The organism is Streptomyces sp. WM6386 (assembly GCF_000972385.1).
GTDB lineage: Bacteria > Actinomycetota > Actinomycetes > Streptomycetales > Streptomycetaceae > Streptomyces.
In genome coordinates, this window is the sequence record NZ_JXTE01000008.1 from 114,118 (window position 1) to 167,575 (window position 53,458).

Annotated in this window: 51 protein-coding genes and 1 tRNA gene (1 of these 52 cut by a window edge); 22 read left to right on the forward strand and 30 right to left on the reverse strand. The window is 70.1% G+C overall.

Going from position 1 to position 53,458, the window contains the following annotated elements:
- Both TN53_RS07315 and TN53_RS07320 read right to left on the reverse strand, forming a co-directional pair.
- Positions 1–539 carry the 5' portion of a GNAT family N-acetyltransferase gene (locus TN53_RS07315; RefSeq protein ID WP_046257618.1) on the reverse strand. It extends 205 nt beyond the left edge of the window, so only the first 539 of its 744 coding nucleotides appear in the window; its start codon is at positions 537–539; its stop codon lies beyond the left edge, outside the window.
- A gap of 62 nt (positions 540–601) precedes the next feature.
- Entirely contained in the window at positions 602–1,372 is a 771-nt protein-coding gene (locus TN53_RS07320) for an HNH endonuclease family protein (RefSeq protein ID WP_234441524.1), read from the reverse strand.
- Between the two features lie 163 nt (positions 1,373–1,535).
- Between TN53_RS07320 and TN53_RS07325 the strand changes: the two genes are divergently transcribed.
- Positions 1,536–1,721 (forward strand): antitoxin, encoded by a 186-nt coding sequence (locus tag TN53_RS07325; protein WP_046257566.1) that lies wholly within the window; start codon positions 1,536–1,538, stop codon positions 1,719–1,721.
- Positions 1,722–1,931: 210 nt separating this feature from the next.
- Here the strand turns inward: TN53_RS07325 and TN53_RS07330 are convergent, their stop codons facing one another.
- On the reverse strand, positions 1,932–2,834 hold the full coding sequence (locus TN53_RS07330; protein WP_046257567.1) for an SCO6745 family protein: 903 nt from the start codon (positions 2,832–2,834) through the stop codon (positions 1,932–1,934).
- A gap of 116 nt (positions 2,835–2,950) precedes the next feature.
- Between TN53_RS07330 and TN53_RS07335 the strand changes: the two genes are divergently transcribed.
- A complete protein-coding gene (locus TN53_RS07335) occupies positions 2,951–3,535 on the forward strand; it encodes a TetR/AcrR family transcriptional regulator (RefSeq protein ID WP_046257568.1) in 585 nt (194 codons plus the stop codon).
- A gap of 140 nt (positions 3,536–3,675) precedes the next feature.
- Here the strand turns inward: TN53_RS07335 and mfd are convergent, their stop codons facing one another.
- From mfd to TN53_RS07350, 3 genes are all read right to left on the reverse strand, one after another.
- Positions 3,676–7,206 carry a transcription-repair coupling factor gene (gene mfd / locus TN53_RS07340; RefSeq protein WP_046257569.1) on the reverse strand — a complete coding sequence of 1,177 codons (3,531 nt, stop codon included), beginning with the start codon at positions 7,204–7,206 and terminating at the stop codon, positions 3,676–3,678.
- 315 nt (positions 7,207–7,521) lie between these two features.
- Positions 7,522–10,086, reverse strand: a complete 2,565-nt coding sequence (locus TN53_RS07345) for an ABC transporter permease (protein ID WP_046257570.1) — start codon at positions 10,084–10,086, stop codon at positions 7,522–7,524.
- Positions 10,083–10,871: an ABC transporter ATP-binding protein gene (locus tag TN53_RS07350; protein WP_046257571.1), complete on the reverse strand. Its 789-nt coding sequence runs from the start codon at positions 10,869–10,871 to the stop codon at positions 10,083–10,085. The genes TN53_RS07345 and TN53_RS07350 overlap by 4 nt, the downstream gene beginning before the upstream one ends.
- 424 nt (positions 10,872–11,295) lie before the next feature.
- Between TN53_RS07350 and TN53_RS07355 the strand changes: the two genes are divergently transcribed.
- The 4 genes from TN53_RS07355 to TN53_RS07370 all read left to right on the forward strand — a co-directional run bounded on the left by TN53_RS07355 (position 11,296) and on the right by TN53_RS07370 (position 15,718).
- Positions 11,296–12,801, forward strand: a complete 1,506-nt coding sequence (locus tag TN53_RS07355; protein ID WP_046257572.1) for an MFS transporter — start codon at positions 11,296–11,298, stop codon at positions 12,799–12,801.
- A 19-nt stretch (positions 12,802–12,820) separates the two neighbouring features.
- On the forward strand, positions 12,821–13,324 hold the full coding sequence (locus TN53_RS07360) for a GNAT family N-acetyltransferase (RefSeq protein WP_046257619.1): 504 nt from the start codon (positions 12,821–12,823) through the stop codon (positions 13,322–13,324).
- A 367-nt stretch (positions 13,325–13,691) separates the two neighbouring features.
- Complete coding sequence (locus TN53_RS07365; protein WP_046257573.1) at positions 13,692–14,102, forward strand: DUF485 domain-containing protein; 411 nt, start codon at positions 13,692–13,694, stop codon at positions 14,100–14,102.
- Positions 14,099–15,718, forward strand: a complete 1,620-nt coding sequence (locus TN53_RS07370; RefSeq protein WP_046257574.1) for a cation acetate symporter — start codon at positions 14,099–14,101, stop codon at positions 15,716–15,718. Before TN53_RS07365 ends, TN53_RS07370 begins: the two co-directional genes overlap by 4 nt.
- A 37-nt stretch (positions 15,719–15,755) precedes the next feature.
- Here TN53_RS07370 and TN53_RS07375 read toward each other — a convergent pair whose 3' ends face one another.
- The 3 genes from TN53_RS07375 to TN53_RS07385 all read right to left on the reverse strand — a co-directional run bounded on the left by TN53_RS07375 (position 15,756) and on the right by TN53_RS07385 (position 20,601).
- Positions 15,756–16,640: a hypothetical protein gene (locus tag TN53_RS07375; protein WP_046257575.1), complete on the reverse strand. Its 885-nt coding sequence runs from the start codon at positions 16,638–16,640 to the stop codon at positions 15,756–15,758.
- A gap of 212 nt (positions 16,641–16,852) precedes the next feature.
- On the reverse strand, positions 16,853–19,603 hold the full coding sequence (locus TN53_RS44005) for an SUKH-4 family immunity protein (protein ID WP_052745152.1): 2,751 nt from the start codon (positions 19,601–19,603) through the stop codon (positions 16,853–16,855).
- Between the two features lie 8 nt (positions 19,604–19,611).
- Positions 19,612–20,601 carry an SMI1/KNR4 family protein gene (locus TN53_RS07385; RefSeq protein WP_095046347.1) on the reverse strand — a complete coding sequence of 330 codons (990 nt, stop codon included), beginning with the start codon at positions 20,599–20,601 and terminating at the stop codon, positions 19,612–19,614.
- 292 nt (positions 20,602–20,893) lie between these two features.
- Here TN53_RS07385 and TN53_RS07390 point away from each other — a divergent pair, with 292 nt between their 5' ends.
- Together TN53_RS07390 and TN53_RS07395 are read left to right on the forward strand one after the other, a co-directional pair.
- Complete coding sequence (locus TN53_RS07390) at positions 20,894–21,454, forward strand: YwqJ-related putative deaminase (protein ID WP_420719085.1); 561 nt, start codon at positions 20,894–20,896, stop codon at positions 21,452–21,454.
- A 73-nt stretch (positions 21,455–21,527) separates the two neighbouring features.
- On the forward strand, positions 21,528–22,022 hold the full coding sequence (locus tag TN53_RS07395) for an SUKH-3 domain-containing protein (RefSeq protein ID WP_046257579.1): 495 nt from the start codon (positions 21,528–21,530) through the stop codon (positions 22,020–22,022).
- Between the two features lie 320 nt (positions 22,023–22,342).
- Here the strand turns inward: TN53_RS07395 and TN53_RS07400 are convergent, their stop codons facing one another.
- Positions 22,343–23,653 (reverse strand): sensor histidine kinase, encoded by a 1,311-nt coding sequence (locus TN53_RS07400; protein WP_046257580.1) that lies wholly within the window; start codon positions 23,651–23,653, stop codon positions 22,343–22,345.
- Positions 23,654–23,910: 257 nt separating this feature from the next.
- Between TN53_RS07400 and TN53_RS07405 the strand changes: the two genes are divergently transcribed.
- From TN53_RS07405 to TN53_RS07435, 7 genes are all read left to right on the forward strand, one after another.
- Positions 23,911–23,982: transfer RNA gene (locus TN53_RS07405), tRNA-Gln, on the forward strand.
- 122 nt (positions 23,983–24,104) lie between these two features.
- Positions 24,105–25,553: a bifunctional UDP-N-acetylglucosamine diphosphorylase/glucosamine-1-phosphate N-acetyltransferase GlmU gene (gene glmU / locus TN53_RS07410; RefSeq protein ID WP_095046348.1), complete on the forward strand. Its 1,449-nt coding sequence runs from the start codon at positions 24,105–24,107 to the stop codon at positions 25,551–25,553.
- Positions 25,554–25,628: 75 nt separating this feature from the next.
- On the forward strand, positions 25,629–26,609 hold the full coding sequence (locus TN53_RS07415) for a ribose-phosphate diphosphokinase (RefSeq protein WP_046257582.1): 981 nt from the start codon (positions 25,629–25,631) through the stop codon (positions 26,607–26,609).
- Between the two features lie 202 nt (positions 26,610–26,811).
- On the forward strand, positions 26,812–27,396 hold the full coding sequence (locus TN53_RS07420) for a 50S ribosomal protein L25/general stress protein Ctc (protein ID WP_046257583.1): 585 nt from the start codon (positions 26,812–26,814) through the stop codon (positions 27,394–27,396).
- Between the two features lie 81 nt (positions 27,397–27,477).
- Positions 27,478–28,080, forward strand: coding sequence for an aminoacyl-tRNA hydrolase (gene pth, locus TN53_RS07425; RefSeq protein ID WP_046257584.1), 603 nt, complete (start codon positions 27,478–27,480; stop codon positions 28,078–28,080).
- Positions 28,081–28,132: 52 nt separating this feature from the next.
- Entirely contained in the window at positions 28,133–28,648 is a 516-nt protein-coding gene (locus TN53_RS07430) for a hypothetical protein (protein WP_095046349.1), read from the forward strand.
- Between the two features lie 135 nt (positions 28,649–28,783).
- Positions 28,784–29,452, forward strand: coding sequence for an LPXTG cell wall anchor domain-containing protein (locus TN53_RS07435; RefSeq protein WP_046257586.1), 669 nt, complete (start codon positions 28,784–28,786; stop codon positions 29,450–29,452).
- Between the two features lie 77 nt (positions 29,453–29,529).
- On the opposite strand, the gene ppc is transcribed toward TN53_RS07435, so the two are convergent.
- Entirely contained in the window at positions 29,530–32,289 is a 2,760-nt protein-coding gene (gene ppc, locus TN53_RS07440; RefSeq protein ID WP_046257587.1) for a phosphoenolpyruvate carboxylase, read from the reverse strand.
- Positions 32,290–32,590: 301 nt separating this feature from the next.
- On the opposite strand from ppc, the gene TN53_RS07445 reads away from it, so the two are divergent.
- Positions 32,591–33,604 (forward strand): acyl-CoA desaturase, encoded by a 1,014-nt coding sequence (locus TN53_RS07445; protein WP_046257588.1) that lies wholly within the window; start codon positions 32,591–32,593, stop codon positions 33,602–33,604.
- Complete coding sequence (locus TN53_RS07450) at positions 33,601–34,278, forward strand: TetR/AcrR family transcriptional regulator (protein WP_046257589.1); 678 nt, start codon at positions 33,601–33,603, stop codon at positions 34,276–34,278. The genes TN53_RS07445 and TN53_RS07450 overlap by 4 nt, the downstream gene beginning before the upstream one ends.
- Positions 34,279–34,299: 21 nt before the next feature.
- Here the strand turns inward: TN53_RS07450 and TN53_RS44755 are convergent, their stop codons facing one another.
- The 3 genes from TN53_RS44755 to TN53_RS07460 form a co-directional block, all read right to left on the reverse strand.
- Complete coding sequence (locus TN53_RS44755; RefSeq protein ID WP_095046350.1) at positions 34,300–34,473, reverse strand: CsbD family protein; 174 nt, start codon at positions 34,471–34,473, stop codon at positions 34,300–34,302.
- 66 nt (positions 34,474–34,539) lie between these two features.
- Positions 34,540–34,926 carry a VOC family protein gene (locus TN53_RS07455; RefSeq protein ID WP_046257590.1) on the reverse strand — a complete coding sequence of 129 codons (387 nt, stop codon included), beginning with the start codon at positions 34,924–34,926 and terminating at the stop codon, positions 34,540–34,542.
- Positions 34,926–35,741, reverse strand: a complete 816-nt coding sequence (locus tag TN53_RS07460; RefSeq protein WP_046257591.1) for a trans-aconitate 2-methyltransferase — start codon at positions 35,739–35,741, stop codon at positions 34,926–34,928. Before TN53_RS07460 ends, TN53_RS07455 begins: the two co-directional genes overlap by 1 nt.
- Positions 35,742–35,829: 88 nt before the next feature.
- On the opposite strand from TN53_RS07460, the gene tamR reads away from it, so the two are divergent.
- Positions 35,830–36,327, forward strand: a complete 498-nt coding sequence (gene tamR / locus TN53_RS07465; protein WP_046257592.1) for a MarR family transcriptional regulator TamR — start codon at positions 35,830–35,832, stop codon at positions 36,325–36,327.
- Here tamR and TN53_RS07470 read toward each other — a convergent pair.
- On the reverse strand, positions 36,286–37,053 hold the full coding sequence (locus tag TN53_RS07470; protein ID WP_046257593.1) for a LuxR C-terminal-related transcriptional regulator: 768 nt from the start codon (positions 37,051–37,053) through the stop codon (positions 36,286–36,288). The genes tamR and TN53_RS07470 overlap by 42 nt on opposite strands.
- A 258-nt stretch (positions 37,054–37,311) precedes the next feature.
- Between TN53_RS07470 and TN53_RS07475 the strand changes: the two genes are divergently transcribed.
- On the forward strand, positions 37,312–37,767 hold the full coding sequence (locus TN53_RS07475) for a GNAT family N-acetyltransferase (protein ID WP_095046352.1): 456 nt from the start codon (positions 37,312–37,314) through the stop codon (positions 37,765–37,767).
- On the opposite strand, the gene TN53_RS07480 is transcribed toward TN53_RS07475, so the two are convergent.
- The 8 genes from TN53_RS07480 to galT all read right to left on the reverse strand — a co-directional run bounded on the left by TN53_RS07480 (position 37,764) and on the right by galT (position 45,015).
- A complete protein-coding gene (locus tag TN53_RS07480; RefSeq protein WP_046257595.1) occupies positions 37,764–38,441 on the reverse strand; it encodes a hypothetical protein in 678 nt (225 codons plus the stop codon). The two genes, TN53_RS07475 and TN53_RS07480, sit on opposite strands and share 4 nt — an antisense overlap.
- Before the next feature lie 155 nt (positions 38,442–38,596).
- Entirely contained in the window at positions 38,597–39,508 is a 912-nt protein-coding gene (locus TN53_RS44010) for a hypothetical protein (RefSeq protein WP_052745153.1), read from the reverse strand.
- Complete coding sequence (locus TN53_RS07490; RefSeq protein ID WP_046257596.1) at positions 39,505–40,143, reverse strand: hypothetical protein; 639 nt, start codon at positions 40,141–40,143, stop codon at positions 39,505–39,507. Before TN53_RS07490 ends, TN53_RS44010 begins: the two co-directional genes overlap by 4 nt.
- On the reverse strand, positions 40,140–41,393 hold the full coding sequence (locus tag TN53_RS44015) for a WXG100 family type VII secretion target (protein ID WP_052745154.1): 1,254 nt from the start codon (positions 41,391–41,393) through the stop codon (positions 40,140–40,142). The genes TN53_RS07490 and TN53_RS44015 overlap by 4 nt, the downstream gene beginning before the upstream one ends.
- Positions 41,390–41,674: a hypothetical protein gene (locus TN53_RS07500; protein ID WP_046257597.1), complete on the reverse strand. Its 285-nt coding sequence runs from the start codon at positions 41,672–41,674 to the stop codon at positions 41,390–41,392. Before TN53_RS07500 ends, TN53_RS44015 begins: the two co-directional genes overlap by 4 nt.
- A gap of 157 nt (positions 41,675–41,831) precedes the next feature.
- Complete coding sequence (galK, locus tag TN53_RS07505; RefSeq protein ID WP_046257598.1) at positions 41,832–42,983, reverse strand: galactokinase; 1,152 nt, start codon at positions 42,981–42,983, stop codon at positions 41,832–41,834.
- Positions 42,983–43,957: a UDP-glucose 4-epimerase GalE gene (galE, locus tag TN53_RS07510; RefSeq protein WP_046257599.1), complete on the reverse strand. Its 975-nt coding sequence runs from the start codon at positions 43,955–43,957 to the stop codon at positions 42,983–42,985. Before galE ends, galK begins: the two co-directional genes overlap by 1 nt.
- Positions 43,954–45,015, reverse strand: a complete 1,062-nt coding sequence (galT, locus tag TN53_RS07515) for a galactose-1-phosphate uridylyltransferase (RefSeq protein ID WP_046257600.1) — start codon at positions 45,013–45,015, stop codon at positions 43,954–43,956. The genes galE and galT overlap by 4 nt, the downstream gene beginning before the upstream one ends.
- Positions 45,016–45,126: 111 nt before the next feature.
- Between galT and TN53_RS07520 the strand changes: the two genes are divergently transcribed.
- Positions 45,127–46,815 carry a sodium:solute symporter family protein gene (locus tag TN53_RS07520; protein WP_046257601.1) on the forward strand — a complete coding sequence of 563 codons (1,689 nt, stop codon included), beginning with the start codon at positions 45,127–45,129 and terminating at the stop codon, positions 46,813–46,815.
- Between the two features lie 29 nt (positions 46,816–46,844).
- On the forward strand, positions 46,845–47,162 hold the full coding sequence (locus TN53_RS07525) for a hypothetical protein (protein ID WP_046257602.1): 318 nt from the start codon (positions 46,845–46,847) through the stop codon (positions 47,160–47,162).
- A 61-nt stretch (positions 47,163–47,223) separates the two neighbouring features.
- Here TN53_RS07525 and TN53_RS07530 read toward each other — a convergent pair whose 3' ends face one another.
- The 3 genes from TN53_RS07530 to TN53_RS07540 form a co-directional block, all read right to left on the reverse strand.
- Positions 47,224–48,108, reverse strand: coding sequence for a hypothetical protein (locus TN53_RS07530; RefSeq protein ID WP_046257603.1), 885 nt, complete (start codon positions 48,106–48,108; stop codon positions 47,224–47,226).
- A gap of 49 nt (positions 48,109–48,157) precedes the next feature.
- Positions 48,158–48,364: a hypothetical protein gene (locus tag TN53_RS07535; protein ID WP_420719086.1), complete on the reverse strand. Its 207-nt coding sequence runs from the start codon at positions 48,362–48,364 to the stop codon at positions 48,158–48,160.
- Between the two features lie 110 nt (positions 48,365–48,474).
- Entirely contained in the window at positions 48,475–48,714 is a 240-nt protein-coding gene (locus tag TN53_RS07540; RefSeq protein ID WP_324609601.1) for a hypothetical protein, read from the reverse strand.
- Positions 48,715–48,988: 274 nt separating this feature from the next.
- Between TN53_RS07540 and TN53_RS07545 the strand changes: the two genes are divergently transcribed.
- Complete coding sequence (locus tag TN53_RS07545; RefSeq protein ID WP_199924526.1) at positions 48,989–49,282, forward strand: winged helix-turn-helix domain-containing protein; 294 nt, start codon at positions 48,989–48,991, stop codon at positions 49,280–49,282.
- A 68-nt stretch (positions 49,283–49,350) separates the two neighbouring features.
- Here TN53_RS07545 and TN53_RS07550 read toward each other — a convergent pair whose 3' ends face one another.
- The 4 genes from TN53_RS07550 to TN53_RS07565 all read right to left on the reverse strand — a co-directional run.
- On the reverse strand, positions 49,351–49,617 hold the full coding sequence (locus tag TN53_RS07550; RefSeq protein WP_046257605.1) for a hypothetical protein: 267 nt from the start codon (positions 49,615–49,617) through the stop codon (positions 49,351–49,353).
- A gap of 440 nt (positions 49,618–50,057) precedes the next feature.
- Positions 50,058–50,447 carry a hypothetical protein gene (locus tag TN53_RS07555; protein WP_159038105.1) on the reverse strand — a complete coding sequence of 130 codons (390 nt, stop codon included), beginning with the start codon at positions 50,445–50,447 and terminating at the stop codon, positions 50,058–50,060.
- Between the two features lie 225 nt (positions 50,448–50,672).
- The gene (locus TN53_RS07560; RefSeq protein WP_095046353.1) at positions 50,673–51,368 is read right to left on the reverse strand and encodes a helix-turn-helix transcriptional regulator; all 696 of its coding nucleotides are present in this window, start codon (positions 51,366–51,368) and stop codon (positions 50,673–50,675) included.
- A 286-nt stretch (positions 51,369–51,654) separates the two neighbouring features.
- The coding region (locus tag TN53_RS07565; protein ID WP_046257608.1) for a PQQ-binding-like beta-propeller repeat protein at positions 51,655–53,458 on the reverse strand (1,804 nt) is incomplete at its 5' end.

A 53,458-nucleotide genomic window follows, 5' to 3' on the forward strand; every position in this document is an offset into this window, starting at 1 on the left:
CGGGCGTGGACGCGCAGCCACGGGTCGTGCGGGAGTGCGTCGGGGCGTACGCGGTGGGCGTACTCCTCGATGGGGGTGTGCGGTTCGAGGTGCTTGGCGCTGGGGCGGACGGGGGCGACGACCTCCCTGAAGCCGTGCGCACGGGCGTTGTCGCGCATCGCCGACAGCATGCGGCCGGACAGGCCCTTGCCCTGGGCGTCGGGCCGGACGTTGATGGCGATCGCGCTGACGGTGTCGGGCCGGACCCCTCGGCGCAGGTCGGCGAAGGCCCACAGGAGCACTTCGTCCCAACCCCGGGCGGGCAGTTCGCCCCGGTCCTCGGTATCGAGGGCGAAGGGCACGCTGAACCCGGTGGCGACGACCTCGCCCCGCTCGTCCTCGGCGAACAGCACATACGCCGGGAACTCCCTGGCGATCCTGCCGAAGTGGTGGTCGCCCACCAGGTCCCTGGTGACGAACTCCGGCCAGCTGTCGGCCATCGCGACCACACGCCCGTGGTCGTCGGAGCGTTCGGCGAGACTCGACACCTTGAGTTCCATGCGGTCACCGTAGGCGGGCTGTGCCACGGCCGGGAACCGCTTTTCCGGCCCTGACAGCCGGGTCAGCCCCCGCACTGCCGCAGCATCATCTCCTTGTCGGCCTTCGTCACAGGGAGCTCGTACTTCAGCGAGACCTGTGCGAAGCGCACCACGTACGAGCAGCGGATCTGCTTGTTCGGGGGCAGCCAGGACGCGGGTCCCGAGTCGCTCTTGGAGCCGTTGGTCGGGCCGTCCACCGGTATGAGGTTGAGCGGGTCGTTGGCTATGTCCTCGCGCTTGCCCTTGTCCCAGCGCGAGGCACCCATCTGCCAGTCGTACGACAGCGGCATCACATGGTCTATCTGCACCGCCGTGGCACGGGACTTGACCCAGTCGAGCTCCTTGCCGGTGTAGGGGTCGGCCAGGGTCATGGAGACGACCACGCAGTCCGAACCGGAGCGGAAGCGGACGTCCTCGCCGTCCCTCTGGAGGAGGTCGTTGCGGGTGTCGCAGCCGTTGCGGGAGAAGGGGATGCCGCCGGGCGCCGAGTCCATCCAGGCGTAGCCGAACTCGTCCCGGTCGTAACCCGTCTTGGGGCCGCGGCCCTTGGTCTCCACCTTCTCGATCAGGGCGCGCGCCTTGGTTCTGTCGGCGTCGGTGGTGATGGCCGCGAGGCCGGCCTTGGTGCCGTCCGGGTTGTCCAGCGGGCTCACCGCGCGGCCGGAACTCACGGCCGGGCCGGAGCCGGAGGGCTCGCTGTCCGCGGGCAGTTCCACGCCCTCACAACCGGCGAGCAGTACGACCATGCCGAGCATCGCCGCGGCGCTCGCCGCCCCACCCCTCAGACGCGTCACGGTGCGCCCCTCCCCTGTTCTCCTGGTCCACCCCGCACGAGCCGGTCGTGCTTGCTCTCACGGTACTGGCCGAGAGGTCCAGACCATATAGGGGCTTCAAGGGGCATACCTCTCAAGTCAGGCGTATCGTCATTGCTGAGTCACCTCCGGAAGGGAGCTCTGGATGGGCATCCTCGACAGGTTCAAGAGCAACCGCACGGCGCAGGACAAGGCCAAGAACATGTCCGACGCGGCGGAACGCAAGGTCAACGACAAGACCGGCAACAAGTACGAGAGCCAGGTCGACGACGGGCAGCAGAAGATCGAAGGCGCGATGGGCATGGATCGCGACAGGCCCGAACAGCCGTAAGGCCCAGCAGACCCCACGGAGGAACACGAGATCCCTGCCGGGCACACCGCCCGGGCGGTGGGGATCCCCTGAACCACCTTGCAACCGAGACCGTCCGCGGAGACACAACTCCCGCGGACGGCCTCGCGTTTACGGGCCGCCGGGCGGGTGCCTTCGCGGCTCGCGGCAGCGGAAGCTCTTGTTTTCCGGCGTCGGCCTCCCCGACTCCGTTCAGGCCTTGCCTATCCCCAGCGTCGTCTCCGAAGGCAACAGCCCTGAGGAGAGCACCGTCACCCAGAAGTCGCCAAGCAGTTCGACGAGGCGGTCGGTGTCGGTCTGGCCGAGGGACTGCCAGGGGGCGGCGGCGAGTTGGTCGGTGTGCTGCTCGACCTGGTGGCGTAGGGCGCGGCCCGCCTCCGTTGCCGTGCCGTCCTCGTCGACCAAGCCTCGGGTGGTCAGGCGTTCGCGTGCGGCCGACCATTCCTCGTCGCCCCAGCCGCGGCTCGCGAAGCGCTCGACGGACGCGGCGCCTGTCCCCGCGAAGGAGACGAGCGACTCGACCGGGTCGAGGCCGGCGATGAGCAGAGCGGCGAGATGGCCGTCGCCGCGATGCTCGCGCAGGACCGTCGCCGCGTGCCACAGCTGGAGGTGCGGGATGGTGGGCCACTCCAGCTCGGCGTTGGCCGCGGCGAGGGGGCGGCCCGCGCTGTTCACCGCTTCGGCGGCCCGGCGGGCGAGGGCGGCGGCCTCCGCCAGTTCGGGGCTGTCGACGCGCTCACCGAATATCTCTCGGTACGCCCTGTCGATGCCTCGCAGCCGCGCCGCCAGCACCGCCTCGGGGCTTGCGACGCTCCACGCGCAGTCGATGTGCTCGGCGACCATACGGGGGCTGAAGCTGTAGAAGGCGGAGGTCACCCGCTCGGCGCCCACCGCACCCAACGGGGCCGCGCGGAGCGGGAAGTAGCTCGGCCAGCGCTCCTTGGTGTCGTAGCCGAGCGCCTCGGACTCCTCGAAGACCTCCGGCGCGTAGTACAGCACCGCGTGCAGGGGTTCCAGCAGGTGCCAGAGCTGGCGCACGCGGGCCGGGGCGACGCCGGCGGTGACCGTACCGGTCTCGCTCTCGTGCTGCGACATGGCATGACTCCTCGTCGTATCCAAGTGCTTCGAACCCGCTCCACAACTTGCCACTGACAAGATTGCCCGAGCCCCATCAACTTGTCAATGCCTAGATTGGGCGTACGCTGCTGTCCATGGCATCCGCGGACACCACGAAGCCGGCCTCGCGCCGCCCCTATCACCACGGCGATCTGCGCCGCGCCGTCCTCACCGCCGCGCTCGACGTCATCGCCGCCGACGGCCCGTCCGCGCTGAGCCTGCGCGACCTCGCCCGCCGGGCCGGGGTGTCGCACGCGGCCCCCGCCCATCACTTCGGGGACCGCACCGGCCTGCTCACGGCGATCGCTGCGGAGGGATTCGGACTGCTGGCGACCGCGCTGCGGCAGGCGCCGGACCTCAAGGAGGCCGGCGTCCACTATGTGCGCTTCGCACGCGAGCACCCGGCGCACTTCCAGGTGATGTTCTCGCCGGAACTGCTGCGCGCCGACGACCTCGAACTGACCACCGCCCGCACCCTCGCAGGCGACGCCCTGCGCGAGGCCGTGTCCGGGGTGGACCCCGAGGGCATCGAGCCGCGCCTCGCGGGCGTCGCGGCCTGGTCCCTCGCGCACGGCTTCGCCACGCTGCTGCTCGGACACAACCTGGACGGGCCCGTGGAGGGCAGGGATCCGGAGGAGGTCTTCCGGACGTTGGCGGGGATGCTGTTCCGGGCCACGTGAGCGGGTGCTGTTCCGGGCCACGTGAGCGGGGTCGTCAGGAAGGCGGCAGTGATTGCGGCTGATGCTGCAGCCGCTTCTCACTCCCGCCCCCGACAGCCGTTCCGCCGGCCACCTCCGGCACAGCGCCGGAAACCGGCAGGCTACGACCCCAGGATCGACGCCAGGAACTCCCCGACCCAGCCCAGCAGTTCCCGCCCGACCAACGGCTTGCCGCCCACCTTCGCCGTCTTCGGCCGCGGCACCAGCACCTGATGCGCCGCCGGCTTGATGACGGTCCCGGGGTACAGCCGCTTGACCCGCAGCTCCTGCGACTCGCGCAACTCCACGGGTGCGAAGCGGATGTTGGTGCCCTGGAGGACGATCTCGCCGACGCCACACGCGCGTGCCAGCATGCGAAGGCCCGCCACCAGGAGCAGATTCTCCACCGGTTCCGGCAACTTGCCGTAGCGGTCGACGAGTTCTTCCCGTACGGCCTTGACGTCGTCCTCGGTGTTGGCCGATGCGATCGAGCGGTAGGCCTGGAGGCGGAGCCGCTCGCCCGGGGCGTAGTCGTGCGGGACGTGGGCGTCGACCGGGAGCTCGATCTTGACCTCGAGGGCCGGCTCCTCCTCGACGCCGCCCTCCAAGGAGGCCCGGTAGTCGGCTACCGCCTCGCCGACCATGCGGACGTACAGGTCGAAGCCGACGCCCGCGATATGACCGGACTGTTCGCCGCCGAGCAGGTTTCCGGCGCCTCGGATCTCCAGGTCCTTCATCGCCACGTACATGCCCGCGCCCATCTCCGTGTGCTGGGCGATGGTCGCCAGCCGCTCGTGGGCCGTCTCCGTCAGGGGCTTCTCCGGGGGGTAGAGGAAGTAGGCGTAGCCTCGCTCCCTGCCTCGGCCCACCCGGCCGCGCAGCTGGTGCAGCTGCGACAGACCGAAGTTGTCACCCCGCTCCACGATCAGCGTGTTCGCGTTCGAGATGTCGATGCCCGACTCCACGATCGTCGTCGACACGAGCACGTCGAACTTCTTCTCCCAGAAGTCGACCACCACCTGCTCCAGCGCCGTCTCCGACATCTGGCCGTGCGCCGTCGCGATCCGGGCCTCCGGCACGATCTCGCGCAGGCGGGCGGCCGCCCGGTCGATGGACTCGACCCTGTTGTGGATGTAGAAGACCTGGCCCTCGCGCAGCAGTTCACGGCGGATCGCCGCGCCGATCTGCTTCTCCTCGTACGGGCCGACGAAGGTCAGCACCGGGTGGCGCTCCTCCGGCGGGGTCGTGATCGTCGACATCTCGCGGATGCCGGTGACCGCCATCTCCAGGGTCCTGGGGATCGGGGTCGCGGACATCGTCAGTACGTCGACGTTGGCGCGCAGCTTCTTCAGCTGCTCCTTGTGCTCGACGCCGAAGCGCTGCTCCTCGTCGACGATGACCAGGCCCAGGTCCTTGAACTTGGTCTCGGACGAGAACAGCCGGTGGGTGCCGATGACGACGTCCACCGAGCCCTCGCGCAGGCCCTCCAGGACCGCCTTCGCCTCGGTGTCCGTCTGGAAGCGGCTGAGCGCCCGCACGTTCACCGGGAACTGCGAATAGCGCTCGGAGAAGGTGCCGAAGTGCTGCTGCACCAACAGGGTCGTCGGTACGAGGACCGCGACCTGCTTGCCGTCCTGCACCGCCTTGAACGCGGCCCGGACCGCGATCTCCGTCTTGCCGTAGCCGACGTCACCGCAGATCAGACGGTCCATCGGGACCGACTTCTCCATGTCCTCCTTGACCTCGGCGATGGTCGTCAGCTGGTCCGGGGTCTCGACGTACGGGAACGCGTCCTCCAGCTCGCGCTGCCAGGGGGTGTCCGGGCCGAAGGTGTGCCCGGGCGCCGCCATGCGCGCGCTGTAGAGCTTGATGAGGTCGGCCGCGATCTCCTTGACGGCCTTCTTCGCGCGGGCCTTCGTCTTCGTCCAGTCGGCGCCGCCCAGCCGGTGCAGGGTCGGGGCCTCGCCACCCACGTACTTGGTGATCTGTTCCAGCTGGTCGGTCGGGATGTAGAGGCGGTCGCCGGGCTGGCCGCGCTTGGCGGGGGCGTACTCGACGACGAGGTACTCGCGCGTGGCGCTCTGCACGGTGCGCTGCACCATCTCGATGTAGCGGCCCACGCCGTGCTGCTCGTGGACGATGTAGTCGCCCGCCTCCAGGCTCAGCGGGTCGATCGTCTTGCGGCGCCGGGCGGGCATCCGGGCGCCGTCCTTGCCGGCCGCCTTCTGGCCGGTCAGGTCGGTCTCGGTGAGCACGGCGAGCTTCAACGACGGGTCGACGAAGCCGTAGTCGATCGAGCCGCACGCCACGTGCACGACGGACGGGGCGATCGCCCCCAGTTCCGCCTCCAGTCGCGCCGCGATGCCCTCGCCGCCCAGCACCTCGACCGTGCGGGCCGCCGGGCCGTGCGCCTCGGTCACGAAGACCGTGCGCCAGCCGTCGGCGAGCCAGCCCTTGGTGTCGGCGAGGGCCTTCGCGGTGTCGCCGCGGTAGGTCTCGGGGGCGTGCATGCCGAGCTTGAGGGTGTCCGCCTCCAGCTCGAGATCCGCCGCGAACGGCGACACCGACCACCACATCATGTCCAGCTCGCGCGCCCGGTCCCGGACGTCCACGATCGACCGCAGGGAGGCCGCGCCGACGTCGATCGGCGCCTCGCCGCCGCCTGCCGTGGCCGCCCAGGAGGCCTGCAGGAACTCCTGCGACGTCGCCACGAGATCCGCGGCACGCGTGCGTACCCGCTCCGGATCGCATACGACGGCCATGGCGCCCTTCGGCAGTACGTCGACCAGGAGCTCCATGTCGTCGACGAGAACCGGCGCGAGGGACTCCATGCCCTCCACGGCGATCCCCTCGGCGATCTTGCCGAGCAGTTCGCCCAGCTCCGGGTGGAGCTCGGCGAGGGCACGTGCACGCGCGCGTACGTCGTCGGTGAGGAGCAGCTCTCGGCAGGGCGGGGCCCACAGGCCGTGCTCGGCGACCTCGAGGGAGCGCTGGTCGGCGACCTTGAAGTAGCGGATCTCCTCTACGTCGTCGCCCCAGAACTCGATGCGGAGCGGGTGTTCCTCCGTGGGCGGGAAGACGTCCAGGATGCCGCCTCGTACGGCGAACTCGCCGCGCTTCTCCACGAGCTCCACGCGCGCGTAGGCGGCGGCGCCGAGGGCGTCGACGATGGCGTTGAGGTCGGCGGTCTGTCCCGTGCGCAGCGCTACGGGTTCGAGGTCGCCGAGGCCCTTGACCTGCGGTTGCAGCACGGAGCGCACCGGGGCCACGACCACCGACACCGGGCCCGTCTCGGGGTCGTCCGGGCGGGGGTGGGCCAGACGGCGCAGGACGGCGAGGCGGCGGCCGACGGTGTCGCTGCGGGGGCTGAGGCGTTCGTGCGGGAGGGTCTCCCACGAGGGGTACTCGACGACGCCCTCCTGCGGGAGCAGGGAGCGCAGGGCCGCGGCCAGGTCCTCGGCCTCGCGGCCGGTCGCTGTCACGGCGAGTACGGGGCGGCCGACTTCTCGGGCGAGCGCGGCGATGGCGAAGGGGCGGGCTGCCGGGGGGCCGACCAGGTCGACGTGCATGCGGTTGCCGTCTGCGGCCGCGGCGATGGCTTCCGTGAGGGCGGTGTCCTTGACGACGGCGTCGAGCAGACCGTGCAGGCTCATTCGGGGCGGCTTTCGTCCGAGGGTGGGCAACGCGAATCGCCCGACGCGGTGACCGGCCGGGGGGTATCCAGCGTACGTCGCCGCGGTCGCCGGTGCCGGGGCTGTGGATAACGCCGGTTCCCTCCGCACCCCGCGTCCGCGCCGACGGGCTGAGATCAGCGGGCCGGCACTTGAGAAGTGCGGCTCCGCGCGGGTGGGCGGGGGATCGGGACGGCAAGGTGGCCGCGCAGAAAACACCCGGCGCAGAAAATACCCGGCGCCGAGAAGTCCCCCGTGACTTCTCGGCGCCGGGCCCTGCTCCCCCGTTCGATATGGCTATTCGGTCGCGATGGCGTTGAGGACGTTCATGCGGCCCGCGCGGAACGCCGGGACGAGTGCTGCGAACAGGCCCACGAAGGCCGAGCCGATGAAGACGCCGATGATGGTGGGCCAGGGGATGTCGAGGACGTTGAGGCCCTCCATGGCGAGGAGCTTCTGGGCGGTGGCGCCCCAGCCCATGCCCAGGCCCAGGCCCAGCAGGGCGCCGAAGAGGGCGATGACCACCGACTCCAGGCGGATCATGCGGCGCAGCTGGCGGCGGGAGAGGCCGATCGCGCGCATCAGGCCGATCTCGCGGGTCCGTTCCACCACCGAGAGGGCCAGGGTGTTCACGACGCCCAGGACGGCCACGATGATCGCGAGACCCAGCAGGCCGTAGACCATGTTCAGGAGCTGGCCGACCTGGTCCTTCAGCTCTTCCTTGTAGTCGGTCTGGTCGCGCACCTGGTACTGCGGGTAGTCGTGGAGCGCGTCCTTGAGAGCCGCGTAGGCCTGCTTCTCCTGGCCGTCCTTGGCCTTGGCGAACATGATCGAGTTCGGCGGGATCTGGTCGGCGGGGACGTACTGCTTCATCGTCGCCATGCTGAGGTAACGCGCCCCCTGGTCCAGCGCCCCGCTGTCGTCGGTGATGGCCGCGACCTTGAGCTTCGCCGTGTCGCCGCCCTTGAAGGCGACGGTGATGGTGTCGCCGACGTGGACGCCGTGGTCCTTGGCGTAGTCGGAGCCGACGGACATGGCGTTCTTGCCGTACGCGGCGGACAGGGTGCCTGCCGTCGTCGGGCGGCGCAGGTCCTGGGCGTACGTCGGGTCGGCCGCGGTGACGCCCTTGGTGTCCTTCTTGCCGTCGGGCGAGGTCAGGGTCGCCTCGAGTTCCTTGTACGACGTGACGTGCGCCAGGTCCGGGCTCTGCTCCATCGCCTTCTGGGCCTGCGGGACGATCCGCTGGCCGCCCTGGACGATGAAGTCCGCGCCGACCGACTTGTCGAGCTCACTGGTGGCCGAGGCGACCATCGAGGAGCCGACCACCGAGAGGCAGGCCACGAGGGCGAGGCCGATCATCAGGGCGGCGCCCGTGGCACCCGTACGACGGGGGTTGCGCAGAGCGTTGCGTTCCGCCATCCGGCCGACCGGGCCGAAGGCCCGCAGGATCACCGCGCTGATGACCCGTACGACCCCACCTGCCAGCAGCGGGCCGATGATGACGAAGCCGATCAGGGTCAGCACCACGCCGCCGGCGAGCAGCAGCGAGCCGTCCTTCGCCGTGTCGGCGGTGGCGGCCGTGTAGAGGGCGAAGCCGCCCGCGCCGGTCAGGACCAGCCCGATGACGCCCCGCACCAGGCCCGCCTTGCCGTCGGCCGGCGTACCGGCGTCGCGCAGTGCGGCCATCGGGGAGACCTTGCCGGCCCGGCGGGCGGGCAGGTAGGCGGCGAGGACGGTGACCACGACGCCGAGGATCATGCCGATGACCGGGGTGGTCGCCTTGACGGTGAGGTCGTCGGTGGAGAGGTTCATGCCGGCCATGCCCATGAGCTTCATCAGCCCGACGGCGATACCGACACCGGCGCCGACACCGAGGATCGAACCCACGAAGCCGAGGAGCAGCGACTCCACCAGCACCGAGCGGTTGACCTGCTTGCGGGAGGAACCGATGGCCCGCATGAGGCCGATCTCGCGGGTGCGCTGGGCGACCAGCATGGAGAAGGTGTTGATGATCAGGAAGATGCCGACCAGGAACGCGATCCCGGCGAAGCCGAGCATGGCGTACTTGATGACGTTCATGAACTCGCCGACGCCCTCGCGGTTCTCGTCGGCGTTCTCCTTGGCCGTCTGGATCTTGTACGTGCCGTCCAGGGCCTGCGTGACGTTCTGCTTGAGCTGGGTGTCGCTGACGCCGGCCGCGGCGGTGGCGTAGACCTGGGTGAACCGTCCCTCGGCGCCCAGGAGTTCGCGCTGCGCGGTGGCGGTGTCGAAGTAGACGATCGCGGCACCGGGGTTGGTGATCTTGAAGGTGGCGATGCCGACGATCTTCGCCTTGAAGTCACCGATGACGGAGATGGTGCGCAGTTCGTCGCCGATCTTCAGGTCGTGCTTGTCGGCGGTGTCGGCGTCGACCATCGTCTCGGTGGGCCCGCGTGGCGCGTGTCCGGAGGTGATCTCCATCGAACGCAGGTCGCTCTTGGTCCAGTTGCCCGCGATGGTGGGCGCCCCGGTCGACGATCCCATGTTCTTGTTGTCGCTGTTGACGACCGTCACGTTCATCGAACTGACCGCGCCCTCGGCCGACTTGACGCCGTCCGCCTTCGCCACCTGCTGGACCGTGGCCGCCGCCAGCGACTCGGGCCTGCCGTTCTGCGGGGTGTCGTCGTTCTTGGCCCCCTTCGGGGAGACCGTGACATCGGACGCGGTGGTCGAGAACAGCTTGTCGAACGTCGTGTTCATCGTGTCGGTGAAGACGAGCGTGCCGCACACGAACGCCACCGACAGCAGCACGGCCACGGCCGACAGGGCCATACGCCCCTTGTGCGCGAAGAAGTTGCGCATCGAGGTCTTCAGGACGGTCATGACGTCCGTCCCCGGGCGTCGAAGTCCTTCATGCGGTCCAGGACGGCGTCCGCGGTCGGCTTGTACATCTCGTCGACGATCCGGCCGTCGGCGAGGTACAGCACACGGTCGGCGTACGAGGCCGCGACCGGGTCGTGCGTGACCATCACGATGGTCTGCCCGAGCTCGGTCACGGACCTGCGCAGGAATCCCAGCACCTCGGCGCCCGCGCGGGAGTCGAGGTTTCCGGTCGGCTCGTCACCGAAGATGATCTCGGGCCGCGCGGCCAGCGCCCGGGCCACGGCGACACGCTGCTGCTGACCGCCGGAGAGCTGGGTGGGCCGGTGCTTGAGCCGGTCGCTCAACCCGACGGTGTCGACGACCCGGCCCAGCCACGCCTTGTCCGGCTTCCGGCCGGCGATGTCCATGGGCAGCGTGATGTTCTCTATGGCGTTCAGCGTCGGCAGCAGGTTGAACGCCTGGAAGATGAACCCGATCCGGTCCCGGCGCAGTTGCGTGAGCTTCTTGTCCTTCAGCCCGGTGATCTCGGTGTCGTCCAGATAGATCTGCCCGGACGTGACGGTGTCGAGTCCGGCGAGGCAGTGCATGAGCGTGGACTTGCCGGAGCCCGAGGGTCCCATGATCGCGGTGAACTGCCCGCGTGCGATGTCCACGTCCACATGGTCGAGGGCGACGACTCGGGTCTCGCCGGACCCGTACGCCTTGACGACCTGCCGCGCCCGCGCGGCAACGGCCGTAGTCCCTCCAGTGCCCCCGTGCCTGGTGATGGTCACAGCCGATGTCACGGTATGTCTCCTATGTCGGTCAGCGAATGGCGCGCACTGATCTCGGTCGATCCGTGCTGAGTCGTATGTGCTGAGTCGTACGTGCTGCTGTGTCGATGAGCCTGGCCGCAGCGAGTGGTCCGGCGCGCTGGTGCTGAGCGCCGTCTTCTGGTGGGGAAAACCCCACCCCCGCTGCTGCGGTACACCGCCCCCGAGCGGCGTAAAGCCAGGTTAAGGACGGGCCGGGTGCCCTCACGTCCTCCGGCGGTACGAACCCTCCCCCAGCCGTAGTACGGAGGTACCCCTAGGGGCGATCCACCCGAGGGTGGAGGCGATCTAGGGGTCGGCTCCACCCTCCGCCCCCGCTCAGGCTGCACCCTGCCGCGACGTGAGGGTCAAGTGAGAGGGTGTTGCGCGGCAGATAGATGCAGGGGGAAGGGATCTCATGGGCCAGGGGGACACGGAGACACAGCCCGCGGCGACGGCCGGCGGCCCGAAGGACTCGCGCCGCCGCGGCGCCGTCGTCGCCGCGCTGATGCTCGCGATGGCCCTGGCCGCCCTCGACTCGACGATCGTCTCCACGGCCGTCCCCCAGATCGTCGGCGACCTGGGCGGCTTCTCCCTCTTCTCGTGGCTCTTCTCGGGCTATCTACTGGCCGTGACGGTGACCCTCCCGGTGTACGGCAAGCTCTCCGACACCTTCGGCCGCAAGCCGGTCCTGATCGTGGGCGCGGTGCTCTTCCTCCTGGGCTCGCTGCTCTGCGCGGTCGCCTGGAACATGGGCTCGCTGATCGCGTTCCGTATCGTGCAGGGCCTGGGCGGCGGCGCGCTCCAGGGCACGGTCCAGACGCTGGCCGCCGACCTCTACCCCCTGAAGGAACGCCCGAAGATCCAGTCCAAGCTGTCCACGGTGTGGGCGGTGTCGGCGGTGGCCGGCCCGGGCGTGGGCGGCCTGCTCGTGGCGTACGCGGACTGGCGCTGGATCTTCCTGGTCAACCTGCCGGTGGGAGCACTCGCCCTCTGGCTGATCGTCCGCCACCTGCACGAACCGAAACGGGACTCCCCCGGCCGCCGCCCCCGTGTCGACTGGGCGGGCGCCCTGGCGGTGTTCGCCTGCGGGGGCGTCCTGCTGACGGCCCTGGTGCAGGGCGGGGTGGCGTGGCCGTGGCTGTCGGCACCGTCATTGGCGTTGTTCGGTACGGGACTTGCCCTGGTCGCGGTGGTGGTCCTGGTCGAACGCCGGGCGGCCGAGCCGATCATCCCCGGCTGGGTGTGGCGCCGCCGCACGATCGCGGCGGTCAACCTGGCCCTGGGCGCGCTGGGCCTGCTGATGGTGGCACCGACGGTCTTCCTGCCGACGTACGCCCAGTCCGTCCTCGGCCTGGCACCGGTGGCAGCCGGCTTCGTCCTGACGATCTGGACACTGAGCTGGCCGGTGTCGGCGGCCCTCAGCCAGCACGTGTACCGGCGGATCGGCTTCCGCGACACGGCCCTGCTGGGCATGGGAGCGGCGGCGCTGATCCTCTTCGCCTTCCCCTTCCTGCCGTACCCCGGCCGGGCCTGGCAGCCGACCCTCCTGATGCTGCTCCTGGGCGCCGCGCTGGGCCTCTTCCAACTCCCGTTGATCATCGGCGTGCAGTCGACGGTGGTCTGGTCGGAGCGCGGTACGACCACGGCGTCGGTCCTCTTCTGCCGCCAGACCGGCCAGACGATCGGCGCGGCCCTCTTCGGCGCGGTGGCCAACGGGGTGCTGTCGGCACGGCTGGGCGGGGCGAGCGACCTGGACTCCGTGACCCGGGCGCTGGATTCGGGCGCCGGTTCGGAGCCACTGCGGCGAGCGATCGCGGACGCGGTGCACGCGGTCTATCTGGGAGCGGCGGGGGCGGCGGCGCTGGCGTTCGTGGTACTGCTGGTGCTGGCGCCACGGAAATTTCCCGTGATCACGGAGTGAGATGCGTACGGTGCCGGACATGGCGGAACTGAGACTGGAGCGACTGCGGCCGGACCACGCAGAGGCCCTGCTGGCCTTCGAGCGGGAGAACCGGGAGTACTTCGCGCGCACGGTGCCGGATCGTGGCGACGCCTATTTCACACCGAGGGGATTCGCCGACCGCCACCGCGCCCTGCTGGACGAGCAGGAGTCCGGCGACTGCCACTTCCACGTCCTGCTGGACGTGGAGGGTTCGCTGCTCGGCCGCTTCAACCTCATGGATGTGGCGGGCGGCTCGGCGGAGTTGGGGTACCGCGTAGGCGAACGGGCCGCGGGACGCGGGGTCGCCACGGCGGCGGTGGGCGAGGTGTGCCGGATGGCGGGAACGTCGTACGGCCTGAGCTCCCTTACGGCGAAGACGACGCAGGACAACACCGCGTCCCGGACAGTCCTCGAACGCAACGGCTTCGTGCTCACCGAGCGGATCATCCTGATGGAACGCCCGGGAGTGCGCTACGCACGCGTGCTGCTCCCCGGGTACTGAGGGGCCAGGACGCGACCGGCCAGGACGCAAACGGCAAGCACCCTCGCGAGGATCTCGCCCTGCCCGTAAGCGGTGAGCCCGTCCGAGAGCGCGAGCATCGAGACGAGGCAACACTCTCCCGGTAGAGCCCGCATCGTATCCGTCCGTAGCGCTCGTTCACTTTCCGTAGCCGTTCACACCACTCAAAAATCTGAGTTAATCCGGGTAACACCCGAGGTCAGTGAAGTAAGCGCATACCGACCAATCAGTTTGGTGAACCATCTCCCGCATCCGGCTACCAGCGAGTAGCGTGCGTGGCTCCGCTCACCCCACCCCCCAACTCCCTGCGGTCCGCACCGGGCCCCGAGCCACGCAAGGAGCCACCGGGATGTCTTACGACCCGGCCCCACCACCCACCTACCCCTGGCAGCCGCCCTTCGCCCCCGAACACGCTCCAGGCCGAGCCCCCGGACACCGCCCCCGCCGCGAGGCGCTCGGGCACCACAGCGATCTGCGGATCCTGCGCAGCGCCTACCGCTGGCAACGCCGCGTCGCGACCCTCACCGCGCTCGGCTACTTCACCCTCTTCCTCATCCTGTCCGCGTTCGCCCCGTCCTTCATGACCGGCCGCATCGGCGACGCGCCCCCGAACGGTCTGCTGCTGGCCCTGTTCCAACTCCCGGTCACCTGGCTGGCGATCGTCCTGTACGAGCGCACGGCCCGGGCCCGCGTCGACCCGCTCGCCGACCGCATCCGCAAGCAGTCCGAGCTGGACGCCAAGCGGGGAGCGACCCGATGACGGGACAGACAGGCTTCAGCGACTCGGCGCAGGCGATGTCCCTGGTGGCGTTCTCGGCCGTCGCCACGATCACGCTGCTGCTGTGCGTGATGACCGGGCCCGACAGGGACGACCTGGACGAGTTCTACACCGGCTACGGCTCCCTGGGCCCCCTGCGCAACGGCCTTGCCATCGCGGGCGACTACATCTCCGCCGCGACCGTGCTCGGCACGGGCGGGGTGATCGCGTTGTGCGGCTACGACGGGATCGTGCTCGCCCTCAGCACCGCGCTGTCGCTGATGCTGCTGATGTTCCTGCTGGCCGAACCCCTGCGCAACGCGGGCCGGTTCACCATGGGCGACGCGCTGGCACGGCGCATGCCGGGGCGTTCCGTGCGGATCGCGGCGTGCGCGGTGACCCTCGCGGCGCTGCTGCCGCTGATGCTGGTGCAGCTCGCGGGGACCGGGCAGTTGCTGGCCTTCATCCTCGGCTTCTCCGGCGAGGGGCTCCAGACGGGCTGCATCATCGGGCTCGGTGTGCTGATGATCAGTTACGCGGCGATCGGCGGGATGAAGGGCACCGCTCTCATCCAGATCCTGAAGATCGTGATGCTGCTCGGTTCGGGCGCCGTGGTCGCCGTACTGGTGCTGCAGCGGTTCGACTGGAATCCCGGCGCGCTGTTCGACGCCGCCGCCGCGCAGAGCGGGGTGGGTCCGGCCTTCCTGGAGTCGGGGCTGCAGTTCACGGGTGGGTCCAGTCCCCGGCTGGACATGATCACGTCGCAGCTGACGGTGGTGGTCGGCGGTGCCTGCCTCCCGCACGTCACCATGCGTATGTACACCGCCTCCAGCGCCCGCCAGGTACGCCGTTCGATGTCCTGGGCGGTGTCGGCGGTGGTGCTGTTCGTGCTCGTCATCACGATCGTGGGGTTCGGTGCCACCGCCCTCATCGGGCGCGCGGCGATCGCGGAGGCGGACCCGCAGGGCAACACGGCGTATCTGCTGGGTTCCCGGGCGGTGTTCGGCGCGGACGTCTCGACGGCGGAGACCCTGCTGTTCACGACCGTCACCACGGCGATCTTCCTCACCCTGCTCGCCTCCGTCGCCGGCATGATCCTCGCCTGCGCCAACTCCCTCGCCCACGACGTGTTCGCGGGCCGGGTGCGGGAACTCTCGGCGCGCCGTGAGATGACCCTGGCCCGGGTCTCGGCGCTGGCCGTCGGCGTCCCGGCGATCCTGCTGGCCACGATGGTCCAGCACCGCAGCCTGCAGCCCCTGGTGACCCTGTCCTTCTGCCTGGGCGCCTCGGCGATAGCTCCCGCTCTGGTCTACGGCCTCTTCTGGCGCCGCTACACCCGGACGGGCCTGCTGTGCACCCTGATCGGCGGCTCCCTGACGGTGCTGCTGCTGATGCCGGGCACCAACCTCGTCTCCGGCTCCCCCGTCTCCGCCTTCCCCGACGCCGACTTCAACTGGTTCCCCTTCACCACCACCGGCCTCGTCTCCATCCCGGCCGGCTTCGCCTTCGGCTGGCTCGGGACCGTGGTGTCGGGGCGGCGCAAGGCGGAGGAACAGCGACGGCAGTACGAAGCGGTGGAGGGGTGGATCCTGGCGGGGGCGGTACGGCGGGAGGAGTGAGCGTCGGGCCGGGCGCCCCATGGGGCGTGCGCGCGCCCTACTCTGCGGGTGCGCGCCCCGTCAGCGTCGTCAGGCTGTTGCGAACGAGGTCGATGTGGGCGTGTACGTCGTCCCAGCGCTCGCCGTGCTCACGCAGCACCCGCTCCGTCTCACGGGCGATCCGGTCCTCCCGTACGCGTGCCTCGGCGAGGATCTCGGCGGCACGTACGTGTGCCTCCTCCTGGCGCTGCCGGGCGGAGGTCTCCGCGTCGGCGAACGCCTGCTTCGCCTCGGACAGCGCGGCCTCGGCGCGCGCCACCTGTTCGGCGTGCCGGGCGTCGAGCGCCGCCGCGCGCTCGGCCTCCTCGCGCTCCGCCTCGGCCCAGCGCTCGGCGTGCTCCGTGTCCTGTTCGGCGAGCATCCCGATGGTGCGCTGCCGTACCTCGCGCAACGCGGCGAGCGCCTCCGTGCGCCCTTCCTTCACTTCGCGCCGGGCGGTGATGCGGATCTCGTCGGCCTCGGCGCGCGCGCCGAGCAGGCGCTGACGGGCACGTTCCTCCGCATCGGCGCGTACGGCGTCGGCGTGTGCGTGTGCCGCGTCGCGCACGCCGTTCGCACGTTCCTGCGCCGCCTCCGCGAGGCGCCGCGCCTCCTGCCGCGCGCCGTCACCCACGGCCGCGGCCTCCTCCTGCCCGAGCTGGAAGAGCCGGCGCGCGCGCTCCCCGAGCGTCTCGTACGTCTGCGGAGCGAGCCGCGCGACCCTCTCGCGCAACGCCTCGAGATCCGCCTCCATCTCCTTGGCGAGCACGGTGAGGCGGGCGGCGCGCTCCCAGGAGGTGTCACGGTCCTGGGAGAGCGCCGCGGCGTACGCGTCGACCTGTTCGGGACGGTAGCCACGCCGTACGGCCATGAAGCCGTGGGACGGGACAGGTGTGCCGCTCATCCTGGGACCCCTCTCCATCAAGATGTGTGCGAAATGATGATTTCGCGCACATCTTGATGTATCAGGCAGAAATGTGCATAACGCGACACTCCGCACAGAGGTCACGGCCGTCCCTCTGCCCTCCGGAGACAGCAGAAAGCCGGGCCCGGTCGCGATGACCGGGCCCGGCTTCTTCAGATCGGTGTCAGATCGGTGTCAGTGAAGGCGCCGCCTCACAGCAGGCCGTCCCACATCTGCTCCAGCAGCACCGACCACCAGCTCTCCGGCGAACCGAGCGCCGCCGGGTCGAGCGAGGCCAGCTGGGCCTGGAAGTCGACGGTCCAACGGCCCGCCTGCTCCTGGTTCAGCCCGAACCTGAGCCGCCACATCCGCCCGAGCAGCGCCAGGCACCGCTGGAACTCGGGCAGCCCCGTGTTCACGAACTGCGGCGGCACCGGCGCACCGCCGGGCCCGGCCTCCACCGGCACGGCGACGATGTTCGCCGTGCCGTACTGCACACAGATCGCCTTGCCGAAGTCACTGCCCATGACGAGGTACGACCCCGCGTCCGCCGCCGGCTGCACCCCCCGCTCCTGCGCCAGTTCGGCGAGCGTGGGCACCGGCCGCCCCGGCTGGGCCTGCGCCCAGAAGAACGGGCCCATGTCCATCGGCAGCCCCGCCGCCACCAGCGAGTGCGCCACCACCGGCGGCACGCCCTGCCGGGAGACCGCGGCCTGCTCGAACCGGAACACCCCCGGCCCGAACGCCCCAGCCATCTCCTGCGCGATGCTCTCCGGCGGGATCGGCGGCGCCGCCTGCACCGGGGGAAGCGGGGCACGGACGGGCGCCGGACGCGCCGGCCCGTCCGCCACCTGGTGCAACTCACCCTGGTGCGCCAGCAGCTGCTGCATCCCCTGCTGCCGGCTCGCGTGATCCGTGCCGTACGGCGCGATGCTCGCGATCCGCGCCTGCGGCCACTGCTCCCGGATCATCCGCGCACAGTACGCACCCGGCAGCGCGCACGACTCCAGCTCCGTGTGCAGCTCCAGCACCTGGTCCGGCGGGATGTTCATCCCCCGCAGCTCATGGAAGATCTGCCACTCCGGGTGCGGCGTACCCGGCGCCGAACGCCGGATCAGCTGCTGCTCCGACCCGTCCTGGGCGCGGTAGCGCAGGACGGCCTGATACCCGGGACCGACGGTCGGCTGCCCCTGCTGCGGGTAGCCGTACGCCGGCGGCTGACCGAGCCCGGGCTGCGCGGACGGCGGCACGGCGCCGGGAGGCATTCCTCCGGGCGGCATCGGCTGGGGGGCGCCCGGAGCCATGCCCGGGGCCATGCCAGGAACACCTGGTGCGCCGGGGGCTTGCGGCGGCGGAGGCGCGCCGGGGGCGCCCACGGGGGGCGCGGCCAGCATCGTCTCGGCGTGGTGAACAGCACCACGCGGGCCCCCTGAGGAGCCCTGCGCACCAGGCGCACCGGGCATACCCGGGGCGCCAGGCGCGTGAGGTGCACCCGGGGCGCCAGGCGGCATCTGCGCGCCGGGCGCACCCGGTACGCCAGGCGCGGCCGGAGGTTGCGGCGCGCCCCCACCCGGGCCCATGCGCCCCGGGTCGGCAAGCATCGTGGCGGCATGGTGCATACCGCCCGGAGGCGTACCGCCGGGCGGATTCGGTGCACCCGGTGCGCCCGGAGGCTGCGGTGCCCCCGGCCCGGCAGGCCCGCCCTCCAGCCCGTTGGGCCCCAGCGCGGAGACGAGCTGCGTCGGTACATATCCACCCGCCGGCGCACCCGGCGCGGGCGGAGGCGTGGCACCCGGCCGCGCGCCCGGCGCCCCAGGGCTGCCCGGCGGAGGCGGCGTGGTCGAGCCACCACCCCGACGCGGCGGAGGCGACGCCTTGCTCGTGGCGGCATCGGCGATGTCCCCGGCGTTCGGCGCGAGCGACCGCTCCGGCGCACCCGGCCCCGCGGGAGGCCGAGGCGCACCCGGCGCACCCCCGGGCCCCTGCGGATACCCATAAGAAGGAGGACCCGGCACAGGCGGCGGCGTACTGCCCCGCGGCACGCCCGGCGGGGGCGTGCCCGGCACACCCCCACCACCCGGCGCACCCGGCGCACCCGGCGCACCCGGATAGCCATAAGCCGACCCACCCGGCACCGCGCCACCCGGAGGCGGCGTGTTCCCCTGAGGAGCACCCTGCGCCCCGCCCACCGGCGCACCTCCACCAGCACGCGGCGCGTTCGGATCGTCGAGCGCCCGTGCGAGCGCCGTCGGCGGAAGCTGGCTGCCGCCCGACATGAGCGCCGTCTTGGCGTCCGGCGGCGTCGCGGGCGGCGGAGTGTCGTCGTCGGTACCGCTCAACGGCGGCGCGAACACGGTCGCGGGCAGCGGCACGGAACGGTCGTCCCCCGCATCCGCGTTGGTGTCCGTACCGGCCCACGGAGTGGCCCCGGCAGGCACACCCGACGCGGAAGCCGCCGCCGCCGGCACCCCGGCCTGCGTCTCAGGGAGAGCCCCGGCCCCGGCACCCGCCCCGGAATCCGAGCCCACACCGGCACCAACACCAGCACCGGACCGCCCGGCCCCGGACCCACCCCGCCGATCCGGAATCCCCAGCTGGTCCGCCGCCTCCTGCAACCACTCCGGCGGCGTCAACAAGAAGGACGTCTGATTCAGATCGACCCGGGCGGCGGGCGCCGGCGGGGCGGCAGCGGCGTCGTCGGCGGCACGCCCGTACTCCTCCTCGTACCGGCGGATCACCTCACCCACCGGCAGCGAGGGCCACAGCGTGGCCTCGCCGCTGTCCCGGGCGATCACCAGCCGCTGCGCACCACCGTCCGAGCGCGGCCCGTCCGCACGGTCCTCCGCCCACACGACGAAGCCGAGCTCGAACTCCCGCACCCGCACCTCACGATGCTGGTACGAGGGCACATCCCCGTTGATCCACTCTTCGGCGCGCTCCTGCGCCTGTGCGAAGGTCACCATCGGTCAGTTCACTCCCCAGCCCCGGAAACCGGCACGGGCCGCGCGAACCCGCCGTCCACCATCAGGTTCGCCACCGTCTCCAACTCGGGCGGATTGCCCGCCAGTCGGGACAGGAAGGCGTCGAAGTCCTCGCCGCACGGCAGCAGCAGCCGTTCCACGCGGTCGGCGGGCGGAACGGTGGGATCCACGTCCCGCGCGTCGTCGTAGGCGCAGAACCACACCGATCCGATCCCCTCACCCTTGACCTTCACGGCCAGCAGCCCGCCCTGGACGAAGCCGACGCCGAGGTAGTCCTTGGTCAGATGGTCCCGGAGGCACTTGTTGACGTAGACGAGGTCGTTGACGGCGGCCTCGTCCCGCACCGTGAAGAACGGCTGGTCGACCAGGAGGCCCAGCTCAGGGTCCAGGGCCGCGCCCACGGGGGCACAGCCGCCCGCCGCCTTCAGGAAGGACCGGTACGCACCCGGCAACCGGTACCCGAGCTCCTCCTCGACCCCCAGCACCTGCGACTCCGACACCGCCGCACCCGACTTCGGCAGACCGAAGTGCGCGGGCCGTGTCTCCTGCAACGGGCGCGTCCCCCGCTTGCCGTGGTCGACCGCGGCCGTCGCGATACCGCCGTGATGCCGCAGCAGCGCCTTCACCTCTACGGGCACCAGTTCGAGCCGCCGTGAACCCACCACGTGGTGCCACGTCCAGCCGTGCGGGGTCGCCACCGCGGGCACCGTGTCCCACAGTTCATGACCGGTCGCCGCGAGGGCCGCGTTCGCCGACACATAGTCCGTCAGCCGGAGCTCGTCGACGCCGAAGCCCTCCGGCGGATCGGCGATCTCCGTGGCGGCACGCGCATACGCGGAGAAGTCGGGGTAGCCGTGCTCGTCCATCCGCACCCCTCTGGGGTGGCGGGACGCCCGGACCGGATCCGGGAAATGCACGACCTGCCCGGCGTAGGCCGCGTTCGGCGGCGCGGCTTGCTGCCCGAGCCGACCTGTCGTCATGGCGGTTGCCCCCTGCGGCACTCTGTACGGCCCGCGGCACGACCGGCTCCGGCCCGCCCCAGCCCGTATTCGACTTCTCCAACGCGTTGACCGCATACATGCGGGTGCCGACAGCCTATGCGGTACGACGACACCGGTCACCGGGCGCCGGTCAGCGGCCCTCCGCTTCCGTGACCAGCCGTCACCCCGTCGTGACAGCCCGCCCAAACCCGGGCGTGTCGCGCCGCCCCAGCTTCCGCACCAGCCACGGCATTTGGCACTCTGTGACGTCCGGGGGGATGCTCGGGAGGGGATGATGATCATGAACACGACGCAGACGGGATCGCAAACAGGGCCGCGACCAGCCACGTCCCACGAACCGCGGCCCGGTATGTCCGGCGATCCCCGGATCGGCTGGAGCAGCGCCGAGGCGCCCCACGCGCCCACTCTCCGGCACCGCCGCGACGGCATACTCCCGACCGTCGCCGCCGCCCTCTCCGTCCGCGGCGCCACGCTCACCGGCACCGCCGCCCGCGGCGACCAGGGCCCGCCCCTGCACCCGCTCGTACAGGACTTCCTCGACACCCTCACCTCCGCCCAGCGCGACCGTTTCACCGGCCGCTGCGCCGAGACGATCCTCATCTCGCGCCATCTCGCCGCCGCCGACGAGGCCCGCAGCAGACGCGCCGCCCGCAGACCCATGACCAACGGCGAGGCCCGCAAGGCCCTCAAGCAGGCCAAACTCACCGCCCGCCGCATCCGCGAGGACGGCGACCCCCTGCACGGCAGCTTCGCCGCCCCCTGCCGCGCCTGCACGGCCCTCAGCGCCCACTTCGGCGTACGCGTCGTCGACCCGGCGGCAGCCGACGACTGATCCCCCACGCACGACAGACAGGACGGCCGACAGGCCGGGCACCACGTCAGCGAACTCGACGATCGAAGGGCAGATGCACCCAGACCGCACCTCCAGCACGCGCTTCCCGGTCCCCGTCGACGCCGCCCTGCGCGCCGCCGGCTGGCAGCCCGGGCGCTGGGACATCAAGCAGGCCGAGATCTGGGCCGACGCCCTGCGTGAACACGCCTCCCCCGCGGGCCACCGCCACGCCGTCTTCCCCGCCGCCGTCGAGGCCTGGGCGGAATTCGGCGGCCTCCACGTCACCCCCACCGGCCCCGGCCGACAGATCGCCCCGGCGAGCCTCCACCTCGACCCCCTGCACGGCCTCCACATGGCCCGCACCCTCGCCGACCTCGGCCGCGCCCTCGACACCGAGGTCTGCCCCCTCGGCGCCGAGACCGAGACCGCGGCGCTCCTGGCCATCGACGCCGAGGGGCGTGCCTACACCCTCGACCACACCGGCGACTGGTACCTCGGCCCCGACATCGACCAGGCCCTGGCCGCCCTCGTCGCGGGCATAGAACCGGTACGGCTCACGGCAGGCTGACGTACGAGGAAGCGCGAAGAAGCACGCGCCGCAAGCACCCACCACGACCCGGGCCGACACCACCACGGCCCCTGCACCGCCACGACCCGACCGGCACCACCACGACCGGTACCGGCACGACCACGACCGGCACCCCCACGACCTGACCGGCGCCGCTACGACGCAACAGCCGCCGCCGGCCGGGTCACGCCGCCGGAATGACCGCCGACACCCGAAAGCCCCCGCGTCCGTCGGCCCCACGACCCGGTAGGCACCACCACGACCGGCACCCCCACGACCCGGCCGGCGCCGCTACGACGCAACAGCCGCCGTCGGCCGGGTCACGCCGCCGGAATGACCGCCGACACCCGGAAGCCCCCCGCGTCCGTCGGTCCGGACACGAACACCCCGCCCAGTGCGACGACCCGCTCCTTCATGCCGACCAGACCGTTCCCCCCGGACGGCAACCGCGCCGACGACGCCACCGAGAGCTCCGGCGGCGGCTCGTTCTCCACCTGCATCGCGATCTCGGACATCCGATGCGCGAGCCGCACATGCGTCTTGGCGCCCGCCGCGTGCTTGTGGACGTTGGTCAGCGCCTCCTGGACGACGCGATACGCGGTCTGCTCGATGTCGGCGCCGTAGTCCCGGGCGTCACCGTCGATGGTCAGGTCCACGACCATCCCGGTGGCGGCCGACTGCCCGATCAGCTCCTCCAGTTCGGACAGAAAGGGCCCGTCCGACTCGTCGGCGGCCCGCGAGGCGGCAGCGGCGGCGGCGACAGCGACGGCGGCGAGCGGCACGGAGTCGGGCGAGCGGGCGCTCCTGACGCCCTCCCCACTGCGCAGCACCCCGAGCATCTCCCTCAGTTCGGTGAGCGCCTGGCGCCCCATGTCCCCCACGAGGGCGGCGTTCTTGACGGCCTTCTCGGGATCCTTGCGGGCGACTGCCTGCAAGGCGGCCGCGTGGACGACCATCAGGCTCACCCGGTGCGCGACGACGTCGTGCATCTCCCGGGCGATCCGGGTCCGCTCCTCACCGCGCGCCCACTCGGCCCGCTCCTCCGCCCGCTCGGCGAGCAGTTGAAGCTCCCGCTCCAGGCTGTCGGCCCGTTCCCGCAGGCTCTCCATCAGTCGGCGCCGGGCACCGACGTACAGTCCGAGGAGCAGCGGAGGCGCGGTCAGTCCGATGGCGATGGTGATCGCGGCGAACGGGACGAACCAGTCCCCGAGCTCCCAGCCGCCACGCGTGGTGCCCTGCCGTATCCGCACGAACATCACGATCAGCTGACCGACCAGCGACATCCCCGCGAGGGAGCCGATGATCCGGCGGGGCAGTTCGGAGGCGGCGAGGGTGTAGAGGCCGACGATGGCCATGAGGTAGCCCATCTGGGCGGGCGTGATGGCGATGGAGACGAGCACGACGGCGATGGGCCACTTGCGCCGCACGAGCAGCGCGGACCCGGCGAGAACGCCGAACGCGATCCCCGCGGCGCTGGGGATCCCCGCGTCCCCCGCGAACCGGTACCCCTCCGCCCCGCACTCGACGACGGACGCGAAAGCCAGGCTCGCGTCCAGTACGGCACTGCGCCACCGATCCCACCACCAGGGCCCTGGCCGGGCCGCGGCGTGGTCTTCCCCCGTCGTGGTCATGGCTCCAGCCTACGGGCGGGCGGCGCGCGATTTCCGGTGAGTTTCCGGGATTGGCCTACACCACACTGCGTGACCGGCCGGATGCGAAACAACCCGATATCCCTCGAACTGCCGAATCGCTCAACGCGCCATCCCGGAAGATCGAATTCCACCCGGGCGGCGACGACTTGTACCGTCGCATGAAGGGGGCCCGGTACGGCATAGTGTTGGGTGCCCGCTCGGCGACCTGACCTGGTGTCCGGTCCAGCCGAGCGCCATCCCCCGTGGTGTAATTGGCAGCACCGTGGCTTTTGGTGCCATTTGTCCGGGTTCGAGTCCTGGCGGGGGAGCACCAGCACAGATCGGGCCCTGACCGGTGACAGCACAGTCAGGGCCCGCTCTCATGTCCCCCATGAAACGCCCCGGTATCCTGCGGATGTCACCCACCCCCTCCACAGCCGAAGGGCATCCCGTGAGCGCCATTCGCCCGGCAGCCGTCGTCGTTCTCGCAGCGGGTGAGGGCACCCGTATGAAGTCGGCCACACCCAAGGTCCTGCACGAGATCTGTGGCCGCAGCCTCGTGGGTCATGTGCTCGCCGCAGCGCGGGAGTTGGACCCCGAGAATCTCGTCGTCGTCGTCGGCCACGCGCGCGAGAAGGTCACCGAGCACCTCGGCGTCATCGACCCCGAGGTACGCACCGCCGTCCAGGCGCAGCAGAACGGCACCGGGCACGCCGTCCGCATGGCGCTCGAAGAGCTGGGCGGTGTCGTCGACGGGACCGTCGTCGTGGTGTGCGGGGACACTCCCCTTCTCACCGGTGAGACCCTGCGCGCCCTCGCCGCCACCCACACCACCGACGGCAACGCCGTCACCGTGCTCACCGCCGAGGTCCCCGACGCCACCGGCTACGGCCGGATCGTCCGCGACGGTGTCTCCGGTGCCGTCACCGCGATCGTCGAGCACAAGGACGCCTCCGAGTCGCAGCGCGCCATCCGTGAGATCAACTCCGGTGTGTTCGCGTTCGACGGGCAGCTCCTCGCCGACGCTCTCGGCAAGGTCCGCACCGACAACTCGCAGGGCGAGGAGTACCTCACGGACGTCCTCGGGATCCTGCGCGAGGCCGGCCACCGCGTCGGTGCCTCCGTCGCCGGCGACCACCGCGAGATCGCCGGGATCAACAACCGGGTCCAGCTCAGCGAAGCCCGTCGCATCCTCAACGACCGTCTCCTGACCCGCGCCATGCTCGCCGGCGTCACGGTCATCGACCCGGCCACGACGTGGGTCGACGTCACCGTCACCTTCGAGCAGGACGCCCTCGTCCACCCCGGCACCCAGCTGCACGGCGCCACCCACATCGGCGAGGGCGCGGAGGTCGGGCCCAACAGCCGGCTCAAGGACACCGTGGTCGGTGCCGGTGCCCGCGTGGACAACACCGTCTCCGACGGCGCTCACGTCGGCCCGAACGCGACCGTGGGGCCGTACGCCTATCTGCGGCCCGGTACCCGGCTCGGCGCCAAGGGCAAGATCGGGACGTACGTCGAGACCAAGAACGCCTCGATCGGCGAGGGCACCAAGATTCCGCACCTGTCCTACGTCGGTGACGCCACCATCGGCGAGTACACCAACATCGGTGCCGCGAGCGTCTTCGTGAACTACGACGGGCAGGACAAGCACCACACCACCGTCGGCTCGCACTGCCGCACCGGTTCGGACAATATGTTTGTGGCTCCTGTCACGGTCGGGGACGGTGCGTACACCGCCGCCGGCTCGGTGATCACGAAGGATGTGCCGCCCGGTTCGCTCGCTGTGGCCCGTGGTCAGCAGCGGAATATCGAGGGTTGGGTGGCTCGCAAGCGTCCGGGGAGCACGGCCGCGAAGGCGGCCGAGGCGGCTTCGCGGCAGGTCGAGAGCGAAGACTGACCGGAAACGAGTGCGTCCGGGACGGCGTACCGTGATAAATGCACACCCAGTTGAGACACCTCTGAGGAGACAGCTGTGACCGGGATCAAGACGACCGGCGAGAAGAAGATGATGTTCTTCTCCGGCCGCGCCCACCCCGAGCTTGCCAAGGAGGTTGCCGAGCAGCTGGGCGTCGGGGTTGTCCCGACCAAGGCCTTCGACTTCGCCAACGGCGAGATCTACGTCCGCTACGAGGAGTCGGCGCGAGGCGCGGACTGCTTCGTGATCCAGAGCCACACGGCTCCGATCAACCAGTGGATCATGGAGCAGCTGATCATGATCGACGCGCTGAAGCGTGCGTCGGCCCGCTCCATCACGGTCATCGTGCCGTTCTACGGTTACGCGCGCCAGGACAAGAAGCACCGTGGGCGTGAACCGATCTCGGCGCGTCTGATCGCGGACCTGATGAAGACGGCCGGTGCCGACCGCATCCTCACCGTCGATCTGCACACCGACCAGATCCAGGGCTTCTTCGACGGCCCGGTCGACCACCTCTTCGCCCTTCCGCTGCTCGCGGACTACGTGGGCAGGAAGGTCGACAGGTCCAAGCTGACGGTCGTGTCCCCGGACGCGGGCCGGGTGCGGGTCGCCGACCGCTGGTGCGACCGCCTCGGCGCGCCGCTGGCCATCGTGCACAAGCGGCGCGACAAGGACGTGGCGAACCAGGTGACCGTCCACGAGGTCGTGGGTGAGGTCAAGGGTCGCGTGTGCGTCCTCGTCGACGACATGATCGACACCGGTGGCACCATCTGCGCGGCCGCGGACGCCCTCTTCGCGCACGGCGCCGAGGACGTCATCGTCACCGCCACGCACGGTGTGCTCTCCGGTCCGGCCGCCGACCGGCTCAAGAACTCCCCTGTGAGCGAGTTCGTGTTCACCGACACGCTGCCGACACCGGGCGAGCTGGGCGCGGACCTGGACAAGATCACGGTCCTCTCCATCGCGCCGACCATCGCGAGCGCGGTACGTGAGGTGTTCGAGGACGGTTCGGTGACGAGCCTCTTCGACGAGCACTGAGCCCTGCCCACGCGGCAGAACGCTTCTGCATGATCGATTTTTCTACGGCCTCCCCCGCCGAGTAGACTGCGCGAGTTGCTCGGCGAGGGAGGCCGTACCTGTTCACGCGGGTGCCGGCGCTCCGTTATCGACGCGCTCTTCGTAGCAGGCCGATGGTTTGGCCGGGTGACCACCTTCCCCAACTGTTCTACGAGGAGTGACCATGGCCGACGTCAAGCTCGCCGCCGAGACCCGCACCGAGTTCGGCAAGGGTGCCGCCCGCCGTATCCGCCGTGACAAGAAGGTCCCCGGCGTGGTCTACGGCCACGGTGTCGACCCGCTGCACATCACCCTGCCGGGCCACGAGCTGCAGCTCGCCCTGCGCACCCCGAACGTCCTGCTCACCCTGGACATCGAGGGCAAGACCCAGCTGGCGATCCCGAAGGCCGTCCAGCGTGACGCCATCAAGGGCTTCCTGGAGCACGTCGACCTGCTCACCGTGAAGAGCGGCGAGAAGGTCAACGTCGAGGTCTACGTCCACACCGAGGGCGAGCTCGCGCCGGGCGCCTACCTCCTTGAGCACGTGCTGAGCACGCTGAACGTCGAGGCCGAGGCCACGCACATCCCGGAGTCGGTCACCGTCTCCATCGCGGGCCTGGAGGCCGGTGCCTCCATCCTCGCCAAGGACATCCCGCTGCCCGAGGGCACCACGCTGGCGACCGACGAGGACGCGGTCGTGCTCCAGGTCCTGGCCGCCCAGGCCGAGGAGGCCCCGGCGGACGCCGAGGCCGAGGCCACCGAGGCCTGATCCTCCCCGCAACAGCGACTGCCGGCCGCCGCTCCCCTCGGGGGCGGCGGTCGGCGCGTATCGAGGGACCGTGAAGGAGAGATGGACGTGACGACCGATGCCAACGGGCCCTGGCTGATCGTCGGCCTCGGTAATCCCGGGCCGGAGTACGCCGCCAACCGGCACAACGTCGGTTTCATGGTGGCCGATCTGCTGGCCGAGCGGATCGGGGGGAGGTTCAAGCGGGCCGGCAAGGCGCAGGCGCAGGTCGTGGAGGGGCGGATCGGGCCGCCCGGGCCGTTGAACCGCCGGGTGATCCTGGCCAAGCCGATGTCGTACATGAACCTGTCCGGTGGGCCGGTGAACGCGCTCAAGGACTTCTACAAGGTGCCCGTCGCCAACATCGTGGCGATCCATGACGAGCTGGACATCGACTACGGAACGCTGCGGCTCAAGCTCGGCGGCGGCGACAACGGGCACAACGGTCTGAAGTCGATGACGAAGGCGTTCACCGCGGAGTACCACCGGGTGCGGTTCGGGATCGGACGGCCGCCGGGGCGTATGCAGGTCGCCGACTTCGTACTGAAGGACTTCTCGTCGGGCGAGCGCAAGGAGCTCGACTACTTCGTGGACCGGGCCGCGGATGCCGTGGAGTGTCTGGTCATCGAAGGGCTGGAGCGGGCGCAAAGCACGTACAACTCCTGACTTGTCGGGTCGCGGAAACGACCGAAGTTGACGGGCTGATCAGGCATGGCCAATGATCCCCGCCATGCCTGCCACAGCCACCAAGTCCCGTCAGGCCTCCCGCCCCGCCTCGGTCGTCGCCCTCCGCTTCGGACGGCTCGCGGCGATGGGTACGGTCGCGGCGCTGATCCTGATCGCGGGGGTGTGGGCGTCGTGGGGCACCGCGCAGCACGTGATGCTGACCAAGGGCCGGGAGAGCGGCACGATCGAGGTGACGCGGTGCGGGGGTGACACCTGCACCGGGCCCTACACGCCGATCTCGCAGGGGTCCACGCCGCGCGCGAAGGTCGTCATCGAGAAGACGGTCGCGGTGCGCAAGGGACAGACGTACACCGTCGTCCTGAAGCCCAGCAGTGACGATGTGGTCCGCTCCGGGCCGGCCGGGATTCTCTACGCCTGGGTTCCGCTGGGCGGTGCGCTGCTACTGGCGTCGGTCGTCGTCGCGGGCGGATTGGGGCGCACGCGGGGCGCGTGGGTCATGGCGGGGGCGGGAATCGCACTGCTCACTGCCGCTTTCGTGACCGTCTGAGGCTCTTCGGCGTTCTCCGCAACTGTGGAGAACCTGAGTGTTGCCTGTTCGTGATTGACCTTGAGTCAGCGTGAGCCGGAAGCTGAGCCGCCCCCTCCACATCTTCCCTTTCACCTCTCGAAGATGGACTGCCCCATGCGTACCCTCACCCGCGCCGGCGCCCTGTCCGCCGTCGCCGTGGCCGCCATGCTCGCGGCCCCCTCCGCCCACGCCGCCCCTGTCACGACAGGCTCTGGCGACAACGGCGCCGTCAAGATCCACGACGCCTCGACCGACGAGGAGCTGCGCCGCAACGAGCCGCACGTCTGCACCTTCTACCTGGACGCCTTCGGCTTCGACAGCGCCCAGCAGGTCGACTGGCACATCGAGTCCTGGGCCCCGACGGCCGGCGTCAAGGGCGAGACCGTGAAGTCCGGCGAGATCACCCTCGACGGCGAAGGGCACGGCCGTACGGAGGACCTGTCGCTGCCGGACGGCCACTACAAGCTCTTCTGGAACTTCGAGGGGGAGAACGGGTCCGCCAAGCACAAGGTCTTCTGGACCGACTGCGAGGACACCGACGACGGCAAGCCGGGCGACGGTGAGGCGACGTCCTCCGCCCCCGCCTCGCCGTCCGCCTCCGCCTCGCGGCCCGCCGAGGCCGCGGGAACCCCGTCCGCCTCCTCCTCCCCGTCCGCCCAGGGCAGCGCCGACGACCTCGCCGAGACCGGCAGCGGCGCCCCCGTCGGTCTGCTGAGCGGTGTCGCGGCGGTGCTGGTCGCGGCGGGCGGCTACCTGGTGTTCCGGCGTCGCAAGGCGTCGTAGGGCCGTAAAGCCCCGACATGACGGTGCCCCCGAGCCGGTGAGAGGCTCGGGGGCACCGTCATGTCCACAAGAGACCGTCAGCCGGTGTTGCGCAGACCCGCCGCCACACCGTTGACCGTCAGCAGCAGGGCGCGGCCCAGCGTCGGGTCCGCCTCCTCGCCCGCGGCGGCCGCGTCGCGCTGCCGCTTGAGCAGGGCGACCTGGAGGTAGGAGATCGGGTCGAGGTAGGCGTCGCGGATGGCGAAGGTCTGCCTCAGGACGGGCTGGGCGTCCAGGAGCTCGGTCTCGCCGGTGATCCGCAGGACCTCGCGGACGGTCAGCGCGTGCTCGGCCTCGATGTCGGCGAAGACGTGCTGGAGCTCGGCCGGGACCAGGGTCTCGACGTAGTGCCGGGCGATGCGCAGGTCGGTCTTGGCCAGGGTCATCTCCACGTTGGAGATGAAGTTCTGGAAGAAGTGCCACTGCTCGTGCATCTCGTCGAGCACGCCCTCTCCTCCCAATGTCGCAGTCAGGCCCGCCTCGCGCAGCGCCTTGAGGCCGGAGCCCACGCCGAACCAGCCGGGGACGATCTGGCGGGACTGGGTCCAGCCGAACACCCACGGGATGGCGCGCAGGCCGTCGAGGGAGACGCCGGAGCCGGGTCGGCGCGAGGGCCGTGAGCCCAGATGCAGGTCGGCCAGCTGGTCCACCGGCGTCGACGCGAGGAAGTACGTCGGCAGGTCCGGATCCTCGACCAGGCGGCGGTAGGCGGCGTGGGCCGCGTCGCTCACCACGTCCATCGCGGCGTCCCAGCGGGCCAGCGCCTCGTCGGACTGGCGCGGGGACGTGTGCAGGGCGGAGGCCTGGAGGGTGGCCGCGACCGTGAGCTCCAGGTTCTCGCGGGCCAACGAGGGGACCAGGTACTTGTCGGAGATGACCTCGCCCTGCTCGGTCACCTTGATCTCGCCCTCCAGGGTGCCCCAGGGCTGGGCGAGGATCGCGTCGTGCGAGGGGCCGCCACCGCGGCCGACGGTGCCGCCGCGGCCGTGGAACAGGCGCAGGCGCACGCCGTAGCGGTGCGCGACGTCACGCAGGCGGCGCTGGGCGCGGTGGATCTCCCACTGGGAGGTGGTGATGCCGCCGAACTTCGAGGAGTCGGAGTAGCCGAGCATGACCTCCTGCACGTCCCCGTTCAGCGCGACCAGGCGCCGGTAGGACGGGTCGGAGAGCATGTCCTCAAGGATCGTGTCGGCGGCCTTGAGCTCGTCCGTGGTCTCCAGGAGCGGCACGATGCCGATCTTGGCCCAGCCGGCGTGCAGGTCGATCAGACCCGCCTCGCGCGCCAGCACGGCGGCGGCGAAGACGTCGTCGGCGCCCTGGCACATCGAGATGATGTACGACTCGATGACCTCGGGTCCGAAGACGTCGAGGGCGCGCTTGACGGTGTGGAAGACGCCGAGGGTCTTCTCGCCGGCCGCGTCCAGCGGGGCCGGGGTGGGCGCCAGAGGCCTGCGCGACCTGAGCTCCTTGGCGAGCAGCTTGCCGCGGTAGTCGCGGGGCATGTCCACGTAGCGCCAGGACTCCTCGCCGAGCCGGTCGAAGAGCTGGCCGAGGGCGTGGTGATGGGCGTCGGCGTGCTCGCGGACGTCCATGGTGGCGAGCTGGAGGCCGAAGGCGGCCAGCGTACGGATCGTACGGTTCATCCGGCCGTCGGCGATCAGGCCGCCGCGGTGCTCACGCAGGGAGGTCTGGACCAGCGTCAGGTCCTGGAGCAGCTCGGCGGTGCCGAGGTAGTCGCGGCCGTCCTCGTGCGGGGTGTTCTTGGCGAGCCGCAGCTTGGTGTTCTCCAGCTTCTGGCGGATCGCGGTGGCCTTGAGCCGGTAGGGCTCCTCGGCGTTGAGGCGCTTGTAGCGGGGGCTGATCTCCGGGAGGCGCTCCAGGTCGGCCTGGAGCGAGGCGAGCAGTTCCTCGGTGGCGCCGGTGTAGCGGATGGAGTTGGACAGGAAGCCGCGCAGCTCGTCGATCAGGTCGAGCGCGTCGTTGATGCCGTGCTCGTGCTGGAGGATCAGGACGTCCCAGGTCACCTGGGGGGTGACGTTCGGGTTGCCGTCGCGGTCGCCGCCGATCCAGGTGCCGAAGGTGAGGGGGCGGGTGTTCTCGGGGAGGGTGACGCCGACGCGGTCCAGCTCGGCGGTCAGGTCCTCCAGGACGTCACCGACCGCGTTCGCGTGCAGCTCGTCGAGGTAGTAGATGGCGTTGCGGGACTCGTCGGTCACCTCGGGGCGTACGACACGCAGCTCGTCGGTCTGCCACACCAGGTCGATGTTCTCGGCCAGGCGGGTGTCGTAGCGGCGGCGGTCGGTCTCCAGGACCGGGGTCTCCAGCAGCGCGGCGATACGGCGGAGCTTGTTGAGGACCGAGCGGCGGGCGGCCTCGGTGGGGTGCGCCGTGAACACCGGACGAACGTTGAGGTTCTGGACCGTCTGGCGCAGGTGCTCGGGGTCGGCGTCCTTGAGGCGGTCGGCGGTGCGGGCGAGCAGGCCGCCCTCGGCGGCACGCCTGGCTCTGAGCTCGCGGCCGCGGTGGACCTGCTCGGTGACGTTGGCCAGGTGGAAGTAGGTCGAGAAGGCGCGCACCAGCTTGGCGGCGGTCTCCAGTTCGGTGCCCCGCAGCAGTTCGGCGGCGGCGTCACCGTCCTCACGGGTGAGGCTGCGGACCTTCTCGACGAGTTCCAGCAGCTCCGGGCCTTCCTGCCGGACGAGGGTCTCGCCGAGGAGGTCCCCGAGTCGCCTGATGTCGGCGCGCAGCTCGGCGGAGGTGGTCTCCTGGGCAACGGTCTTGTCGTCGGCACTGCTCACAGGTGCGGCTCCTTGCAGTGTTGAAGCTCGTCCGGGAGGGAACCCGGTACCGGTCCGACGGCGGCTGCCGCATACGGACCGGACATCCGGGAAGAAATGAGAGCGGACCGCGCTGTCCGAACGACTCCAGGATAGGTGTCCGTGCGGACGCGCAGACTCTCGGGCTCTTGCCGTCGGGCGACGCGCTGCCATACTTACGACGCCGTAGGTTACGGAACCGTAGGGAAGCCCGCTCTGCTTCCATGGGCTCCGCTGACCAGGCCCTTGTCACAAAACCCTCGAACCCCACAGGGGACGCCCCATGACCACAAGCAGCTCCGATGTGATCGAAGACGCCCCGGAGGCGCCCGACGATCCCTCGATGCCGTCCGCCACCCTGGGCGGCGAGCAGAAGCGTTCGCTCGAGCAGATCACCCTGCTGCTCTTCATCATCGTGCCGTTCCTCGCCGTGCTCGCGGCGGTGCCGCTGGCGTGGGGCTGGGGGGTGAGCTGGCTGGACCTCGGTCTGCTCGTCTTCATGTACTTCCTCGGCTGCCACGGCATCACGATCGGCTTCCACCGCTACTTCACGCACGGCTCCTTCAAGGCCAAGCGCCCCCTGCGGATCGCGCTGGCGATCGCGGGGTCGATGGCGGTCGAGGGGCCCCTGGTGCGGTGGGTCGCCGACCATCGCAAGCACCACAAGTTCTCGGACGCGGAGGGTGACCCGCACTCCCCGTGGCGGTTCGGTGAGACGGTTCCGGCGCTGATGAAGGGCCTGTGGTGGGCGCACATCGGCTGGATGTTCGACGAGGAGCAGACCCCGCAGGAGAAGTACGCGCCGGATCTGATCAAGGACCCGGCGATCCGCCGGATCTCCCGCGACTTCATCTACTGGGCGATGCTCTCCCTGGCCATCCCCCCGCTGGTCGGCGGTCTGGTGACGATGTCGTGGTGGGGCGCCTTCACGGCGTTCTTCTGGGGCTCGCTGGTCCGGGTGGCCCTGTTGCACCACGTGACCTGGTCGATCAACTCGATCTGCCACGCGGTGGGCAAGCGGCCGTTCAAGTCGCGGGACCGCTCGGGCAACGTGTGGTGGCTGGCGGTGCTGTCCTGCGGTGAGTCCTGGCACAACCTGCACCACGCCGACCAGACCTCCGCGCGGCACGGGGTGGAGCGCGGTCAGATCGACTCCTCGGCGCGTCTGATCCGCTGGTTCGAGATGTTCGGCTGGGCGTACGACGTCCGCTGGCCGTCACGCTCGCGTATCGATTCGCGCCGTAACACCGACGAAGACCGCTCTCGACGCGGGAAGGAGTCCGCGAAGGCGGCATGATTGACGCCGTGGCGACCGACTCCAGCAGCACCGAGAGCAATGAGAAGCCGAGGCGCACGCGCCGCACCCGGATGACGGGTGCCGAGCGTCGTCAGCAGCTGCTCGAGATCGGTCGAACCCTCTTCGCCGCCAAGGGGTTCGAGGGCACGTCGGTGGAGGAGATCGCGGCGAAGGCCGGGGTGTCCAAGCCGGTGGTGTACGAGCACTTCGGCGGCAAGGAAGGTCTGTACGCGGTGGTGGTGGACCGCGAGATGCGGCGCCTGCTCGACATGGTCACGAGCTCCCTGACCGCCGGCCATCCGCGCGAGCTCCTCGAACAGGCGGCCTTCGCACTCCTGGACTACATCGAGGAGTACACGGACGGCTTCCGCATCCTGGTCCGTGATTCCCCCATCCCGCAGTCGACGGGCACCTTCGCCTCGCTGATCTCGGACATCGCCACCCAGGTGGAGGACATCCTGGGCCGCGAGTTCAAGAGCCGCGGCTTCGACCCGAAGCTGGCCCCGCTGTACGCCCAGGCCCTGGTCGGCATGGTCGCCCTGACCGGCCAGTGGTGGCTGGACGTGCGCCGCCCGAAGAAGGCGGAGGTCGCCGCGCACCTGGTGAACCTGTCGTGGCACGGCCTGGACGGCCTTGAGCAGAAGCCGCACCTGATAGGGCGCCGCAAGAGCTGACTCCTGCGGCGCCCCGCGGGGTCACCGTTTGAAGGCGTCCTTGGCCTTCTCCTTGGCCTGGCGCATGTCGCCCTTGGCCTGCTCGGTGCGGCCCTCGCCGGTCATCCGCTCGTTGCCGACCGTGCGGCCCATGGTCTCCTTGGCCTTGCCCTTCGCCTGTTCCTTCTTCGCCCGAGCCTTCTGTTCCTTCGCCACGCCACTCACTCCCGGCTGGATCGTCCCCCCGCTGTCACTCCACCGAGTGGCCCGCGCCGGGAGTGCTCAAACAACCGGCTCCAGAAACTCCAGCCGGTTGCCGACGGGGTCGTGGGCGTAGAAGCGCCGGTGTCCCGGCAGGTCCGCGTCCCAGGTCAGCGCGGCGCCGCCGGCCTGAAGCCGGGCGGCGTACGTCTCGATGTCCGTGACCCGCAGCCCGGGGTGGGCCTTCCTGGCGGGCCTGCAGTGACATTTTCCGCCTCCGGCGGGGGCGTCCTCGATCCCCAGATGCAGCTGCACGGCCCCCGCCCGGAACCAGCACCCGCCGCGCGCGGCGAGCACCGGCGGCTTGGGGATCTCCGCCATGCCGAGCACGCCGACGTAGTAAGCCCGCAGCCGGTCCTCGGAGCCCGGCGGCGCGGCGAGCTGGACGTGGTCGACCCCGGTGAGCATCACGCCCCCTTGCGGGCGACGGCGAAGATCCGGCGGAACGGGAAGGGTGTGCCGTGCGGTCCCGCCGGATAGGCCTTGCGCAGGGCGTCCCGATAGCGGTTCACGAAGTCGTCGCGGGTCTGCGGATCGTCGGCGAGCGCGGTGAGGACGGGCCGCAGTCCCGTTCCCTTCACCCAGTCGAGGACCGGGTCCTCGCCGGTGAGGAGGTGAATGTAGGTCGTCTCCCACACGTCGGCCGTGCAGCCGAGGGCGGTCAGGCGCTCCAGATAGGTCTCGGGGGTGAGGACGGCGTCGTCGTGGCGCAGGAGGTCGCCGAGGCCGGTGGTGTGGGCGAGTTCGCGCATCAGCCGGTGGCTGGGGGCGCCGAAGTTCCCGGGCACCTGGAAGGCGAAGGTGCCGCCCGACGCGAGCCCCGCGATCCAGTCGTCGAAGCGCTCCGTATGCCCGGGGACCCACTGGAGCGTGGCGTTGCTGACGATGAGGTCGTACGGCTGTGCGGGCGCCCAGGTGCGGACGTCGGCATGAGCGAAGTCGAGGCGGCCGCCGCCCGGCGTGGGGCCCTCGTGCTCGGTGCGGGCCCGGTCGAGCATCTCGGGCGAGTTGTCGTAGCCGGTGATGCGGGCGGTGGGCCAGCGGTCGGCGAGGACGGCGGTGACGTTGCCGGGGCCGCAGCCGAGGTCGGCGATGCGGGGCGCCTCTTCGCTGGGCAGGCCGGGGACACGGGCGAGGAGATCCGCGAAGGGGCGGGCGCGGTGGTCGGCGTGGCGCAGGTACTGGGCGGGGTCCCACGTCGTCATGGATCCACTGTCGGTCATGGGTCCACTGTGACCCGCGATTTATCTCGATGTCAAGAGACTTCACGTCAAGAGACTCCACATCGACACAACCACTAGACTGATCGCCATGGAGGACGAGGTCGATCGGCTGGTCGCAGCATGGCGCCGGGAGCGCCCTGACCTCGACGTGGAACCGCTCGAGGTGCTCAGCCGGGTGAGCAGACTGGCCCGGCACCTGGACCGGGCACGTCGACTGGCCTTCTCCGAGCACAGCCTGGAGCCCTGGGAGTTCGACGTCCTCACCGCGCTGCGGCGCGCGGGAACGCCGTATCAGCTCTCCCCCGGGCAGCTGCTGACACAGACCCTGGTCACCTCGGGCACGATGACGAACCGCATCGACCGGCTGACCAAGAAGGGCCTGGTGGAGCGCCTGCCGGACCCCTCGGACCGGCGCGGTGTGCTGGTCCGGCTGACGGACGAGGGCCAGGACCGCGCGGACCAGGCCCTCGCCGGACTGCTCGACCAGGAGCGCGCGATCCTCGCGGAGCTCTCCCGGGCCCAGCGGAGCGAACTGGCGGGGCTGCTACGCCAGTTGACCGCCCCGTTCGACAACATCCCCGGCTAGGTCGACGGGCCCGACCCCGGCACGGCGGGCGAGCGCGACGGCGGCCAGCGTGGAGTGCACGCCGAGCTTGCCGAGGACGTTCTGCATATGGGTGCGGACGGTGTGCGGCGAGAGGAACAGCCGCTCGGCGACGGCCTTTCTGCCCAGACCGGCGACCATGCACCGCAGCACCTCCCGCTCGCGCGGGGTCAGGGACTCGACGAGCCGCTCGCTCTCGGTGCGGTGCTTGCGAGCGGCGGTGAGCTCCCTGAGGACCCCCGTGAGCAGGGCGGGCGGCAGATGCGTCTCGTCCCGCAGTACCCCTCGTATGACGGTCAGCAGTCTGGACAGCGAACAGTCCTTGGCCACCCACCCCGACGCCCCGGCCTGCAGGGCGAGCGCGGCACGCCGCTGGTCGTCCTTCTCGGCGAGGACGACGATGCGTACGCCGGGCTGCGCGGAACGCACCCCGACCACCAGCGAGATGCCGTCGACGAGCCCGTCCTCGTTGCCCTCCTGTACGGGCACGGCGGGCCGGATGCCCTGGACATTGCCGCCCAGGTCGGCGTCGACGAGCAGCACGTCGTAACGGCGCCCCTCGGCGGCCGCGCGCTCCAGACTGCGCAGCGCGGCGGGACCGCTGCCGGCGGCGGAGACGTCGACGTCGGGCTCGGCCGCCAGCGCTGCGGCGAGCGACTCGGCGAAAATGCGATGGTCGTCGACTACCAGGACTCGGATGCGAACCACGAAACCCCCTTCCCCAAGCTCTGTAAGAGCGGGGGATACCCCATCGTCGGGAGACGGAAAGACCGGCGCAGGTACGACGTCCGAAGCGCGATGGCCGCACGGCCGCCGCCGTGCACGAACTGCTACCCCCACTTCGGGCGCCGTACCCGACTGTCTCGCCCCCTGATCAGCACCGGCCCCCACCGGTGCTGTTCATCAGGGTACGGCCGGGGGCCGGGAGCGGAAGGTAATTTGCAGAACTGGCTGTCCAGCACGTTTATGGTGAGCCGCATGTTTCGCATTGAGACAGAAGTCGACAGAGGCCGACGCGATCTGCTCCGCAGAGGGCTCCGCGACGCAAACACGGCGGCCTCCCCGATCCTGCGCGCCCTGCGCGGAACCCCAGGTGAACGGGAACTTCCGCTCCACGTCTGGGCTTTGGACGGGGCGGGCGAACTGGCGGGAGGTCTGGTGGGCCACACCTGGACGACGTGGCTGCACGTGACGTACCTCTGGGTGGACGACCGGTGGCGGGGGGCGGGCCTCGGTTCGCAGTTGCTCGCCACGGCGGAGGCTCTCTCCCGCGACGAGCGGGGGTGTGTGAACTCCCGCCTGGAGACCTGGGACTTCCAGGCACCGGAGTTCTACAAGAAGCGCGGGTACGACGTGGTGTGTGTGATCCCCGACTATCCGCCGGGGATCACCGAGTACACGCTGACGAAGCGGATCGGCTAGAGCTTGCGGCCGCAGACGGTGTCGTACGGCCGTCCCACCACGATCGTCAGCTGGATGGGGTCGGTGGTGCCGGAGGGGCAGCGGGCGGAACCGGCATCGACGAGCCCGAGCACCTTGAAGTCACCGGAACCCGCCCGGTCGCACGCGATCTCCTCGACGTCCGCCGCGACACAGTCCCCCTTCACCAGCTGCCCGCCGCCCGCGCCGGCGTCGCCGGGGTGGTCGTCGGAGAGATTGCGCCCGCAGACGGTGTCGGTGGGGATGCCGCCGCTCGTCTTCTCGTCGGATCCGAAGCTCATCGACACCTCGATGATCACGTCCGTCCCCGACGGGCACTGGACCGCGGCGGGCAGGATGCTGCCGTCCATGATCTTCAGCGCCTTGAAGGTGGCGTCGGAGTCGGCGCAGTCGTACGCCTCGTACCCGTCGGGAGCCCGGTCGGGGTCGGGACCGCCGCAGTCCCCGGCCTTCCACTCCCCCGAACTGCCGCCGCCGTCCCCGGTGGCCGAGGCGGACACCGACGGCGGGGAGGAGGCCTCGTCGTCGCCGTCCTTGCCGCCCGTGAACCACCAGATCGCATAGATGATCCCGATGAACACGACCAGAGCCACCAGACCCCTGAGGCACCCCGGCTCCTTGCGCGGTGAAGCCTGAGGACCGCCCTGCACAGCCATGAAATCCCCCTTCGCCCACGGCGATATGCCCACCGTCACACGGAACGGACGCTTCTGCGGGGGGAGTTGCGGAGCCGGTTACAGACCGGGTACGACCGGCACGACTCGGCGACAATCCCCACAACGTGTTCGCACCCGCCGAACCCCGGCAGACTTCACTCGTCAGGGACTTCCTCCACCACCCGCTCCCCGAACCGCCACGATCCCCGGTTGCCGGCCGCCTCCGCGCGCAGGCCCCTCTCGTGGGCGATGCGGGCGGCTCGGGTGCGGGTCAGGTCGGGGTAGTCCTCGGGGGCGAGCTTGATGTAGCCGCGCCGGTCGGCGGGGTGGGTGCGCAGGGCCTCGCGGAGGTTCTCCTCCTGCTGCTGAGGGGTGGTGCGGTCGCGGGTGACGGTCTTGTACGCCTTGCGCAGGCCGCCGCCCGCGCTCGTCCGTGCGTCACGGCGCCGTGCGGAGTCCGAGCCGCGCCAGGTCATCCAGCCGACGCAGGCGAGTGCGGCGAGGGCCAGTGCGCTCGCGCCGAGCACCTCGCCGGTGGCGTCGGCCTGGCCCGGCGTCTGCGGTGCCAGCTCGCCCTCGGGGTCCTCGATCACCGTCAGCACCCGGCCCACGTCGTAGAGGTCGGACGTCGTCTCCATGGCGGGGCCCGGCACCCGGGTGCCGTCCTGCCGTTCCAGCGTGTAGTGCGAGTGCCGGGCCCGGCGCCCCTGCGCCGGGTCCCGCCATTCCCTCACGACCGTGGCCGTGACCTTCTCGCCCCGCTGCCGCAGGGTGAGGTCCTCGCGTGCCAGGCCGACGACGTACACGGACATCGCCGAGGTGAGCACGATGAACAGGGCCGCGTAGGAGCCGGACTCCCTGGCTCCCAGTTTCCGGATCAGCGCGGCGAGCAGGACGCCGTGCACGATCCACAGAGGGATCCGGACGGCCGGGCCGACGTCGTCCGCCAGGAAGAACATCCCGGCGATCACGGCGACGGCGTAGCAGCCGATGCCGATCGCCAGCGGGACGGGGTGCCGGGTACGCCTCCCCCGCGCCTCCTGTGCCGCTTGCGCGCTGCCGCTCATGTCTGTGCCTCCGTTCCGGCCGAGACCGACTTCATGATGGCGCCGAGCACCTCCACGTACGCGCTCCAGTGCTCGACGTCCTCGGTCATGAAGACGAAGAGCGCCGCGCCCGGGCCGGTCCTGAGCGGTACGCAGAACTGCGCCTGCCGGACCGTGGTCGCCACCGGTTCGGCCAGGCCGAAGAGGGCTCCGGGGATCCGCAGTTCCTGCTCGCGGATGCAGAGGGCGGAGATGCCGTAGGGCAGCATGACCAGCCCGACCTCGGCGTCCGGGAACAGTTCGCCCCACTGTTCTGCCGTGCGCCGCGCCGACCCCTGCCGGTCCTGGCTCCGCGGTCCTGGCCCCGGCGGTTCGACGAGCACACAGAGCGTGCCCTGGGACAGCCGGTCGCCGGGCATGCGCAGCAGGCAGCTCGACACATGCTCGGCGCCGGCCGCGATCATCGTCTGGAGCAGGTACTCGCCGGACACGACGAGCGTGAACTTCTGTTCCTGCGTGGCGTCGGCGAAGAGCGAGTCGGCCGCGTCGGCCATCCTCAGCATGCGGCTCTGAGGGTCCTCGCCCAGGTCGAACTCCAGGAAGCCGGGCGGCAGTTCGAACCAGAGGTCGGGCAGGTCGACGGTGGCCGCGCTCACTTGGTCAGCTCCCAGGCGCCGAGACCGATGGCGCTGCCGACGGCGACGAGTCCGCCGACCTTTCCGCCGCCGACGCCCGTGACGATGTTGCCCGCGCCGGTGCCCACGGTGGCGGCGTCGTACTTCGCCGGGCTCGTGCCCAGGGCGTTGACCGCGGTCGGTGCCGTCCAGGCGAGCATGGCGGCGGCCTGGACCCCTTCCGTGGCGGTCAGGGCGGCGCCGCGCGAGACGCCCAGTCTGGTGGCGACGGCCATCACCGGCTTGTCGATCACCTTGGCGACCGGGTCGACGGCCTTCATGACGTCCTTCGCCGTCACTGCGGCCGTCCTGATGCCGACCCTGGTACCGGCGACGAAGCCCTCGGCCGCCCGTCCCGCCTTGAACCCGGCCGTCAGACCCGACTTCGCCGCTCCGACCCCGGGCACCATGCCGAGCGCGTCGCCGCCCAGAGTGAGCCAGTTCCCGATGTTCTCGCCGGTGGGCGGGAAGAGTCCCTTCATGCCGTACGACGCCGCGTGCGCGAACAGCGCGACCGCGCTCAGTCCGATCGCGAGCGGAGCGAGCACCGGGCAGAAGATGGCGATGACCCCGACGACGGAGGCGGCGACGGTGATCCAGTCCGCGTGAGCCTCGATCCAGTCGCCGACTGCGGAGAGCAGGTCCCCGACCTCCCCCGGCAGGTCGGCCAGGGCCTTGCCGAGGCTCTCGATGGCGTCCCCGAGCCGGTCCCACATGCCGGGCTCGTCCGGCGCGATGTCCATGGCGTTCTTCAGCCGGTCGGCGATGCCCTTGCCGTACTCCCGGTAGTCGCCGGCCATCCGGTGGCCCTCGCGCCGGAGCTCCTCCAGCTGGTGCCGGTGCTCGTCGGTCTTCTTGCCGTCGGCCTGCGTGTCGCCGGCCTGCTTGTCGCGGGTCCGCCGGTCGTCGACCTCGGCCGCCCGCGCCTCCAGCCGGACCGCGGCCGCCTGCTTGCGCTCCATGTACGCCGCCCAGTCCTCCAGGGCGGTCGCGGCGTCACGGAACGAGTCGCGGGCGTCGTCCATACGCGGCCGGAACTCGTCGTCGAACTTCTCCCGGAAGGCCTCCGCCGCCTGCCCCTTCCAGTCGCCGGCTCCGGTGCCGTGCAGGACCTGGCAGATCTCGACGAGCGCCTTCGCGGTCCGGCGCACCGTCCTGGCCACATCGTCGGCCGCGGCATGGTCACCGGGGCAGGGCACGAACCCCAGGGCCGGGAAGTCCTCCGGTGTCACTTGCGGCCCGCCTCGGCGAGTTCGTGGTCCAGTTTCTCGAAGGACTCCTTGACCTTGAGCAGCGCCTTGGAGGCCTTCTCGGAGAACTTCGTCAGCTGCTTGATGCCGTACGACCACTCGTCGCCGAAGTCATCCATCCGCCGGGCGAGTTCGGGCACCCCCATGGCGTCACCGGTGACCTCCCGCATCTCCCGGCCGGGTTTCCTCATCAGCTCGGCGATGTGGTCGAGGTTGTGCCGCACGCGGTTCAGCACCGCGTAATCGACCGACAGGTCGCTCATCTCGCCCCCGTGTCTGCCCGTACTCGAACAAAACGACGCTACTCGGGGGCCGCGTCAGGGATCGGCCTCGCGCTCGTCAAGATCGAATCAAACAGGGCAAAACAAGGGTCAGCCCCGCGCTCGGCGAAGAGCACGGGGCTGACGAGAGCAGCGAACCTCAGGAGAGCCTGCGCGCCCCCGGCGAAGGCACCGCCTCGAACACGCGGGGCGCCGTGAACCCGGCCGCGGCGAAGGCCTCCTCCACCGCCTTGGTGAGGGAGTCCACGTCGGCGACGTTCGCCAGCACGATCGCCGAGCCGCCGAAACCGCCACCGGTCATCCGGGCGCCCAGGGCTCCCGAGGCGACGGCCGTGTCGACGACCAGGTCCAGCTCCGGGCAGGAGATACGGAAGTCGTCGCGCAGGGAGGCGTGGCCCTCGATCAGGACCGGGCCGATGGCGCGGGTGTCGCCCGACTCCAGCAGCTTGACGACGCGCTCGACGCGCTCGTCCTCCGTGACGACGTGGCGGACGAGTCGTACGACCTCTTCCTCGTCGCCCAACCGGGCCAGCGCCGCGTCCAGTTCGCCGTAGGGCACGTCCCGCAGCGCGTCCACGCCCAGCAGTGCCGCACCCTTCTCGCAGCCCGCGCGGCGCTTGCCGTACTCGCCCTCGCTGTGGGAGTGCTTGACCTGGGTGTCGACGACCAGCAGACGCATGCCCTCGGCCGCCAGGTCGAGGGGGATCTGCTTCTGGGACAGGTCGCGGGTGTCGAGGAACAGCGCGTGACCGTCCTCGCAGCAGGCCGAGGCCGTCTGGTCCATGATGCCGGTCGGGGCGCCGACGTAGACGTTCTCCCCGCGCTGACACAGACGGGCCAGCTGCCAGCGCTGCAGACCGAGTTCGAACAGGTCGTTGACGGCCAGGGCCACCACGACCTCCAGCGCCGCCGACGAGGACAGGCCCGCGCCCGACGGGACCGTCGACGACAGATGGATGTCGGCGCCGGTCACCGGGTGGCCGGCCTCGCGCAGGGCCCACAGGACACCCGCCGGGTACGCCGTCCAGCTCTTGTCGGACTCCGGGGTCAGGGCGTCGAGCGTCAGCTCCACGATCCCGCCCTCGACGTCCGCGGAGTGCAGCCGCAGGACGCCGTCCGTGCGCCGCGAGACCGCCGCCACGGCGGTGTGCGGCAGCGCGAAGGGCATCACGAAGCCGTCGTTGTAGTCGGTGTGCTCACCGATGAGGTTGACGCGGCCCGGCGCCGACCAGACACCTTCGGGTTCGGTTCCGTACAGCTCGACGAAACCGTCCCGCACCTGCTGCCCCACTACTGCTCCCTTGCTGTGCCGATGTTCTGCGTGAACTCCCACGCGTCCGCGACGATCCCCGCGAGGTCCGCGCGGGACGGGTTCCAGCCCAGCTTCTCGCGCGCGGCCCGCGCCGACGCCACCAGGATCGCCGGATCGCCGCCGCGGCGGGGGGCCACGACCTCGGGGATCGGGTGGCCGGTGACCTGGCGGACGGTCTCGATGACCTGGCGGACGGAGAAGCCCTCGCCGTTGCCGAGGTTGCAGATCAGGTGCTCGCCCGGCTGCGCGGCCTTCAGCGCCAGCAGGTGGGCCTCGGCCAGGTCGGCGACGTGGATGTAGTCGCGGACGCAGGTGCCGTCCGGCGTCGGGTAGTCCTCGCCGAAGACGGAGATCGCCTCCCGCTTGCCCTGCGCGACCTGGAGGACCAGCGGGATGAGGTGCGACTCGGGGTCGTGCCGCTCGCCCTGCCGGCCGTATGCGCCCGCCACGTTGAAGTAGCGCAGCGACACCGCGCCCAGACCGTGGGCGGCCGCCTCGCCGGTGATCATGTGGTCTACGGCGAGCTTCGAGGCGCCGTAGGGCGACGTCGGGGCCGTCGGGTCGGACTCGGTGATCGGGGTGCTGACCGGCTCGCCGTACGTGGCCGCCGTGGAGGAGAAGACGAGCTTGCGCACGCCCGCCTCGCGCATGGCGCCCAGCAGCGCCATGGTGCCGCCGACGTTGTTGTCCCAGTACTTCTCGGGCTTCACGACCGACTCGCCGACCTGCGAGAAGGCGGCGAAGTGCAGGACTCCGTCGTAGGAGCCGTCCAGCCACTTGCCCGCGTCGCGGATGTCGCCCTCGATGAAGGAGGCGCCCGCCGGGACGCCCTCGCGGAAGCCCGTCGTCAGGTTGTCGAGGACGACGACCTCGTGGCCCGCCTCCAGCAGATGCTGGGCGACCACGCTGCCGACATAGCCCGCGCCACCGGTGACCAGGTACTTACCGCTCATGAACTCGCTACCTCTCGCAGTCGCTCGGCCGCGGCCTCCGGCCGGATGTCGTTGATGAACACGTTCATGCCGGACTCGGAACCCGCGAGAAACTTCAGCTTGCCGGGCGTGCGGCGGATGGTGAAGAGCTCGAGGTGGAGCGCGAAGTCGTCACGGCTGACACCCTCGAACTCCTCCAGCGCGCCGAACGGGGCCTGGTGCCAGGCCGCGATGTAGGGCGTGAGGGGCTCACCTTCGCCGAAGATCCGGTCGAAGCGCCTCAAGAGTTCCAGATAAACCTGGGGGAATTCTGAGCGCGCGTCCTCGTCGAGCCCCAGCAGGTCCGGCACCCGGCGCTTCGGGTACAGGTGGACCTCGTACGGCCAGTGCGCCGCGTACGGCACGAAGGCCACCCAGTGTTCACCCTCCAGGACGACCCGCTCGTCGGCGAGTTCGCGCTCCAGGACGGCGTCGAAGAGGTTCTCCCCGCCCGTCGCCTCCTTATGGGCGGCGACCGAACGCAGCGTCAGTGCGGTGCGGGGCGTGGTGAAGGGGTACGCGTAGATCTGCCCGTGCGGGTGACCCAAGGTCACACCGATCTCGGCACCGCGGTTCTCGAAGCAGAACACCTGTTCCACGGAGGGCAGATGAGACAACTCCGACGTCCGGTCCGTCCACGCGTCGAGGACAAGGCGCACCTGCTCCTCGGTGAGGTCGGCGAAGGACGCGTTGTGGTCGGAGGTGAAGCAGACGACCTCGCAGCGGCCGGAGTCACCGGCGAGGGACGGGAAGCGGTTCTCGAAGACCACGGCGTCGTACGACGAGTCCGGGATCTCGCTGAGCCGCTCGCCCTGCGACGGGCACAGCGGGCACTCGTCGGCCGGCGGGTGGTAGGTGCGGCCCTGGCGGTGCGAGGCGATCGCGACCGAGTCGCCGAGCAGCACGTCGCGGCGGACCTCGGACGTGGTGACCGTCCGGTCCAGCGGACGGCGGTCCACCGCGTCCCGCACGGTGTCGTCGCGCAGGTCGTAGTAGATGAGCTCGCGACCGTCGGCCAGTCGGGTCGAGGTCTTCTTCACCGCCGGACTCCTTCACTCAAACAGAACTAAACACAAGTAACCATAACTCGACAGTCGCGTCAACGTCGGAATCAAACAAAGCGCACCAGCGGAAGGGTTGAATGGCTGCCCATGCAAACCATCACAAAAGGCACATATCTAGCAGCCGAGCTACGACTCCCCACGAACTGGCTCGACTACACGATCCTCGGCATCTACTTCGTGGTGGTCCTGGGCATCGGGTTCGCGGCCCGCCGCTCGGTGAAGACCAGCCTCGACTTCTTCCTCTCGGGGCGCTCGCTGCCCGCCTGGATCACCGGTCTGGCCTTCATCTCCGCCAACCTGGCCGCCACCGAGATCCTCGGCATGGCCGCCAACAGTGCGCAGTACGGCGTCTACACCGTGCACTGGTACTGGATCGGCGCCATCCCGGCCATGGTCTTCCTCGGCCTGGTGATGATGCCCTTCTACTACTCCTCCAAGGTCCGCTCGGTCCCCGAGATGCTGCTGCTGCGCTTCGACAAGTGGGCGCACCTGCTGAGCTCCGCGCTCTTCGCCTTCGCCGCGATCCTGATCTCCGGGGTCAACCTGTACGCCCTCGCGATCGTCGTCGAGGCGCTGCTGGGCTGGCCGCAGTGGGTGGCGATCCTGGTCGCGGGCGCGTTCGTGCTGGCGTACATCACGCTCGGCGGTCTGTCGTCGGCGATCTACAACGAGGTCCTGCAGTTCTTCGTGATCCTCGCGGCCCTCATCCCGATCGTGGTGCTGGGCCTGAAGAAGGTGGGCGGCTGGGACGGCCTGACGGACAAGCTGACGGCCCAGCACGGCGCCGACTTCACGACGGCGTGGGGCGGTACGGGCATCGGCTCGGACAACCCGCTCGGCGCGAACTGGCTGACGATCGTGCTGGGCCTGGGCTTCGTGCTGTCCTTCGGCTACTGGACGACGAACTTCGCGGAGGTCCAGCGAGCGCTGTCGGCGAAGAACCTGAGCGCGGCCCAGCGGACCCCCCTGATCGCCGCCTACCCCAAGATCTTCATCGTCTTCCTGGTGATGATCCCGGGCCTGACGGCCGCGGCCCTGATCCCCGGCTTCGGCACCGCGGAGTCCGGCTACCAGTACAACGACGCGATCCCGTACCTGATGGAACAACTGCTGCCCAACGGTGTCCTGGGCATCGCGGTGACGGGTCTGCTGGCCGCCTTCATGGCGGGCATGGCGGCGAACGTGTCGTCCTTCAACACGGTGTTCACGAACGACATCTGGGCGCGGTACGTGGAGAGGGGCCGCGAGGACGCGTACTACGTGCGCTTCGGACGCCTGATCACGGTGATCGGCGTGGCGGCGTCGGTCGGCACGGCGTTCCTGGCGTCGTCCTTCTCGAACATCATGAGCTACCTCCAGACCCTGTTCTCCTTCTTCAACGTGCCGATGTTCGTCGTCTTCATCGTCGGCATGTTCTGGAAGCGCGCGTCCGCGAAGTCGGGCTTCTGGGGCCTGCTGGCAGGCACGGTGGCGGCGATGGTGAACTACTTCTGGATCTACAAGCAGGGCATCGTCGACATCCCGACCGACCAGGGCGCCAACTTCGTCTCGGCGATCGTGGGCTTCGTGGCGGGCGCGGTGGTCATGGTCGCGGTGTCGCTGTTCACCGCACCCAAGCCGGCTGCGGAGCTCCAGGGCCTGGTCTACGGCACCCGCTCCCCGGGCATGTCCGAGGCACCGGCCGAGGGCGACGACGCCTGGTACCGCAGGCCGGCCCTGCTGGGCTGGGGCGCGGTGATCCTGGCGGCCGCCTGCTACATCCCGTTCTCGTTCTGACCGAGCTCCGGAAGGGAGTTTGAGAGACCATGTCCGATCACTCCGGATACTCCGACAAGGACGTCCAGCGGGAAGTCGCCGAACTACAGGCCCAGTCCGCCACCGCGGCCCGCATCTTCGACCTGCGCCGCATCATCGGCGGCCTGTTCGTGTTGTACGGCGTCATCGTCACCATCGCCGGCATCAACCCCTCCGACGCCACCCTCGACAAGGCCGAGGGCGTCAACATCAACCTCTGGACCGGCCTCGGGATGCTGCTCCTCGGCATCTTCTTCCTGGTGTGGCTGAAGCTGCGGCCTACGGCGCCGCCGGTGCCGGAGGTAGGTGCGGAGGAGATGCCCGAGTAAAGGGGGCGGGGCAGGGACCGGCGGACGGTCCCTGCCCCTGCCTTGCTGTCCTTGGCGTCGGTTACTCGGCGGTGAACAGGTCGTCGGCGGTGGTGGCGTGGATGGCTCGCTGTGACCAGAGGGTGAGCTGGTCGATGTCCGTGCAGGCTTCCACGCGCTGCCGGACGGGATCAGGAATATCGATGCCACGCCAGCGAAGGATGTTCAGCACCGTCTCGGCACGCTCCTCGACGCGCCCCTCCTCGCGCCCCTCTTCGCGCACCTGCTCGGCGAGCGGGTGCCGGAAGAAGTACTGCATCGTGGTCATGAGGTCCCTCCACATCTGCTGCACCTGGGGATCTGCCAGGCATGAGTCGACGAACTGCGCGTAGGCCCCGGCGCTGTCCGCGTCGAGGGTCTGAAGGGCGGCCACCAGGGATTCCAGTATGGCGGGAGCCTGCGGGCCGCGGCCATGTGTCATGGCCGAGAGCACCGCGAGCGAGGGGGCCGCGACAGCCTGCTGTACGTCCGCGATCAGCGGAACGTTGTCCGGCCCGAGGACGAGTGGGTTGACGGTGAGCGAGGGCCGCCCCCGCACTCCGAGGTGAATGGGCCGGGCCGCCCAGCGGGCCGTGGCCCTGCTCTGCGTGCTGACGATGAGCACCGGCTCACAGCGGTACTTCTCGTACAGGTAGCTGAGGTAGTACGGCCAACTGCCGCGCTTCCTCTCGTCCGGCTGCCCCTGCGACTCCACGACCAGGAGATACGCGCCCTCGCCGGTCTCCGCCCGCAGCAACGTGTCCACGCGCCGCTCGACCGGCTCGATCTCGGTGAGATCGACGTTCATGGCGGCGAAATCGTGCGGCTCGGGGAAGGGGACGTCCAAGACGTCCTGCAGTGCACGGGTCAGTAGCGCCGGGTCCTTCTGGAAGATCCGGTGCATCGCCTCGTGCGACGAGCTGACCATCGGCTCTCCTTTCTGTCCGATGTGATCGACGAGCTGGGCGGCGGCCGGGTCACCCCTCATGGCCGGTCCCGGTGCCCACCCCGGGCACGGGCAGCCGCAGGCCACGCGACTCGGCGACGCGCAGGGCATCGGCCAGGCACTCTGCGAGGCGGATGCCGACGTAACGGACCTCGGTGTGCGGGGACATGGGGTCGTCCAGCACCTGGCGGGCATGGCCGAGCACGTCGGTGCCCATGGCGAGCTGCGCGGCTTCCAAGCGGTCCGCCAGACCGGCCAGCTACCCGCCCTCTCTGTCCGTCACGAGATAGCAGGGCTTGCCTTCGGGCGAGGGCCAGGGCAGGAGACGGGGCGTGGTGATCGGGTCCATCAGGCGGCCACCCCCGGCATGCCGACGAGGTGCTGGTCCAGGTCGATCTCGAATTCGGCAGCAAGCACGAAGGGGAGGTGACGGCTCCGCTGCTCGGCGCGTTCGCGTTCGTGGGCGGTGAGGTACGGGCGGACGAGACGGGTCTCGCTGCCGTCAAGAGCGACGTTCAGACCGTACGGCGAGCGGTGGCGGGGAAGAGGCGCGCGTGCGATCGCTCCTACGGGCTGAACCGCGGGCATCGATGGAGCAGAACGGGAGCCTGCGCGGTGCGTTCCTGTGCCCGGGGCGAGCAGAAGGCTCAGCCGATGGACGGTACAGCGGATATGGTTCCGCATGTCGACGCTCCTTGTAAGCGTTGGCCACGCCCCGGGAGGTCTAGCCACCTCGCCGGGGTCTTCGTCGTCTCGACTCTACAGTGAATCAGGGAGCATCGTGGAGCAATAGGGAGCATGCGGATGCATGAGGAAGTTCCCACATGTGGTGAGCTGCTTCGATGCGCTTTAGCGTGCGGACATGGCTGACGATCGTGACTGGAGACCTGACCTGACGAGCCACGTCTACGTGTATCTCCAGGTCGTGAACCACATCGCCGAGCAGATCCGCACCGGGCGCCTACCGGCGGGAGCACGGCTCGCGGCCGAGCGCGACCTCGCCGAACAGTACGGCGTAGCCGTCAACACCGTCCGCCGGGCGATCCGCGACCTCCGCGATCAGGGTCTTGTGATCACGGTTCCCATCAAGGGCACGTTCGTCCGCGCCGAACGGCCACCCACCGACAGGCCCGACGAGGACGGGACCGCCGGCTGACGGCCTTCAGAGCCGCTGCCCCGGAAAGAGGGCGGTCGGTCGACAAGCCGAGAACGCCCTCTGCGCGGTCACTTCGACCCCGCAGAGGGCGTTTCGTTGTACCCAGAGGGCAGAGCCAATGCCCTTGGTTTCGCTTCCTGTGTATCGACCAGGGCGGTCGGGAAGTCCCAGTCGTCGGAGAACACGGCGTTCGCGTTGGCCGCGCTGAACTGGGCGATGGCGCTGCCGTGGCGGAAGACCACTGCCCTTGTCGGGTCGGAGAGTTCGTCGTCTTTGTATGCCGCGGTGAAGGCGACGGCCTCGTCACCGGCGTCGGGCGCGATGTTCGCGTCCACGGTGCCGGTGCAGACGGAGGAGAACCCGCCCTCGCACGTGTCGATCGAGCTGCACAGCGACTTGAGTGCCGCCTTGGCCTGGGCTTCGGTGTCGGGCGATGGGCCTAGGCGCGGTCGTAAAACGGAACGGAGCGAAGGCGCCGGTGAAGGCGGTGGTGTTCCGCAAGGGGGACACCGTCGGATACGTGACCGCCGTGCCCGAGGGCGATGGCCCAAGAACTTCTCCGTGCCGGCCGCCGTGGTCGAGGCGCAGCTCACCAAGCTGTCATAAGTGAGGGCGAGCTGTGAGCTGCCGCCCCGTCGGGAACAGCTCACTCCGGGCCCGGGAGGCCGACTATGGCCGTAGGGACGGCGCGTCGAAGGAGCACAGCGATATGAAGGTCCGCCCGCTGAAGTCCACCGACCCGAAGGGGCGGGCACCCGCCCCCTCCTCCACAGGCCTAGAAGTAGGGGTTGTTGTCCCACGACGAGGTGTCGCACGAGAGCGGTGTGTCGCCCTCGAACGTGCAGACTTGGATGCGCAAGCCGGCGATGCCATTCGAGTCGGTCAGCGAGGTGTTCCAACCGAGCGTCGCACCGTAGCCGTTGTAGTTGTAGCGCCACGCGTAACTGCTTACGTCGTGGAGCGCGTCCAGGGACTGCACTCGGACCCGGACGTGGTGACCGTCGGCCTTGGTGTCCTGCACCTCCATGTGGATGGAGTACGCACTGGTCGTACTGTTGTAGTCGAAACTGCCCCAGCCCCGGGCGCCGCTGGGCGAAGCAGTGACGTCAGCTGCGGACGCGGGTGACGCGGCGAAGGCGAGAGCCGCCACAGCGGCGGCTCCCACGGTCAGTCCATGACGGAGTTTCAAGGGCCCCCCAGTGATCAGAACGGTCTGGAGCAGCAGATCGTAGGGGGTTCAGGATCACGCTATCCAGCCTAAAAATGATCATGTGACCCAAATAACAGAAAGCCGGGCGGGGGCGAAGTCCGGCCGACTCTCTACTTGCGTGGGCGAGTTGACCGGCGCCCGATGATCACCAAAATCGCCTCCGCGTCGCCGTAGAAGCGGTCAGGAATCCGATGGGTGCGGTTCGTGCGGGAGGGATCCCGCACGGTCCAACAGCCCCGTCCGGGCTGCCAACGCCGCCGCCTCAAGTCGCGACCCCACTCCCAACTTCATCAGGACTCGCTGCACATGGGTGCGGGCCGTGGACGGTGCGATACCCATGCCCGCCGCGATGAGACGAGTATCCTCGCCGTCGGCGACGCGTACCAGGACCTCCACCTCCCTCGGGGTGAGCATCTGGAGCAGGCGCTGGCCCTCGTCGTCCGGTTGGGCGGCTGGATTGAGCAGTTCACTGAACGCTCCCTGCAGCAGTTGCGGCGCTACAGCCGCCTCACCCGCCCTCGCCTTCATGATCGCCCGTTCTACGCCCTCGATCCGCTCATCGTGTCGAACGTATCCCGACGCACCAGCCGCGAACGCCGCCGCGATGCCGCGTGGGCTCGGCACAGGCCCCAGGACCAGCACCGCGACCTGCGGACGTTCGCGCTTGATCTTCACCACCGGGTCGAAGATGCCCGGTTCGGCCGGTGTCGCCGTGCCCAGCAGGCACACCTCGGGCGCCCGGGTGATCACCAGCTCCGCCGCGCCCGCGGCGGGTGCCGCCGCGGCGAGCACCCGGTGCCCGCGCAGCTTCAACGCCGAGGCCAGCGCCTCCGCGAGCAGTCGGTGGTCGTCGACCACCATGAGCCGCACTCCCATCGAGCAACCCCCCAGTCCCCCCAATGGATCCCCATGCAACGATCCCCATGCCCCGCTGTGGAAGCTCCACTATGGATGCCCACTGATCGCACGGCCAGAAGCCCCCTCCCGGCTCCCCCGCTCTTCATGCCCCCGGAAGCTACACGCTTGTTCGACGTTGCGCTCCCCCTACTCGTGAGAAGTGCCCCGGATCGACAGAATTTCCGGCATTCGAGGTTGATGGGTGGTACGCGCACGGCCCCACCCCTGAGCAGGGATGGGGCCATGATCACGGGTGGTTCTGCGCCTACTTCGCGCCGAAGACGATCGCGAGATACTCCTTCTCGGTAGAACTGCTGCCGAAATCGCTCGCGTAGACCTTCGACATGAACAGCCGGCCGTCGTGGTAAAGGATCTCGGAAGAGTCGGGGAGCATGCTGGTCTCCACGTCGCGCACCGCCTCCGTCGACGGCATCTCCAGGAGCTTCGTCTCCTTGAAGGTGCCGCCGTCGATGGTCACGATCTGACCGCCCTTGTCGTACGGCGGTTGCTTGTATGCCAGCAGGTTGCCGCCGTCCATGCGCAGCGGGGTGATCGTGTAGCGGTCGCCCGCGTCGGCGCGCTGGCCGGTCTGCTTGCCGGAGGCCAGGTCGAAGGCGACGATCTCGTTGGTCCGGTTGCTGTACTCGCCACCGGTGCCGTCGTGTTCCTCGGTCTGCACGTAGAGCCGGTCGTTGCCGACCACGACCTGGAAGCAGTATTCGACCTGGTAGATCCCATCACAGCGGGCCTCGTACTGGTCCGCCGCCAGGGAGATACGGGAGCGTAGCTTGCCGGTCTTGTTGTCGATGGCGAAGACATCCGAGATACCTCTGGCGCCCTCGACCTCGCCCACCTCGGCGGCCACGACAAGCGGCTCGGTGGAGATGATGCTCGCGTACTCGATGCCCTGCGCCAACTTGTACTCGGAGATCACCTTCCCGGAGGCCGGGTCGATGGTCTGGATGTGCAGCTGGCGAGCGTCGTACGAGCCGCACTTGCGGACCGCGACCAGCTTCTCGCCGCCGCCGTAGCCCGCGTCGTAGCAGGTGTCGGTGGGCTTGGGGGTCCACAGGGACTTGCCTGTGGAAATGTCCCAGGCGGCGCCACCGCTTGTGCTGCCCGAAGCGACCGTGTTCGCGCTGACGTTGACGTTGTCCCAGGTGATCAGCCGGTCACCGGTCTTGGCCGTCTTGGTCCAAAGCTTCTTGCCCGCGTCCAGATCGATCGCAGCGATCTGGCTGCAGCCCGCGGTACGGTCCTTCGTCGGCATCGCCGGCTCGAAGGCGATGGCCGTCAGGTTGTCCTCGGTCATGTGCCGACTGGCCCGGCACACCGGACCGGGCAACTTGATCGTCCACAGCTTCGTGCCCTTGTCGAGGTCGTAGCCGACAACCTCGGCGATGCCGCTCTTGGCATAGACCGTGTCGGTCAGCCAGGAGCCATCCACCGTGTACGTGGTGTCGACCGGCGGCTTGGGCTGCGGGACCTGGAAGAGGACGGACGCGGCGGTGCTGGACGGGACCTTCTCGTCGCCCTTGCTGGAGGTGCCGCCGGTGCCGCCCTTCTCGTCGCCGCCACCGCCGGTGCCGCCACTGGAGCTCGCGGTGTCCTTCTTGTCGTCGCCGGACGAGGAGGCGTACCAGACACCGCCGCCCACGATCAGCGCGATCGCCCCCCCCGCCGCGACGATGATCGCCAGCTGCGGGCTGAACTTCCGGCCGCCACCGCCCGGCTGACCGGGCTGGGGGTGCAGCGGCATGGTCGGCTGCGGGTATCCGTAACCGGGCTGCTGGCCATAGGGGTTGGGCTGCTGGCCGTAACCGCCGGGCTGCCGCTGCCCGTACGGGTTGGGCTGCTGGCCGTACGACGGCTGCTGCTGGCCGGGGTAGCCGTAGCCCTGGTCCGCCGGCGGTGCCTGCGGGGGCGGGGGCGTCTGCGGCGGCGGGGGCGGCGCCTGGGGGTAGCCGTAACCGGGCTGCTGGGCCGGCGGCTGCGGGGCGCCGAATCCGGGCTGCTGCGGCGGCTGGTCCTGCGGCGGGCCGAAACCACCCCCGGGCGGGGGCTGGTTG

Excerpts from the sequence above, each read along its gene's own strand:
- TN53_RS07560 (WP_095046353.1), bottom strand. The coding sequence starts at position 51,368 with ATGGGAGTGCGGCTCATGGTGGTCGACGACCACCGACTGCTCGCGGAG.
- TN53_RS07455 (WP_046257590.1), bottom strand. The coding sequence starts at position 34,926 with ATGCTCACCGGGGTCGACCACGTCCAGCTCGCCGCGCCGCCGGGCTCC.
- TN53_RS07430 (WP_095046349.1), top strand. The coding sequence starts at position 28,133 with ATGATCCCCGCCATGCCTGCCACAGCCACCAAGTCCCGTCAGGCCTCC.
- TN53_RS07400 (WP_046257580.1), bottom strand. The coding sequence starts at position 23,653 with ATGACCACGACGGGGGAAGACCACGCCGCGGCCCGGCCAGGGCCCTGG.
- TN53_RS07345 (WP_046257570.1), bottom strand. The coding sequence starts at position 10,086 with ATGACCGTCCTGAAGACCTCGATGCGCAACTTCTTCGCGCACAAGGGG.
- TN53_RS07395 (WP_046257579.1), top strand. The coding sequence starts at position 21,528 with ATGCACCCAGACCGCACCTCCAGCACGCGCTTCCCGGTCCCCGTCGAC.
- TN53_RS07330 (WP_046257567.1), bottom strand. The coding sequence starts at position 2,834 with ATGTCGCAGCACGAGAGCGAGACCGGTACGGTCACCGCCGGCGTCGCC.
- TN53_RS07370 (WP_046257574.1), top strand. The coding sequence starts at position 14,099 with ATGACGGGACAGACAGGCTTCAGCGACTCGGCGCAGGCGATGTCCCTG.
- tamR (WP_046257592.1), top strand. The coding sequence starts at position 35,830 with ATGGAGGACGAGGTCGATCGGCTGGTCGCAGCATGGCGCCGGGAGCGC.
- TN53_RS07480 (WP_046257595.1), bottom strand. The coding sequence starts at position 38,441 with ATGGCTGTGCAGGGCGGTCCTCAGGCTTCACCGCGCAAGGAGCCGGGG.
- TN53_RS07390 (WP_420719085.1), top strand. The coding sequence starts at position 20,894 with ATGATGATCATGAACACGACGCAGACGGGATCGCAAACAGGGCCGCGA.
- TN53_RS44005 (WP_052745152.1), bottom strand. The coding sequence starts at position 19,603 with ATGGTGACCTTCGCACAGGCGCAGGAGCGCGCCGAAGAGTGGATCAAC.
- TN53_RS07460 (WP_046257591.1), bottom strand. The coding sequence starts at position 35,741 with ATGACCGACAGTGGATCCATGACGACGTGGGACCCCGCCCAGTACCTG.
- TN53_RS07360 (WP_046257619.1), top strand. The coding sequence starts at position 12,821 with ATGGCGGAACTGAGACTGGAGCGACTGCGGCCGGACCACGCAGAGGCC.
- TN53_RS07475 (WP_095046352.1), top strand. The coding sequence starts at position 37,312 with ATGGTGAGCCGCATGTTTCGCATTGAGACAGAAGTCGACAGAGGCCGA.
- TN53_RS07500 (WP_046257597.1), bottom strand. The coding sequence starts at position 41,674 with ATGAGCGACCTGTCGGTCGATTACGCGGTGCTGAACCGCGTGCGGCAC.
- TN53_RS07445 (WP_046257588.1), top strand. The coding sequence starts at position 32,591 with ATGACCACAAGCAGCTCCGATGTGATCGAAGACGCCCCGGAGGCGCCC.
- TN53_RS07325 (WP_046257566.1), top strand. The coding sequence starts at position 1,536 with ATGGGCATCCTCGACAGGTTCAAGAGCAACCGCACGGCGCAGGACAAG.
- TN53_RS07435 (WP_046257586.1), top strand. The coding sequence starts at position 28,784 with ATGCGTACCCTCACCCGCGCCGGCGCCCTGTCCGCCGTCGCCGTGGCC.
- TN53_RS07525 (WP_046257602.1), top strand. The coding sequence starts at position 46,845 with ATGTCCGATCACTCCGGATACTCCGACAAGGACGTCCAGCGGGAAGTC.
- TN53_RS07420 (WP_046257583.1), top strand. The coding sequence starts at position 26,812 with ATGGCCGACGTCAAGCTCGCCGCCGAGACCCGCACCGAGTTCGGCAAG.
- TN53_RS07385 (WP_095046347.1), bottom strand. The coding sequence starts at position 20,601 with ATGACGACAGGTCGGCTCGGGCAGCAAGCCGCGCCGCCGAACGCGGCC.
- TN53_RS07335 (WP_046257568.1), top strand. The coding sequence starts at position 2,951 with ATGGCATCCGCGGACACCACGAAGCCGGCCTCGCGCCGCCCCTATCAC.
- TN53_RS07375 (WP_046257575.1), bottom strand. The coding sequence starts at position 16,640 with ATGAGCGGCACACCTGTCCCGTCCCACGGCTTCATGGCCGTACGGCGT.
- TN53_RS07540 (WP_324609601.1), bottom strand. The coding sequence starts at position 48,714 with ATGCCCGCGGTTCAGCCCGTAGGAGCGATCGCACGCGCGCCTCTTCCC.
- TN53_RS07365 (WP_046257573.1), top strand. The coding sequence starts at position 13,692 with ATGTCTTACGACCCGGCCCCACCACCCACCTACCCCTGGCAGCCGCCC.
- TN53_RS44010 (WP_052745153.1), bottom strand. The coding sequence starts at position 39,508 with ATGAGCGGCAGCGCGCAAGCGGCACAGGAGGCGCGGGGGAGGCGTACC.
- mfd (WP_046257569.1), bottom strand. The coding sequence starts at position 7,206 with ATGAGCCTGCACGGTCTGCTCGACGCCGTCGTCAAGGACACCGCCCTC.
- TN53_RS07355 (WP_046257572.1), top strand. The coding sequence starts at position 11,296 with ATGGGCCAGGGGGACACGGAGACACAGCCCGCGGCGACGGCCGGCGGC.
- TN53_RS07545 (WP_199924526.1), top strand. The coding sequence starts at position 48,989 with ATGGCTGACGATCGTGACTGGAGACCTGACCTGACGAGCCACGTCTAC.
- TN53_RS07520 (WP_046257601.1), top strand. The coding sequence starts at position 45,127 with ATGCAAACCATCACAAAAGGCACATATCTAGCAGCCGAGCTACGACTC.
- galE (WP_046257599.1), bottom strand. The coding sequence starts at position 43,957 with ATGAGCGGTAAGTACCTGGTCACCGGTGGCGCGGGCTATGTCGGCAGC.
- TN53_RS07450 (WP_046257589.1), top strand. The coding sequence starts at position 33,601 with ATGATTGACGCCGTGGCGACCGACTCCAGCAGCACCGAGAGCAATGAG.
- pth (WP_046257584.1), top strand. The coding sequence starts at position 27,478 with ATGGACGTGACGACCGATGCCAACGGGCCCTGGCTGATCGTCGGCCTC.
- TN53_RS07530 (WP_046257603.1), bottom strand. The coding sequence starts at position 48,108 with ATGGTCAGCTCGTCGCACGAGGCGATGCACCGGATCTTCCAGAAGGAC.